This is a genomic window from Exiguobacterium sp. RIT594 (assembly GCF_003339585.1).
In the GTDB taxonomy this organism is placed as follows: Bacteria; Bacillota; Bacilli; order Exiguobacteriales; family Exiguobacteriaceae; genus Exiguobacterium_A.
Genome location: NZ_QPKF01000003.1, coordinates 173014 through 220855 on the forward strand (window position 1 = coordinate 173014; position 47842 = coordinate 220855).

At 49.9% G+C, this 47842-nt stretch carries 42 protein-coding genes and 2 riboswitches (1 of these 44 cut by a window edge); of the genes, 4 read left to right on the top strand and 38 right to left on the bottom strand.

Annotated features, from left to right (window positions below):
• The 7 genes from dapA to DVG79_RS12045 all read right to left on the bottom strand — a co-directional run.
• A protein-coding gene (gene dapA, locus DVG79_RS12015) for a 4-hydroxy-tetrahydrodipicolinate synthase (RefSeq protein WP_114596930.1) crosses the window boundary here: on the bottom strand, window positions 1-303 show its start. It extends 579 nt beyond the left edge of the window; 303 of the gene's 882 nt are visible here — the first part of the coding sequence; the start codon lies at window positions 301-303; its stop codon lies beyond the left edge, outside the window.
• A 19-nt stretch (window positions 304-322) separates the two neighbouring features.
• Window positions 323-1315: an aspartate-semialdehyde dehydrogenase gene (locus DVG79_RS12020; RefSeq protein ID WP_114596931.1), complete on the bottom strand. Its 993-nt coding sequence runs from the start codon at window positions 1313-1315 to the stop codon at window positions 323-325.
• 12 nt (window positions 1316-1327) lie between these two features.
• Window positions 1328-2527: an aspartate kinase gene (locus DVG79_RS12025; protein WP_114596932.1), complete on the bottom strand. Its 1200-nt coding sequence runs from the start codon at window positions 2525-2527 to the stop codon at window positions 1328-1330.
• Between the two features lie 113 nt (window positions 2528-2640).
• Window positions 2641-2818, bottom strand: a riboswitch (Lysine riboswitch).
• A gap of 69 nt (window positions 2819-2887) precedes the next feature.
• Window positions 2888-4258, bottom strand: a complete 1371-nt coding sequence (gene argH / locus DVG79_RS12030) for an argininosuccinate lyase (RefSeq protein ID WP_114596933.1) — start codon at window positions 4256-4258, stop codon at window positions 2888-2890.
• A complete protein-coding gene (locus DVG79_RS12035; RefSeq protein ID WP_114596934.1) occupies window positions 4255-5460 on the bottom strand; it encodes an argininosuccinate synthase in 1206 nt (401 codons plus the stop codon). The genes argH and DVG79_RS12035 overlap by 4 nt, the downstream gene beginning before the upstream one ends.
• Before the next feature lie 120 nt (window positions 5461-5580).
• Entirely contained in the window at window positions 5581-6009 is a 429-nt protein-coding gene (locus DVG79_RS12040; RefSeq protein ID WP_114596935.1) for a GNAT family N-acetyltransferase, read from the bottom strand.
• Window positions 6006-7157: an alanyl-tRNA editing protein gene (locus DVG79_RS12045; protein ID WP_114596936.1), complete on the bottom strand. Its 1152-nt coding sequence runs from the start codon at window positions 7155-7157 to the stop codon at window positions 6006-6008. Before DVG79_RS12045 ends, DVG79_RS12040 begins: the two co-directional genes overlap by 4 nt.
• A gap of 128 nt (window positions 7158-7285) precedes the next feature.
• On the opposite strand from DVG79_RS12045, the gene phnF reads away from it, so the two are divergent.
• Entirely contained in the window at window positions 7286-8020 is a 735-nt protein-coding gene (gene phnF / locus DVG79_RS12050; protein ID WP_012369386.1) for a phosphonate metabolism transcriptional regulator PhnF, read from the top strand.
• A gap of 122 nt (window positions 8021-8142) precedes the next feature.
• Here phnF and DVG79_RS12055 read toward each other — a convergent pair whose 3' ends face one another.
• From DVG79_RS12055 to DVG79_RS12075, 5 genes are all read right to left on the bottom strand, one after another.
• Complete coding sequence (locus DVG79_RS12055) at window positions 8143-9240, bottom strand: LCP family protein (RefSeq protein ID WP_114596937.1); 1098 nt, start codon at window positions 9238-9240, stop codon at window positions 8143-8145.
• Window positions 9241-9452: 212 nt separating this feature from the next.
• A complete protein-coding gene (gene nagB / locus DVG79_RS12060) occupies window positions 9453-10211 on the bottom strand; it encodes a glucosamine-6-phosphate deaminase (RefSeq protein WP_114596938.1) in 759 nt (252 codons plus the stop codon).
• A gap of 6 nt (window positions 10212-10217) precedes the next feature.
• A complete protein-coding gene (nagA, locus tag DVG79_RS12065) occupies window positions 10218-11363 on the bottom strand; it encodes an N-acetylglucosamine-6-phosphate deacetylase (RefSeq protein ID WP_114596939.1) in 1146 nt (381 codons plus the stop codon).
• Window positions 11364-11511: 148 nt separating this feature from the next.
• Window positions 11512-14070 carry a bifunctional lysylphosphatidylglycerol flippase/synthetase MprF gene (gene mprF / locus DVG79_RS12070; RefSeq protein WP_114596940.1) on the bottom strand — a complete coding sequence of 853 codons (2559 nt, stop codon included), beginning with the start codon at window positions 14068-14070 and terminating at the stop codon, window positions 11512-11514.
• Window positions 14067-15422: an MATE family efflux transporter gene (locus DVG79_RS12075; protein WP_114596941.1), complete on the bottom strand. Its 1356-nt coding sequence runs from the start codon at window positions 15420-15422 to the stop codon at window positions 14067-14069. Before DVG79_RS12075 ends, mprF begins: the two co-directional genes overlap by 4 nt.
• Before the next feature lie 96 nt (window positions 15423-15518).
• Between DVG79_RS12075 and DVG79_RS12080 the strand changes: the two genes are divergently transcribed.
• Complete coding sequence (locus tag DVG79_RS12080) at window positions 15519-16301, top strand: CHAD domain-containing protein (RefSeq protein ID WP_114596942.1); 783 nt, start codon at window positions 15519-15521, stop codon at window positions 16299-16301.
• Here DVG79_RS12080 and glsA read toward each other — a convergent pair.
• From glsA to DVG79_RS12095, 3 genes are all read right to left on the bottom strand, one after another.
• Window positions 16298-17230 carry a glutaminase A gene (glsA, locus tag DVG79_RS12085; protein WP_012369379.1) on the bottom strand — a complete coding sequence of 311 codons (933 nt, stop codon included), beginning with the start codon at window positions 17228-17230 and terminating at the stop codon, window positions 16298-16300. The genes DVG79_RS12080 and glsA overlap by 4 nt on opposite strands.
• A 146-nt stretch (window positions 17231-17376) precedes the next feature.
• Window positions 17377-19950: an ATP-dependent chaperone ClpB gene (gene clpB / locus DVG79_RS12090; protein WP_114596943.1), complete on the bottom strand. Its 2574-nt coding sequence runs from the start codon at window positions 19948-19950 to the stop codon at window positions 17377-17379.
• A gap of 7 nt (window positions 19951-19957) precedes the next feature.
• Window positions 19958-20824 (bottom strand): DnaJ C-terminal domain-containing protein, encoded by an 867-nt coding sequence (locus DVG79_RS12095; protein ID WP_114596944.1) that lies wholly within the window; start codon window positions 20822-20824, stop codon window positions 19958-19960.
• A gap of 192 nt (window positions 20825-21016) precedes the next feature.
• Between DVG79_RS12095 and DVG79_RS12100 the strand changes: the two genes are divergently transcribed.
• Window positions 21017-21208, top strand: a complete 192-nt coding sequence (locus DVG79_RS12100) for a YwbE family protein (protein ID WP_012369376.1) — start codon at window positions 21017-21019, stop codon at window positions 21206-21208.
• Window positions 21209-21272: 64 nt separating this feature from the next.
• Here DVG79_RS12100 and DVG79_RS12105 read toward each other — a convergent pair whose 3' ends face one another.
• From DVG79_RS12105 to DVG79_RS12115, 3 genes are all read right to left on the bottom strand, one after another.
• Window positions 21273-22448 carry an amidohydrolase gene (locus DVG79_RS12105; RefSeq protein WP_114596945.1) on the bottom strand — a complete coding sequence of 392 codons (1176 nt, stop codon included), beginning with the start codon at window positions 22446-22448 and terminating at the stop codon, window positions 21273-21275.
• A gap of 12 nt (window positions 22449-22460) precedes the next feature.
• Window positions 22461-23315: a MurR/RpiR family transcriptional regulator gene (locus DVG79_RS12110; RefSeq protein ID WP_114596946.1), complete on the bottom strand. Its 855-nt coding sequence runs from the start codon at window positions 23313-23315 to the stop codon at window positions 22461-22463.
• Between the two features lie 218 nt (window positions 23316-23533).
• On the bottom strand, window positions 23534-24712 hold the full coding sequence (locus DVG79_RS12115; RefSeq protein ID WP_026829293.1) for a CamS family sex pheromone protein: 1179 nt from the start codon (window positions 24710-24712) through the stop codon (window positions 23534-23536).
• A gap of 134 nt (window positions 24713-24846) precedes the next feature.
• Between DVG79_RS12115 and DVG79_RS12120 the strand changes: the two genes are divergently transcribed.
• Window positions 24847-25419, top strand: a complete 573-nt coding sequence (locus DVG79_RS12120) for a class D sortase (protein WP_114596947.1) — start codon at window positions 24847-24849, stop codon at window positions 25417-25419.
• A 93-nt stretch (window positions 25420-25512) separates the two neighbouring features.
• Here DVG79_RS12120 and ligA read toward each other — a convergent pair whose 3' ends face one another.
• The 20 genes from ligA to DVG79_RS12220 form a co-directional block, all read right to left on the bottom strand.
• On the bottom strand, window positions 25513-27507 hold the full coding sequence (gene ligA / locus DVG79_RS12125) for an NAD-dependent DNA ligase LigA (RefSeq protein ID WP_114596948.1): 1995 nt from the start codon (window positions 27505-27507) through the stop codon (window positions 25513-25515).
• A 14-nt stretch (window positions 27508-27521) separates the two neighbouring features.
• The gene (gene pcrA / locus DVG79_RS12130; RefSeq protein WP_114596949.1) at window positions 27522-29747 is read right to left on the bottom strand and encodes a DNA helicase PcrA; all 2226 of its coding nucleotides are present in this window, start codon (window positions 29745-29747) and stop codon (window positions 27522-27524) included.
• 44 nt (window positions 29748-29791) lie between these two features.
• A complete protein-coding gene (gene pcrB / locus DVG79_RS12135; protein WP_114596950.1) occupies window positions 29792-30475 on the bottom strand; it encodes a heptaprenylglyceryl phosphate synthase in 684 nt (227 codons plus the stop codon).
• An 84-nt stretch (window positions 30476-30559) separates the two neighbouring features.
• Window positions 30560-30784: a hypothetical protein gene (locus DVG79_RS12140; protein WP_114596951.1), complete on the bottom strand. Its 225-nt coding sequence runs from the start codon at window positions 30782-30784 to the stop codon at window positions 30560-30562.
• Between the two features lie 12 nt (window positions 30785-30796).
• The gene (locus DVG79_RS12145; RefSeq protein ID WP_114596952.1) at window positions 30797-32176 is read right to left on the bottom strand and encodes a TrkH family potassium uptake protein; all 1380 of its coding nucleotides are present in this window, start codon (window positions 32174-32176) and stop codon (window positions 30797-30799) included.
• Between the two features lie 39 nt (window positions 32177-32215).
• Complete coding sequence (locus DVG79_RS12150; protein WP_012369366.1) at window positions 32216-32530, bottom strand: YerC/YecD family TrpR-related protein; 315 nt, start codon at window positions 32528-32530, stop codon at window positions 32216-32218.
• 67 nt (window positions 32531-32597) lie between these two features.
• On the bottom strand, window positions 32598-34337 hold the full coding sequence (locus tag DVG79_RS12155) for an adenine deaminase C-terminal domain-containing protein (protein WP_114596953.1): 1740 nt from the start codon (window positions 34335-34337) through the stop codon (window positions 32598-32600).
• A gap of 220 nt (window positions 34338-34557) precedes the next feature.
• Window positions 34558-35814, bottom strand: coding sequence for a phosphoribosylamine--glycine ligase (purD, locus tag DVG79_RS12160; RefSeq protein WP_114596954.1), 1257 nt, complete (start codon window positions 35812-35814; stop codon window positions 34558-34560).
• 15 nt (window positions 35815-35829) lie between these two features.
• On the bottom strand, window positions 35830-37350 hold the full coding sequence (purH, locus tag DVG79_RS12165) for a bifunctional phosphoribosylaminoimidazolecarboxamide formyltransferase/IMP cyclohydrolase (RefSeq protein ID WP_114596955.1): 1521 nt from the start codon (window positions 37348-37350) through the stop codon (window positions 35830-35832).
• Window positions 37347-37922: a phosphoribosylglycinamide formyltransferase gene (gene purN / locus DVG79_RS12170; RefSeq protein WP_114596956.1), complete on the bottom strand. Its 576-nt coding sequence runs from the start codon at window positions 37920-37922 to the stop codon at window positions 37347-37349. The genes purH and purN overlap by 4 nt, the downstream gene beginning before the upstream one ends.
• On the bottom strand, window positions 37919-38953 hold the full coding sequence (gene purM / locus DVG79_RS12175; RefSeq protein WP_114596957.1) for a phosphoribosylformylglycinamidine cyclo-ligase: 1035 nt from the start codon (window positions 38951-38953) through the stop codon (window positions 37919-37921). Before purM ends, purN begins: the two co-directional genes overlap by 4 nt.
• A gap of 19 nt (window positions 38954-38972) precedes the next feature.
• On the bottom strand, window positions 38973-40382 hold the full coding sequence (gene purF, locus DVG79_RS12180; protein WP_026829305.1) for an amidophosphoribosyltransferase: 1410 nt from the start codon (window positions 40380-40382) through the stop codon (window positions 38973-38975).
• Complete coding sequence (purL, locus tag DVG79_RS12185) at window positions 40358-42577, bottom strand: phosphoribosylformylglycinamidine synthase subunit PurL (protein WP_114596958.1); 2220 nt, start codon at window positions 42575-42577, stop codon at window positions 40358-40360. The genes purF and purL overlap by 25 nt, the downstream gene beginning before the upstream one ends.
• Window positions 42558-43241, bottom strand: coding sequence for a phosphoribosylformylglycinamidine synthase subunit PurQ (gene purQ, locus DVG79_RS12190; RefSeq protein WP_114596959.1), 684 nt, complete (start codon window positions 43239-43241; stop codon window positions 42558-42560). Before purQ ends, purL begins: the two co-directional genes overlap by 20 nt.
• Window positions 43238-43486, bottom strand: coding sequence for a phosphoribosylformylglycinamidine synthase subunit PurS (gene purS, locus DVG79_RS12195; RefSeq protein ID WP_114596960.1), 249 nt, complete (start codon window positions 43484-43486; stop codon window positions 43238-43240). Before purS ends, purQ begins: the two co-directional genes overlap by 4 nt.
• Entirely contained in the window at window positions 43483-44190 is a 708-nt protein-coding gene (gene purC / locus DVG79_RS12200) for a phosphoribosylaminoimidazolesuccinocarboxamide synthase (protein ID WP_114596961.1), read from the bottom strand. The genes purS and purC overlap by 4 nt, the downstream gene beginning before the upstream one ends.
• Before the next feature lie 60 nt (window positions 44191-44250).
• Complete coding sequence (purB, locus tag DVG79_RS12205) at window positions 44251-45546, bottom strand: adenylosuccinate lyase (RefSeq protein ID WP_026830835.1); 1296 nt, start codon at window positions 45544-45546, stop codon at window positions 44251-44253.
• Window positions 45543-46646, bottom strand: coding sequence for a 5-(carboxyamino)imidazole ribonucleotide synthase (gene purK / locus DVG79_RS12210; RefSeq protein WP_114596962.1), 1104 nt, complete (start codon window positions 46644-46646; stop codon window positions 45543-45545). The genes purB and purK overlap by 4 nt, the downstream gene beginning before the upstream one ends.
• Window positions 46643-47134, bottom strand: a complete 492-nt coding sequence (gene purE / locus DVG79_RS12215) for a 5-(carboxyamino)imidazole ribonucleotide mutase (RefSeq protein ID WP_114596963.1) — start codon at window positions 47132-47134, stop codon at window positions 46643-46645. Before purE ends, purK begins: the two co-directional genes overlap by 4 nt.
• Window positions 47135-47223: 89 nt before the next feature.
• A riboswitch (purine riboswitch) is annotated at window positions 47224-47325 on the bottom strand.
• 213 nt (window positions 47326-47538) lie between these two features.
• Window positions 47539-47745 (bottom strand): NETI motif-containing protein, encoded by a 207-nt coding sequence (locus DVG79_RS12220; RefSeq protein ID WP_012369352.1) that lies wholly within the window; start codon window positions 47743-47745, stop codon window positions 47539-47541.
• Window positions 47746-47842: the final 97 nt, after the last annotated feature.

Genomic DNA, 47842 nt, shown 5'->3' on the forward strand with positions numbered 1-47842 from the left:
CATCGCCGCGTCAGCTCCGAGACGGGCTGCCGTCTGTGTTTTTTCAATCGTCTGCGCTGTATTGTTCGTACCGGTCCCGGCAATGACCGGTACACGTCCGGCTGTCACACGGACTGCCGTTTCCAGTAATGTTTCAAACTCTTCATTCGTCAGCGTTGAGCCTTCGCCAGTCGTCCCTCCGACGACCAATGCTTGAATGTTTGCCGCGAGTTGTTGTTCGATCAGTTGTTCAAATACCGCTAAATCCAGCTCACCAGTTGAGTTAAACGGTGTTGCGAGTGCTGTTCCTGCTCCTTTAAACATATCGATTCCTCCCCGTTTCTTAAGAATGGATTGAACTTTCAAGTGCTTGACGCGCGACTTGGACAGCGTTCGAAGCGGCCCCTTTCCGGATGTTATCGGCGACACACCAGATATGGAATGTATTGGCGAGACTTTGATCCTGACGAATCCGTCCGACATAGACGTCATCTGTTCCGCTGGCATCAAGCGGCATCGGATATTGGTTTTGACTGACATCATCGACGAGAACGACGCCTGGTGCTTCCGCTAATGCGGCGCGGATGGCGGCAACGCTTGTCTCCTGCTCGAATGTCACGTTGATCGCGACAGAATGCGAATTCGTGACCGGAACCCGGACGCACGTCGCACTGACCGGTAACTCCGGTAGCTGGAAGATTTTTCGTGTTTCGTCAATCATCTTCTGTTCTTCTTTCGTGTAACCGTCCGGTAAGAACACATCGATATGCGGCAGGATATTATCATGAATCGGATGCGGATAATTGACCGGTTCTTCACCGCGGCTGCCGCGGGCTAAATCCTCGATTCCTTTTTGACCGGAACCCGAAACGGCTTGATACGTCGTATAGTTGACACGTTTCAAACCAAATTGTTGAAGCGGCGCCAAGGCGACGACCGATTGAATCGTCGAACAGTTCGGATTGGCAATCAACCGGTCATTTGGTCCGATTGCTTGCGGATTCACTTCCGGTACGACAAGCGGGATATCCGCCTGCATCCGGAAGGCGCTTGAATTGTCGACGACCAGTGTACCTGATGCAGCCAGTAGCGGCGCATACTGTTCGCTTATGGCTCCACCTGCTGCAAACAGCGCAACATCAATCCCGTCTTCCGTAATCTGTTCCGATAAGGCTTGAATCGTCACGTCCTGTCCTTTGAACTGGACGGTTTTTCCGGCAGAACGGGCTGAAGCGTATGCTGAAATCTGACGAACCGGAAAGTCGAGTTCCGCCAGGACTTGTAACATTTTTTGACCAACGGCGCCGGTTGCGCCAATGACTGCGACATGATACATATGATTTCCTCCTTACAGGTCGAATGATTTTGCGATTGCTGCGACGGTCCGTTCGATGTCGGCTTGGGCAATCGTATATGAGATGCTGATTTCTGATGTCGTGACTTGATAAAACGTGATGTTTTCCGCACGGAAAATCGCAAACAATTTTGAAGCGACACCGGTTGCATCCCGCATGCCGATTCCGACGACCGATAATTTGGCATGCTGGTTATGACGGTCGACTTTGACGGTCGGGAAACGGTTGATGATATCCTGCAAGGCTTCTTCCAAAAACTCTTCTTCGTCGAGCGGACAAGAGAAGGAGAGGAAGATGTCACTGTCAAACGTCGTCTGACTGATCATATCGATATTGACGTGGCGACCTGACAACAGTTCAAAGATATCCGCGACCGCTGAATTCGTCTGTGGAACGTGTTTGATTGATACCGTCAGGACGTTTTTCGTCACACTGACACTCGTTACTGCTTTCTGTTCCATCGTTTCCGTTGCCTCCATGATCCAAGTCCCTCTTTTCGATTCTAGTGTTTTTCCGACGAAGATGTGGACGCCGTATTTTTTACCAAGTTCGACACTGCGCATCTCCATGACTTTAGAGCCGAGCGCACTCATTTCCATCATCTCATCGTATGAAATGTGTGGAATCGGCTGCGCTGCTGCATGAATACGTGGATCTGCCGTATAGACACCGTCAACATCCGTATAGATCTCACAACGTTTATCAAGGACGGCTGCCAGTGCAACGGCTGTCGTATCTGATCCGCCGCGTCCGAGCGTCGTGACATCCCCCAGTTCATTGACCCCTTGGAAACCGGCGACGATGATGACATCATAGGTCTCCAGTTTTTTCCGGAGCAGTTCGCCGTCGATTTGTTTGATTTTACTTTTCGTATGCAGCCCCATCGTACTGATGCCGGCTTGGGCTCCCGTTTGCGACAAGGCTTTTGTCCCGAGTGAATTCAGCGCGATGCTGAGCAACGAAATCGTCTGTTCTTCTCCGATTGCAAGCAGTCGATCCAGTTCGCGTCGTTCCGGCCGGTCCGTAATCGCCTGCGCCTGCGCAATCAATGAATCCGTCATTTTCCCCATCGCTGATACGACGACGACTAATTTCTCCCCTTGATCCGTCCGATTCTTCAAATAATTCGCAATTGACTGAATCTGTTCGACAGTCGCAACCGAACTACCACCAAATTTAAGTACAGTTGTCACAATCCTATCTCCTTTTGTCCCGAAACAGAAAAAAACGACGGGCCGGTAGGAGCGTTCCTACGGCCCGTCGTTATCACGATCGGACAAACGATGACAGTGTCATTCGTTCTTTTACGTAAGATAGCGCTCCGAAACGTGGGTTTCGGCAGTACAACGGATCTTAACCGTTGTACCAGCAATCAAGAAAAAGCATTTTCCTGTTCACTTCGGCGGATTTCCCCTTTCACATCACTTGGCATGCTTGCCTTTGTAAGTGTTGCTACTGATGTCATCCGCGCCTCTATCTGTCGGTTGTTAGTTACAGTTATAGCAAACATTTTTTGTTAAATCCAGTGATTTGCCAAACTTTTTTGAATTTCATCATTTTTCAAGGTGCTTCTTCGCTAATGTGAGTTGTTCCCGGACGGCTGTAAAACCGGTCCCGCCGTAGCTTCCCCGTCGTGCGACGGCTTGAACCGGATCGAGCAACGGATAGACATCTTCCGCAATGACCGGATGGAACGTCCGATACGTCGACAGCGTCAAATCTTTTAAGAAACAGCCGCTCTGCACACAATGTAAGACGGCTTTCCCGACGATTTCATGTGCTTCCCGGAACGGAATCCCCTTTGTGACCAGATAATCTGCCAGTTCCGTTGCATTCGAGAAGTCTTGCATCGTCGCCTTCTTGAGCGCTTCTGTCTTAAACGTAGCGGATTCGATCATGCCTGTAAAAATTTGAACGGATTGTAACACCGTATCAGCGGTATCAAAGACACCCTCTTTATCTTCTTGCATATCTTTATTGTAGGCGAGCGGCAGAGCCTTCATCGTCGTTAGGAAGCCCATCAGGTTACCGTAGACACGTCCTGTTTTACCGCGAATCAGTTCCGCGAAATCCGGATTCTTTTTCTGCGGCATCATGCTCGATCCCGTTGAAAACGCATCAGATAACTCGATGAATGAAAACTCCTGTGATGCCCAGATGATGATTTCTTCGCAAAAACGTGACAAGTGCATCATCACCGTCGAAGCGATTCCGAGATATTCGATGACAAAATCCCGGTCCGAGACCGCGTCCAAACTGTTCGGATAGACCTGTTCAAACCCAAGTAACTCGGCTGACTTGAACCGGTCAATCGGGAAAGTCGTTCCCGCCAGTGCCCCGGCACCGAGCGGCGACATCCGGATTCGCTTTAAGTTATCCGTCAATCGATCGGCATCCCGTTCAAACATCCAAAAGTAAGCGAGCAGATGGTGCGCCAGTGAAATCGGCTGTGCCCGTTGCAGATGGGTGTAACCCGGCATGACCGTCTCGACATGTTGCTCCGCCTGTTCCGTAATGACGGATTGCAGGTTACGGATGCTGGTCAGGAGTTCGAGAACATGCTGCTCCATCCAAAGATGAAGATCGGTCGCAACCTGATCGTTTCGACTGCGGGCTGTGTGCAGCTTCCCGGCAACGGGACCAATCTGCTCCGTCAATAACCGCTCGAGATTCATGTGGATGTCTTCGTCAACCGTCGTGTAGACGTGCTGATCGAGTGTCGTTTGTAACTGTTTCAGCCCGGCTTCGATTTGTTTCCACTCGGTTTTCTCAAGAATCCCTTGTTCATGCAACATCTGTGCATGGGCCAGGCTGCCTTGCAAATCAACGGCTGCTAATTTCTGATCAAACGAAATCGATGCTCCGAAGGCCTCCGCTTGAGCGGAAGCACTTTCCGTAAAACGTCCGCCCCATAGTTTCGTCATTTTTTCACGCCTTCCTGACGATGGACACTGGCATGTGTCGCAATCGCAAGACCGTGCAATTTGATGAATCCTTTCGCTGCTTCGTGATCAAAGGCATCTTCTTTTGTATACGTTGCGAGTTTCTCGTCGTAGAGCGAAACCGCTGACTGACGTCCTGTGACGGTTGCGTTCCCTTTATACAGTTTGACACGGACTTCACCGGTCACGTCCTGTTGCGTTGCCGTCAAGAAGGCTTTAAGGCCTTTTGTCAGCGGTGCATGGAATAATCCGTTGTAAATCGTTTCTGCATATTGTTTGCTTAAAATCGGCTTGAAATGAGCGACATCTTTCGTCAACGTGATGGTCTCAAGGGCTGCATGGGCTTTGAGTAAGACTGTTGCACCCGGGCACTCGTACACTTCACGGGACTTGATGCCGACCAAACGGTTTTCGACATGGTCAATCCGTCCGACGCCGTGTGCACCGGCAATGATATTCAGTTCGGTAATCAGTTTCGCTAGCGGATACGCTGTCCCGTTGATCGAAACCGGAACACCTGCTTCAAAACCGATGATGACTTCTTCCGCTTGATCCGGTGCGTCTTCCGGTGCGACCGTCAAGGCGTATGCATCTTGCGGCGGCTCTGTCCATGGATTTTCAAGAACGCCACATTCGTTACTGCGTCCCCATAAGTTCATGTCGATTGAATACGGGCTGTCGAGATTGATTGGAATCGGAACATTGTTTTCTTTTGCATAAGCGATTTCTTCCTCACGTGACCATTTCCATTCACGAACCGGAGCGATGACTTCGAGCGACGGATCAAGAGCAGCAACCGAAACTTCGAACCGGACTTGGTCGTTTCCTTTTCCGGTACAGCCGTGGGCGACTGCTGTAGCTCCGTGGGCATGCGCCACTTCGACCAGTTTTTCAGCAATCAACGGGCGAGATAAAGCGGAAATCAACGGATACGCTCCTTCGTAATGCGCACCGTACTGAAGGGCCGGCAAAACAAAGTCATTTGCAAATTCGTCTTTGACATCAAGAACAATCGATTCGATTGCTCCGACAAGTAACGCTTTTTCTTTGATGACTGACAAATCTTTTCCTTCGCCGACATCCATGCATAATGCGACGACGTCATAATCCTTGCTCAACCATTTGATGGCGACTGAAGTATCCAGTCCACCCGAATACGCTAAAATCAATTTTTGTTTTGTCATTCTTATTTCCTCCTTGAATTCGACTGTATCTGTCTGTATAAAAATTCACTATGGATTATATATATACATAGACTTTCAAAAAAAGAAACCCTTTTTTCAGGATTTCTTAAAAAATCAGCGTTAAATTTTTTTCTCCATCGTCCGGTGCGGGATGCCCGCATCGTCAAATTCATCGGAAACAATTGCATAACCAAGCCCTTGATAAAATGGGATTGCCTGGACCTGGGCACCGAGTGTCAAAATCGTCCGCCCTTCCCGGCGGGCAATCCGTTCCATCGCCTGCATCAGTTCGCCACCGTATCCTTTTCCTCTTGTCGCAGCAAGGGTCGCGACGCGTTCGACCTTCATCCGTTGCTCATCATACGGACGCGTCCGCCCCGTTGCGACAGGACGATTCTGCTCATCGAGGACGAGCAGATGAATCGCTGTTTCATCGTGTGTATCATATTCCAAATGGCGGGGAACCCCTTGTTCCTCGACAAAAACCCGTTCCCGGATCATTCGGACCGCTTGTTGCTGTTCGGCTGTTTTCACTTGAATCACTGTCATGTATGTAATTCCTCCTTTAATGCTTCTACATAAGCTTGTGCCTCTTCATACGTTTGGAATACTGCCTGGGCGTTGTTTTCACTTCCGCCGCCACGTCCATTAAACTGCTTAAGATGAGTTTTGGCAAATTGTCCAAGATGAATCGAGCCGGTGCTGCACATGAATAATTTTTTAGCTGTCTCGTTCCAGATGAATCCTGTCCGCCCTGCTTCGGCCAATGCCTTAAGAAGTTTTTCCGAGAAACGGATGTCTTCCTGATCATGTCGCACGGTGAGGACCGGTTCGTCCGTCGCCAGAAGTTCTTTTAAGACCGCTTTGACATGAGCATCTTCAGTCTGTCCGATTTGACGGTTCAGACGCACCTGCTCCTGTTTCAGTTCCTCGACGACGAGATGAACCTGATCTTTTTTAGCTGATAATGCACGGGCCGTTTCTGCTAAAACACGCCGTTCCGTCGTCAGTAATCGAAACGCCCGGTCTTTCGCTACATATGCCAAGCGGATATTTCCTCGAACCTTCTCCAGTCCTGTGAATAAAATCAGTTCCAGTTCCGATGTCGAGGCCAGATGTGTCCCTCCGCAGGCACTATAATCGAGTTCACCGATTTGAACGACGCGGATTTTCCCGGTTACTTGAGGGGTCTTTCGTAAAGGTAACCGGAGTGCCGCTTCTTCTGTATACTCTGTCGCCGTGATTAGGAGGTTGGCTTGAATCACCGTCCGCAACCGTTCCTCCAGTCGACTTTGAAGGGCGTCGTCCCATGCGTCAAGATCGAGATCAAGTGTCGATTCTTCCGTACCGGTCCGGAAACTGATTGTCTTGATTTGGAACTCGTCCTGAAGAATCGCGGAAATGACATGTTGCGCCGTATGTTGCGCTGCATGGTCCGTTCGAATGACATCATCGACTTCACCTTGTACTTCGGATTTAAGAAGCGGACTTTCGAGGCGATGCCAGACCTGTCCGTCTTCAAGTTGAACATCCAATACGGGAATACCGTTCAGTGTGCCACGATCGGCAGGCTGTCCCCCACTCTCCGGATAAAAGTAACTTTGTTGCAGTGTCACCCAGTGTCCCTGCTCTTCTTTCGTACCCGTCACGATTGATTCGAAGGTCCGGACGTCCGGATAAATTTGCTCTGAACGCATCTTCATTCCACCTTTTTTGTACTGAATTTGCTTCTATTATGACACAAATCACTTACAATCGTTTGTCGACATCTTCATTTCCTAGTACACTAGATGAAAGACTATCGACCGCGAAGGGACGAAATGCCGTGATTCAGCACATCAATAAAAATTCACCACTTCCAATCTACTACCAAATTGAGGCTGCCTTAAAGCAACAAATCGAAGAAGGTCTATTACAACCGGGCGATTTGATTCCCTCAGAACGCGAATTCGCCGAGGCCCATCAAATCAGCCGGATGACTGTCCGTCAAGCCATCTCGAACCTCGTCAACGCCGGTTATCTGATTCGTCAAAAAGGACGCGGTACATTCGTTGCCAATAAAAAAATCGTCATGCAACTATCTGGTTTGACCAGTTTTTCTGAAGAGATGGAACATCTTGGATTGGAACCGGCAAGTGAATTGTTGTCCTACCAGACGATTGCTGCTGAAATGACAATCGCGAATAAACTTGGTATTCGTGAAGGAGCCAAAATCTATGAATTAAAACGGTTACGGATTGCAAACGAACAACCGCTTGCGCTCGAAACGGTCTACATCCCGGAACAGTTGTTGCCGGGATTGAATCAGGACGTCGCCATCACGTCCCTTTATGCCTTTGCTGAAGCCAGCGGACTCAACCTTGGCCGTGCCAGTCAGACTTTCGAATCACGCCTCGCGACAAAAGAAGAAGCGCAACATCTCGGTCTGTCGGTCAGTTCACCGGTTTTGTCCGTCGAGCAGCTGACTTTCCTTGCCACCGATCAACCGTTTGAATATGTCATCTCTGCTTATCGCGGCGACCGGTATACGTTCACGGTCGAAATGGAACGGCAACGCTGAGACTGATTTGAAATCAGAAGAAATCCCCTTTCTTTTTTCGAGCAAAAAAGCACACATTTCAAGATACTTTTCAAGAAAGTATCTGAAACGTGTGCTTTTTTAGGCTCATCCGTCTGAAACAGTTATTGAACGGGTTGCTCGACTGTCGTCGAATCCGTTTCTTCCGGTGTGCTTGTCTCTTCTTTTATGGGTGAAACTTCTTGTCCTTGCATCGCCTTGGTCAAATTGGCTTTGACACGATCAAGTTGATTCGGGTCCAGATGATATTCCCATTTCCCGCTGATGCCGATGTATCCTTCACCTGCGAGCTGGTATTCTGTCGTATTACGTAAAGCCGTCGTAAAATCAGCTAAACGAAGATAATCATTTGGTCCTAAGTTCGTTTCGACATTGTCTCCGACAGCGTCTAAGATATCACGGTACGCACCAAGCGAACGGAAGCTTGCGGCTTCTTTCGCAACAGCTTGAATGACCTGCATCTGCTTTTGCCCTCGACCGATATCACCGAGTGGATCATCATGGCGATTTCGAACGTAAGCGAGTGCCTGTTCTCCACTCAAATGCTGCATACCCTTCGGAACGGTAATCGTTCCTGCTTTACGCGCCGAATCCTGTTCCTTGAACGCATAACGGACATCGATATCGACTCCGTCCAGTGCATCAATCAACTGAACGAATCCTTGGAAGTTAACTTTAACGACATGGTTGATTTCAATGCCGAGCAGATTTTCCGTCGTCTCACGCGCCAGTTTGATTCCGTTGTATGAACTCGATTTGTCCATCGAACCGAAATAATGCGCATGGGTGATTTTATCCTGCTCGATACCTGTTTTCCCGTATGGCACATCATATTTGGAATAATCAATGTTGACGAGTGAATCCCGCGGAATACTCGTCAGTACCAATTGTTCTGTCTTTTTATTCAAGACACCGACAATCATGACATCTGATCGTGCCGGTTCCTTGCGTTCTTTGCTGGCTTTCGTCTCATCCGTTCCTAAAATCAAAAAAGATTCGGACGGGACATCATCATATTTCGAACTGACTTTCGAACCCGGAATGTTGATTTGTGTTCTCGCCAGTGTTTCCTGTGTTTTTATGAAAACCGCTCCCGCATAACCGGAACCGATGACGGTCAAAAGTAATAACAAGGCAGCAATCACTTTGATGAACATCTTGCCAGCACTCGGTTGCCTCTTTCTTGCTGATCTCGTCTGCATCTGTAAGCCCTCATTTTCATGTAAATTTTCTGTAAAGTTCACTATTCTCCATTATCCCGACTTTTATTAAAATGTCAATTTACGATTCGATTAAGATGATGTGATTTCACTGTTTTTGCGATGGAACAGCTAAAGCAAAATTAAATACAAAACCCGCCTCTTGAGAAGAACGGTCTAAAGCAGTCCGGTCTCATCAAAGACGAGTTGTTGTTTCATTTCATGAAGTTGGTATAGGCAGCTCGGCCTGTACGTTTTGCTTCCTCCGATAACAAGCTTGCGGCTTCTTCGTCAAGGACAACCATCACATCGGCGTGACGTTGTAAAATCGTCGCCGGGCAAGCAGTCGTTGCCGGACCCTCCATCATGTCGCGAATCGCCTCTGCTTTTCGCTCGCTTGAAGCGACTAATAAAATCTTCTTCGCTTCCATGATTGTTCCGATGCCCATCGTGATTGCTTCAGTCGGCACATCCTCCAACCGGTCAAAAAAACGTTGATTGGCAATCCGGGTCGACTCGGTCAGCTCGGTTACATGTGTTTTGGCATCAAACGGTGTACCGGGTTCATTGAATGCGATATGACCGTTCGAACCGATGCCGAGCAGTTGAATGTCGATTCCTAGTTTCCGAACCAGTTCTTCATACCGCGCACTCTCTTGACTTGGATCAACTGTATTTCCAATCGGTACATACGATTCTTTGAAGTCGACCGCATCAAACAAATGCTCCTGCATGAACGTATGATAACTGTGCGGGTGATCCGGACTCAGTCCGACGTATTCGTCCAAATTGACGGTCGTCACATGCCGGCAATCGACTTGATCCTTGCGCCATTCTTCATATACACCGAGCGGAGAGCTGCCTGTCGCCAGTCCGATCGTCAATCCTTCCGGGTGTCTTACAATCTCCTGTTTGAGCAGTTGATACGAGACATTAGCCAATTCTTCTGCTTTTTCTACAATCATCCATTTCATCAGTTGTTACCCCTTTCCGTTTGTAAATCGGTGCACTTCTCCGCGGTGAACGGTTTGTTCGACTTTCAAGTCTGCCGTTAATACGACAAAGTCCGCATCCTTGCCCTGCTCGAGTCGTCCTTTATGTGTTAAGCCAAATTCTTCTGCCTGGTTGATCGAAGTCATCTGTACTGCTTGTTCGAGTGAACAGCCGGTAAAGGTGATGATATTGCGTAACGCCTGATCCATCGTCAGGACACTGCCTGCTAAGTTCCCGCTTTCAAGACGCGCGGCTCCGTCCTTGACGTGCACGGTCTGTCCGCCGAGTTCATATTCTCCGTCCGACAATCCCTTCGCTCGCATCGCATCGGTGATGACTGTCAAACGGTCTGGTCCTTTCATCCGGTAAGCGAATTCGACCATCTCTTTCGAACTATGAATCCCGTCTGGAATGATTTCCGCGTATACCGATCGTTCGAGGAGACAATATCCGACTGTCCCCGGTTCCCGGTGATGCAAGGCGCGCATTTGATTATAGAGATGCGTCCCGTGGCTGACATTACCTAAATGATTTTGATCGAATGTCGCATCGGTATGTCCGGCAGACGGAATCGCACCCGTCTCTCGGACCACCGCTTCAAAGTCACGGGCACCCGACCGCTCCGGAGCGTATGTGACCAGTTTGATCTGATTTCCGGATGCCTGTTGCCATTTTAAAAATTGATCCGCATCCGGTTCGACGATGTATTCCAACGGTTGGGCTCCGGCATAGTCCGGATTAATGAACGGTCCTTCTAAATGAATCCCTTCAATCATGGTCTGCCGGGAATTGATGACGTCCCGTGTGACTTCTAGTGCCCGCGTAATCTGGTCCCAGTCTTGGGTAATCGTCGTCGCAAAAAAAGACGTGACACCTTCCGCAAGCATCGCTTTACTCAACCGGTGCATCGCTTCCGCATTCGCATCCATCGTGTCGACATCATATCCACCGTGGATATGAACATCAATCATCCCTGGAATCAGTCGTTTTCCTTTAAGATCGATGACGACTTCGTCGCGTGGTGTATAATCTGACATCTTCCCGATTTCTTGGATAGTCTCTTCAAAACGGATGAATCCGTCTTGAATGACAGTATGTCCCGTATAAATTTCTGCATGAATCATGCTTGGCATCTTGTTTCTTCCTTTCTCTTTTTGATTCCGACAAGTGTTGGTTCTTCACCATTAGTATACCGTTGTTGATTCTAGTTGTATAGACCTTTATACATTTAATCAAATATGAAAAAGAAGATTCCGGAGTCTGTTCCAGAATCTTCTTTACTTACGGCAATAAAATCCGGTCTTTTTTCTTTGAAATCAGACGTGTCGCTTTTAAAATCGCAATCGTTAATGATTGACGTTTACGGTATGCGAGGTAACGTCCTTCCCACTTCGGATCATATTTTTCCTTATAGCGTCTCAACCCGGTAAAGCTGTACATATACCGGATGTTGTTGAATACATCGGCAGCTACACGTTCCTGCCAAAATGAAGTTTCGTCCTCACCAACGGACGAGAGTGGAGCCATTCCCATATTAAAGGTGTGGTAGCCTTGCTCAGTTGCATAGTCAAACAAACGGATGAACATGGCATCCATGATTCCGTTCGGACCATCCGGACGAAAACGCATCAAATCAATCGAGAGAACACCTTCCTGATAAGCCGGCATGAACGTCATGAAGCCGAGCATCTGCTGATTGGCATCACGCATGATGCCGATTGGCGCTTGATTCAAATAAGACTCGTTGAAATATCCTAATGAAAATCCTTTTTCGGATTTCCCTCCCAACCACTCATCCGAGACGTCACGTAATTGATCCAATAACGCTTCACTAAACGGAGGCGATACGACTTCAAACGTCATCCCTTCCCGTTCAAAACGATTTTTAATGGAACGTAAGCCGGCCCGTTTTTTCCCGGAAACGGTAAAGGTCGTCATGTCGACGATCGCCTCTTCACCAAGCTTAAAGAAATTAAAGCCGAAATCATGATACAACGACATGTTCTGTGCCTGAATCTGATAGATGTTCGGGATATAACCTAAATCCTCGACACGCCGTAAGAAACAGGCAATCAACTGGGAATGTTCTTCCGGATTTCCGCTCGGATCACCAAGCATCATAATCCGGTTTCCGGTCTGACTGAACTGAATAAATGAACGTCCGGATTCGGAGAAGAAAAAGCGTTTATCGCCGAGAAAAGCCAGGTGACTTAAATAATTTCCCCCTTCTTCCGTCAAGACATCCTTAACTTTTTGCAGATCTAACTTTTCACCCAAGACCGGCTGATTAAAGGTATTGAACAAACGAATGAAGACGAGTGTGTAGACAAGTGCAAAAATCGCTGCACTCGCGGCAAACATGAAGATCTCATGGGCAGGATAAACCTTTGTCCCGTCAGCCGAACCGAGTGTGTAAAAGGCGTATCCGAAAAAGATGAATCCACCGAGGTATAAAAAACCGGCAAAAGCGGCCCGGATCAGTCGAGTCGTCGTGATCAGCGTCCGTTCACGATGAAAGGCACTTCGTGACATCGTCACTAAAACCAGTACGATCAACACGACAGACAAGGAAATCAAGTTAAATCCGCGTAGTGCCATCCCGATCAAAGCAAAAGCCGAAACACCATAAATCATATACAGTGAACGCTTCGTCCGTCGGTACAGAGACGGGGCAAGCAGGACATACAACAAGCCGGCCATCAAAAAGAAACTGTTCGCAAGCAACAACAACTCATGCGGCAGACGGGCTTCCAAATATTCATACTGTGTCGAGTTTGGCGGCAAAATCGCCAGACCCCAAATCGCGATGCCGGCGAGTAACGTAATCAAGGCCAATGTAAAATGTCGGACTTTACTTAAAAAACGTAACTGAAGCCGCCAGATGACGCCGCCGACTTCAACCGACGGGCCGACAATCGGTTTATCCTCAATCATTTTGACGACCGGACCACTGAACTCACGTGCCGAGAAAATGACCCCGATCACGAATGGAATCAAATAATACACAAGACGATAAATCAACAATCCGGTAAGGACGATCCCTTCTTCGACGCCGGCACGCTGCATACCGATCAAAAAGACCAAGTCGAACGAACCGAATCCACCCGGTACCATCGAAATCAGACCGGCTGTCGCGGCGATGATGAAAACGCCGATGACTTTAGAAAAACTGACATCCGTCCCGAGGGCCGCCAAAATAAAATAGACGACGACTCCCGCACTGAACCATTCCGCAAGCGATACAAGCGAATAGAGGGCGATTGACGATGGACGGATACTACTGCTCCCCCGTCGGAAAGTAAACAACAGATAGACCGGAAAGAAAAAGGCAACACCGATGATGACCGGCCATAACCATTTCTTTAAATCCAACACTTCAAACGCCGGAAAGACATTTAATAAGGATAATGCCGATAAAATCGATAATCCGCTGATCAGTGTCGGTGCCATCCAACCGATCGCTTTCAATAACCGGGTTCCTTCGACGAATGGTCGATAAAGGGCGGTTCTGACGCCCATTCCGGCAAGTCCGCCGAAACCGATGATGCCGTTAAACGAGTTGGCAATCCAGGATGCCCGGAAAATCAATCCGATCGGAACCTTCACTTGAAGCGAACGCAATAAGAAGAAATCATAAAAGAACATCGTCGCGACCGCTGCAAGCCCCGATACAATCAATAAAATAAACTTCCAGGACGGAATTTGCTGAATCGCCCGAATCGATTCCTTTAACGAGAGACTTCTTAATTCGTTTTGTCCCTGATAAAAAATGAACGCAATCAAGATAATCGGCAAAATGATTTTCGCCACTGTCAACACACGTTGTTTATTGAATCTCATTTCACGACCTCCTTTGATTTTCTGACAAGATGCATCAGACGGAGCAAGAGGAGACTGGCTCCGACGGCAAGTCCAATGATCAATCCCCACCAATACCCGTCCGGTCCAAGTTCCGTAAACCGCTCAAAATAAAATCCGAGTGGCAGTCCGATGACCCAGTACGCGGTAATCGTCAAAATAAACGTGACGTTGACATCTTTGAATCCGCGAAGTGCCCCTTGAGTGGGTGCCGCGACTGCATCGGATAATTGAAAGAAAATCGCTAAAATCATGAAATGAGCCGCCATTTTGATGACTGCCGGATCGTTGCTGTACAGTGCCGCAATCCGTTCATTTTGAACGTACAGCAATATCCCTGAAAATAGCGAGACGACGAGACACAGCAATAAGCCGATCCACACGTACTGAACGGCATCCTTGACTCGCTTGGCTCCCATCTCGAACCCGACCGTAATCGTCAGGGCCGATGCGGCCGAGAGTGGAATCATATAGACGAACGAAGCAAAGTTGATGGCTGCCTGATAAGCTCCAATGACGACATCGCCGTAGGCGCCAAGCAGCAAAGTCACGGCTGAAAAGATACTGACTTCCGAAAAGATTGCTAATCCAATCGGTGCACCGAGCAAAACCAATTCTTTGATTCGTGTTACATCCGGTTTATAAAAACGACGGAGAATCCCGAGCCGTTGAAATAGTTCACCTTTCAAGACGACACCAATAACCGCGATACATAAAATCCAGTATGTGATGGCTGTTGCCACTCCTGCTCCAATACCGCCCAGTTCCGGAAAACCAAACTTTCCGAAGATAAACAGATAATTGAAAGCCACATTAATGGGTAAAGAGAATAATAATAACGTCATTGTGATGTTCGATTTGCCTAACGAATCAATTAAGGTGCGCAGGACAAAGAAGACGAACATCGGAATGATTCCAAAACCTAACATGACGAGATAGATGCGGGCAACATGACGTGCCTGATCCGATAATTCCATCTGGTTCAAAATCGGATTCACAAGCACGAGTCCAAGCAGAACCGTCAAAACGATGATGACGACGGAGACATACAATGCCTGAATCACGATCCGCTTCACTTCCCGCTCTTTTCGTGCCCCCATTGCTTGGGACACAAGCGGTGCCACGGCTAATAAAATACCCGTCAATCCTGTGTAAACCGGTGCCCACAGACTGGCTCCGACGCCGACGCCCGCTAAATCAGCCGACCCATATCGTCCGGCCATGACCGTATCAAAAAAACTAATTAAGTAAAACGCTACCTGTGTGACCAGAATCGGAAAGAAAATCTTCATGAACTGTTGAATCTTTCCCGATAGCGTAGTTGTCTCTAACATTGTTCCACCACATTCCAGGGCAACCTGCACCCTATTTTTATTAAAACATCCAGTTTCACTCTTTGTTCTACGTAAATTATTTAAGGAGGGATTCATTTGAATCATCGTGATGCGGAAAATCTAACTTTTGAATTACTTGAAACCTGGTCGACCTTTAACCATTATGCAAAGGAAGCCCAGACATTTAAAAATCCGGAAGACGTCCATCAGGCGCGGATCCGTTTACGTAAATTAATCACATTCGCAAAGCTGGTTGATCAGACGGAGGAGCCGATCTATCTCATCTGGAAACGTTTGATGGCTGCCTTCGGTCAAGTCCGGGATCTTGATGTTCAACTCAGTCAACAAGCTGTCACGTCTCCGATTGAACAGTTGTTCGCAGAACACCTGGCCTTACAACTGCAAGGAAAACGGGCTACGTTACTCGAAACGATGCACCTGTTGATTTCCGACGAGCTGGACCGCTCCGTCCGTCGATTTTTAGCCGGTCGCTTGACAAAACAATTAAAACGGATTGATGAAAAAGATCTTCTTCAGACGGCTGAAAAACGATTCGATAAAAAGAAACTTCACTATGAAAAAGTTCAGCATAAGGAAGGAAATAAGCGGATTCAGATGATGCATGAGTTACGGCTCGCAACGAAGTTCTACCGCTACACGGTCGAGTATTTACGTCCGTATACCGACTTCCCGAAATCGTCCGTCGACCGGTTAAAACGAATTCAAACCCAATTAGGTGACATCAATGATACGTATAACCGTCTCGATCGCTGGCGTCTCTTCAGTGTTCCTGACGATCAGCTTGCGCAGCAACAAAAAGAAATCACCCGGCTTGAGAAAAAGCTTTCGAAGCTGCTCGATCAACTGTCGTTTGATTAAGGATGGCGCTGCACGAGCAACTCCAGCATCTTTGTTCCGGCAATCGAATTTCCTTTCAGGTCAAGTGCCGGTCCGAAGATACCGATTCCAAGGTCCGCCATGTCGAAGTCACTTCGACCGCAGGCGACGATGGCACCGGATACTCCACTTTTTCCCGGTAATCCAACCTGGACTGAAAATTCACCGGACGCATCGTACATGCCACACGTCGTCATGATCGCCCGGATAATCCGTGCATTCCGTCGGGAGATGACTTGATTACCGGATGGGGTTTTTCCGGACTGACTTAAGATTTTCCCCATCATCGCGAGTCCTTTACAATTGGTCAAAATCGCACACTGTTTCGTATAAACATCGATGATTTCTTCCACGTTTCCTTCGATGACTCCATGATACCGCATGAAGTACAGCAGAGCCCGGTTTAAGTCGGTCGTCTCGAATTCGGACTTCGCGACCTCGGCATCGTATTTGACCATATCGAGTTCGATATCGAGCAGATCGGCAATGAATTGGCGTAACCGGTTCAGCTTGTCAGCAGCATCTTCCCCCGGTAACATGCTCGTCACCGCGAGTGCTCCGGCGTTGATCATCGGATTCAGGGGTTTCGTCGGAATCGTCTCTTCCAGCTTCGCAATCGAGTTGAATGCATCTCCGGTCGGTTCCATGCCGACCTTCGAGAACACGTAATCTTCACCAAATGTCTCAAGGACAAAGGCTAACGTGATGATTTTTGACACACTTTGCAGGGTAAACATCGTTTCGGCGTCTCCCGCTGATACAAAACTGCCGTCTGCATTACAAACAGCGATTCCGAGTTGGGTCGGTTCCGACTTTGCCAGTTCTGGTATATAACTCGCCACCTGCCCGAGAACGGTATAGGGGCGGCATTCAGCGATTAACTCTTCTAGTTGTTGTTGCGTTACGTTCATCGGAGTCCCTCTTCCTGTCGTTTTCATTAGCTTATCATGCTTTTTCGTCACGAGATATGCCGTTGTTCTTTTTAGTTTTCCTTCTCATTCAAAAGGTCGTCTCTCCCCTGACTGTCAGAGGATGAGACGACCTTTTGAACTATACTTTAGCGGATAACGAGTTCTGTACCGTCTGTATCGATTGCCACATGCGAACCATCCTGAATGGATCCACTGATCAGAGCCCGTGCCAGTTTCGTTTCAATCGTCCGCTGGATATACCGGTTAATCGGACGGGCACCGTACTGTGGTTCAAACGCTTCATTGAAAATTAACGTTTTCGCCGCCTCTGTGACATCAATCGTAATTTCACGACCTGACAGACGTTCTGCCATCTTGCTGACGGCCTTGTCGATGATCCGTTCGATTTCCGCCCGGTGGAGAGGATGGAACAGAATCGTGTCATCAATCCGGTTCAGGAATTCCGGCCGGAAATACTTTTTCAGCTCTTGGCGGACCGCTTCTTCTTCGGCCGCATCAATATCACCGTCTTTTGCTGCTTCGAGTAAAATATGCGATCCGATGTTCGATGTCATGATGACGATCGTGTTCTTGAAATCGACCACCCGTCCTTGCGCATCGGTCAAACGGCCGTCGTCCAGTACTTGAAGTAAGATATTGAAGACATCCCCGTGTGCTTTTTCGATTTCGTCAAACAACAGCACCGAATACGGACTCCGGCGGACGGCTTCTGTTAATTGACCGCCTTCTTCATAACCAACATAACCGGGAGGTGCTCCAACCAGACGGGAAACGTTGTGTTTCTCCATATACTCGGACATATCGATCCGGACGATGTGTTCTTCACTGTCAAACATGGCGGCTGCAAGAGCTTTCGCAAGCTCCGTTTTCCCGACCCCTGTCGGTCCAAGGAACAGGAACGAACCGATTGGACGATTCGGATCTTTGATTCCTGCACGCGCCCGGATGACAGCATCCGAGACCAGCCGGACTGCTTCATCCTGACCAAAAACACGTTCATGCAACGTATCTTCTAAATACAGTAACTTTTCGCGTTCCCCTTGTGCGAGACGGCTGACGGGAATTCCCGTCCACTTCGACACGATATCGGAAATCTCTTCGTCCGTCACGGCTTCCCGGACGAGTTCATGCGCGACGTGTTCCGCTGATTCTTCCGCTACTTTCAACTGATTTTCAAGTGCCGGAATCTGTCCGTATTTGATTTCCGAGGCTGTATTCAAATCATACCGTCCTTCAGCTTCCTGAAGAGCCAGTTTTGCTTTTTCAAGATTTGCCCGCAACTGCTGGACATTTTGGGAACTGTCTTTCTCGCGTTCCCATCGTGTCCGGAGCGCACTTTCGTCTTCCCGGACAGAACTGAGTTCCTGTTGCAGGGTCTCGAGTCGTTTCCGGGAGGCTTCATCGGTTTCTTTTTTCAGTGCGGCTTCTTCGATTTCAAGTTGCATGACACGGCGGACGAGTGAATCCAGTTCCGCCGGCATCGATTCCATATCGGTCCGAATCATCGCACATGCTTCATCGACTAAATCAATCGCTTTATCGGGCATGAAACGGTCCGTGATGTACCGGTCTGACAAGATGGCTGCCGCAACCAGGGCATTATCATGAATCCGGACACCATGATGGATTTCAAACCGTTCTTTCAGCCCACGTAAAATCGAAATCGTATCTTCGACATCCGGTTCCGCGACCAGCACTTGTTGGAAGCGGCGTTCGAGTGCCGGATCTTTTTCGATGTATTTCCGGTATTCATCTAAAGTCGTCGCACCAATACAATGCAGCTCGCCGCGGGCAAGCATCGGTTTCAGCATGTTTCCGGCATCCATCGCGCCTTCTGTTTTTCCGGCACCAACAATCGTATGCAATTCATCGATGAATAACAGAATCTGTCCTTCGGCTTCCTTGACTTCATTTAAGACTGCCTGGAGACGTTCTTCAAATTCGCCACGGTATTTGGCACCCGCGACAAGTGTACTCATATCGAGGCTGAACAACTGTTTGTTTTTGAGACTCTCCGGTACATCGCCCCGGACAATCCGTTGGGCCAGTCCTTCGACGATTGCCGTTTTACCGACCCCCGGTTCGCCGATCAGGACGGGATTATTTTTTGTTTTGCGGCTGAGAATCCGGATGACCCGGCGAATCTCGTCATCCCGTCCGATGACCGGATCCGTTTTACCGGACCGGAAGTCCGCGACAAGATCCCGTCCATATTTCTTCAGGACATCAAAGGTCGCTTCCGGATTTTTTGTCGTCACCTTCCGATTGCCCCGCATTTCAACAATCGCTTCCCGCAAGACCTGTTCGGTCACACCCTGGCTCCGCAAATATTGTGTCGCCGGACTCGATTGTTTCACAAGACCTAACAATAAGTGCTCGACAGAAACGTAATCGTCCTGCATCAAACGGGCTTCGGTTTCTGCTTCCGTCAACACCTGCAATAAGGAGTTGCTGATTCGCGGCGTCGAGGATTGACCAAGCGCCGGTAACCGTCCGAGTGCTTCATTGACGCCTATCTCCAACTGGTCGATCCGTTGATCGAGTTTCTCAAAAACAATCCGTGCAATGCCTTCTTCCTGTGAAAGCAAAGCCAGCAACAAGTGCCACTCTGTAATCTCACTGTGTCGACGCTGTTTGGCAATGGCTTGTGCCGATACGATGGCCTCATGTGCCCGGTCCGTTAATTTTTCGAAATCCATTTTCCCGTCACTCCTTCACAGATAAACGATTTTCCCACTCTTCATAAAACGATGGTTCCATTTCCGGCAGTTTGACTTCCAGTTGAACCAGCAAGGCACCGCGGTGTCCCTCCCGGTTACTGAGTCCCCGATTCGGGATCCGCAGACGGGCTCCCGGTTTTGTGCCGGGCTTGATTTTTAATTTGACACGTTTTCCTTCCAACGTATCTGCCACGACTTCTCCCCCGAGAACAAATACCGTCGGATAGACACGGACAGTCGAGATGACGTCGGTTTCCTGCCGGCGGAATTGCTCATCATCCTTCAGATGAATCGTCACGTACACATCTCCCGCAATTCCTTTACGGTTGCGTTTCGAACTTTTCCCGCGTAATCGTACTTTTTTCCCGTCATATAAATCTTTCGGCAGACTCATTTGAATGGCTCCTGTCGCCAGTCGGATCGTCACCTTGTCATTCTGACTGAGATGACTTAACGGAACCGTCAATTCGAGTTCTTCGTCCGTTTCTTCCGGTTCTTGACTAAAAAATGACCCGAACATATCTTCAAATCCAAACGATTGCCCTGCCGATCCGGTCGATCGGGATTGACGCCCGTTGAATTGGCGGAAAAGATCGTCATAGTCGGCTGACTGTCCATACCCCGCTCCAGCCATCCGTTCATAGTTACTTCCATATTGATCATACTGTGCCCGTTTTTCTTCATCCCCGAGGACATCAAACGCTTCCTGGATATCTTTGAAACGCTGATCCGCACTCGCTTCCTGATTGACGTCCGGATGGTATTGTTTCGCAAGCTTCCGGTATGCGCGTTTGATTTCCTGGTTCGATGCTGTCTTCTCGACACCAAGCGTTCGATAATAGTCTTTCGCCACGCTGATCACTCCCTTAACTTTTTGTTCTGTATCTTAATTATAGAATTGGTCAGCCAATTGGTCAAATATAGTCAAACTTTTTTTGACGATTCTTTTGTTCTTTTCACTTTACGCATTTTCCTCAAACAAGTTTCGCTCCGGGAAACCATGATATACTGACAACTAGCATTATGAAAAAGGAGCGATCAAGACATGGATGGTAAAAAACGCGCCGATGTTAAAATCGGACAACACGTCAGTATCGTATTAAAACAAGACCAGCGGACAGGTAAACGGACGGAAGGAATCGTCAAGGACCTGTTGACCAAGTCGCCGAATCACCCGCACGGAATCAAAGTCCGTCTCGAAGACGGACAAGTCGGTCGGGTTCAGGAAATCTTATAAGACAGCACATGAAAAAGACACCCGTTTTCCGGTCATCATCTGCCGGAGAACGGGTGTCTTTTCGTCAATTACTGGACTCTTCGAGGTAACGTAAGGTCACTTCGATTAAAATACGGGCTGCATGCTGCATCGCCTGCTCTTCAAAGTCAAACTTCGGGTGGTGATGGGGATAAAAGGTTTCGTCGCCTGCTCCTGTGAAGAAAAAGGTGCCGGGTACTTGTTGCAGATAATACGCGAAGTCTTCGCCGCCCATCGTCGGAGCAATTTCAAAGACGTGATCCGCACCCATGATGTCAGACGCAACCGTCCGCAAAAGATTCGTTTCTTCCGGATGATTGACGACCGCCGGATATCCTCTTTCGTACGTAAACGAATAGGTCGCCCCTGCCGCGTCACACACGCCTTTAATCGTCCGTTCCATTTCGTGGACGATTTGCTCGGCGACCTCCGGATCAAATGTCCGGATTGTCCCGGTCAGTTCCGCACTGTCGGCAATGACATTAAACGTATTCCCGGCATGCAGTGTGCCGATGGTCAAGACCGCTTGCTGAAGCGGATCGAGTCGGCGGCTGACGATACTTTGCAACTCTTTGACGACGGTCGCCCCGAGTACGACGGCATCAATCGTTTCGTGTGGCTTCGCGCCATGTCCTCCGCGTCCGAACAACGTCAACTCGAACTTATCAGCTGCTGCCATGACAGGACCAACCCGGTAACCAATCGTTCCGAGTTTCGTCGTCGACCACAGATGGGTTCCGAAGATGACATCGACACCGTCGAGGCATCCGTCGGCAACCATGTCCCGTGCACCGCCCGGAACGACTTCTTCAGCGTGTTGGTGAATAAAAACGACGTTCCCTGCCAACTGTTCTTTCTGACGGACCAGAATTTCGGCGACGGCGAGTAACGTCGCTGTATGACCGTCATGCCCGCATGCATGCATGACACCGGGCACAGTCGACCGGTAATCGACGGTTTTCTCATCCTGAATCGGTAACGCATCAAAGTCTGCCCGCAATGCGACCGTTTTTCCCGGTTTCCCCCCGCGAATCGTTCCGACCACACCGCGTCCACCGACACCGGTCCGGACTTCAATCCCAAGCTCCGTCAATCGATCCGCAATGAATTGCGGGGTATCGACCTCATGAAACGACAACTCCGGATGTTGATGTAAATACCGACGCCGCTCGACCATCACTGGAAATAACTGTTCCACCATCTCTTCCACTGTCTGTTTCATTATGTACGCCCCCTATTTTTTACTGTGCAACATCTTGACGCTTTCCCGTGTATACTGCAGCCGTTCAATCGTATCGTCATAATGGACGGCAGCATAGGATAAAAACAACACATCAATCGCAAACAACTGGGCGAGACGCGAACTTAAGGCCGCACTGCGTAACGGCGCTTCCGGTGCCCGTGACGTCCATAAGGCGATATCCGCCAACTGGCTGACTCGGTTATCCCCGAACCGCGTCAAACTGATGACTTTCAGCCCGCGAATCTTGGCAAGCCGGATTAACTCGACGACTTCCTCGGTTTCACCACTGTAGGAAATCGCAAAAAAGACATCATCCGGACTGGCGTTCGCAAGAATCGTTGCGACGAGATGTTGATCCGATTCCTGAATCGTCAGTTTCCCGACGCGTGTCCATTTTTGGGCAGCATCCAGCGCGACGACGTTCGATGCCCCGATTCCGTAAAAGTAAATGGCCCGTGCCCGGTCTAAGACGTCCGTCGCTTCGGCAATCCGGTCTTCACTCAATTGTTTCGCCGTATCTTGTAAGGCTTGAATGCTGTTGCTGACCGTCTTTTCCACTAAGTCAGCAGGCCGTTCATTTTTTTCAATATCATGATACCCCTTTAAATCGGTTCGTGCCGTATCCGCTGAAATCCGCATCCGAAGTTCCGGATATCCTTTTAAACCGAGTGCCCGGCAAAAACGGACGACCGCTGCGGCACTTGTTCCCGATTCCTCGGCTAAATGATGAATCGTCATTCCCGCGATTTCATTCATATGCGCTAAAACAAAATCAGCGACTTTCCGCGAAGAAGAAGGCAACTCTTCGTGGACGGCGCTAATCTGTGAAAAAATACCACCTTTCATGCGACCCGCTCCCTTACCATGGATTAAAACAGGCGAATCCAGCGTGTCTCTGCTGATTCGCATGATGCTTCTTTTCTATTATGCGCTTTCAAGACGGCTTTCGTAAATCTAAAGAAATCTGACAATAGTAAATCGTTGTTTTGTTGTGCTTAAAAGTCAGCTTAGACTCAACAAAAAAGACTCCTGCTTGTGCAAGGAGTCTGTCTGTTCAAATGAAATCAACGGATTTTGACAATCGGTTTTTTCGTATCCGGCTCGATGAATAACATCGCTTCCGTATCGCCGTTCAAGTTCGTGACGGTAATCGTTGTCGGGACATTCCGATTGTATTCCCAACGATTTTCGAGCAAGTAGGTCACGTATTGAATGAACGCTACGAGTTCTGCTTTTCCGTAAAACTGAACCGGAATCTTGATTTCCAACTTCTTCAGTTCACCTTCCTGATAAAAGCCTTCTCCCATCATACCGGTGTAGTTCGGGAAATAGTCTTCGAGGCGGTCTTTGAACAAATCAAATTTCGCGGCATCATCCCGGACATCGTTCGTCGCGGCACCAGACGGGTAGTAATAATATTTTTCATCATAGTTTTTCCAGTCGTTCGAACTGATCTGATTGCCGCGCCCGATAAAGGCGGAAGATACATAATGTCCGGAAACCGGTGACCCTTCACTTTCCTGTAAATACAAGGCGACGTGGATCGGTGTCGTTTTGATACCGTCCGTTTTCCGCATTTTCTTGACCAATTCATTTGCCATCCGTTTTCCTTCTGCGATGACTTTTTTCTCGTCGAGTTTCACGGTATAAGTCGGACCGTAGTTTTCATCCTGGAAAACATATTCGCTGTTTAAGACTAAAGCGACGGATGTCCCGCCGAGTTCGAGTTTTTTATCTTCTTCCAACATGTAGTCCTGTTCCAAAATGTGCGATAGAATCAAAGGAGACTTTTGGTTTTTTTCTTTGTAAGACTTTCCGGTCGTGTAGGCAGGGTTCAAGCCGTTCGGATCACTGACACCATCCCCGGCTTTTCCTTTTCGTAACAACCACTGGGCAATTTGATCGGCCTCGAGCAGTTGTCCTTCCTGATAATAGTATTTATCCGGAGCAAAAAATTGAGTCGAGTGACGCATCAATCCGGTCTCGATTTCATCCAGCTCCAGGCGTGAACTGACTCGTTTTTGTGTCATCCCACGGGCGACACTCGGCCGGAACGGTAAGACGGTCCGGTAATAGGAATCGGTCGTATCAATCGCCGGACTGACGACAGCCTGGACTTCTTTTCCTTGTTCACTCTCTGTAATGACTTCTTTTGTATCGCTTTTTTGTGATAAATCAAACGAACACGCGCCGAGGAATAATGTACTCGTCAACGTCAACGCGACTATTTTTTTAGATTTCATCTGTTTTCGCACCCCATGTTTTCAAAATCGTTCTCTCTATCATAACAGAATAGTTTTCCATCGGGGAAGGTGTAGTTTTTCCCTGATTTTCAAAAAAGTATATCCTGCTTTTCAGCAGATGAAAGGATTTTTTTATGAAACGACGACTTCTTGGTCTTCTTCTTTTGATTGCCGGCATCCTGCTCATTCTTTGGCCGATGTATACCAATCATCAAAAACAACAGGCCGCTGACGAACTAAAACAGCAATGGACACAAAATTTAAAGGCGGTCGATGCCAAGGAAACGAAGAAACCGGTCGCAACAAACGGTAGCGGCTTACTGACGATTCCATCACTTGATTTTGAACAGGTCATCTTAGAAGGTGCTTCGACGACCATTCTTGATCAAAGCATCGGTCATCTGAAAGGAACCGGCGCGCCCGGTAAAGGGAATTACGCCTTAGCGGGACACCGCAGTTTCACGAAAGGACTGCATTTCAACCGTCTGCCCGAGTTGAAAACGGGTGCACATGTCATCGTTACGACAAAAAGTCATCGGTATACCTATCAAATGAAGACCTCACAACTTGTCAAACCAACGGATTTGTCCGTCTTAAATCAGGACGTCAAACAAGCAACCCTTACACTGATTACGTGTGATCCGCCGGAAACGGCAACCAATCGTTTGATTAAACAAGGGATTCTAATTAAAACCGAATCGTTGTAACTCTCCGTACACTTCAATATGAAACAGGGAAGGCGCATGATGCATGGCGCCTTCCCTGTTTTTATTCAACTCATCCGTTTGACGGATGTTTGATTATCCTTCGTATTTCGCCAATTCTTCAAGCAATTGTGTTTCATTCCAAATCTCGATTCCGAGCGACTCGGCTTTCGTTAACTTCGAACCGGCTTTTTCTCCGGCCACTAAAATATCCGTCTTTTTACTGACGCTGCCGGTCACGTCCGCACCAAGCAACTCGAGCCGTTTCCCGGCTTCTGAACGTTTTAACGTCTCCAGTGTTCCGGTCAGCACAATCGTCTTCCCGGCGAGCGGTGCATTCGATTGATCAACCCGTTGTCCAAGAAACTGTTGGTTCAGTCCGAGTGCTGCTAAATCCTTAATCAGGTCTTGCGCTTCCGGATGTTCAAAATACTTCGTGACGGAATCGGCAATCTTACTGCCAATCCCATCAATCGCTAAAATGTCGTCATACTCCGCCTGTGCGATCCCGTCCAGTGAATCAAAGCGCTCTGCGAGCAGGTAAGCCGCTTTTTGACCGACCAATCGAATTCCGAGGCCAAACACCAGTCGTTCCAAGGAATTCTGCTTTGAGGCTTCAATCGCGGTCAGAAGATTATCGACCGACGTTTCACCCATCCGTTCATACGTCAGCAACTCATCCCGGTCGAGGCGGTACAAATCGGCGAGCGTCCGGATGGCTTCATGTTCATACAATTGACGCACGACTTTTTCGCCGAGACCATCGATATTCATTGCTTGACGCGAGACGAAGTGAATGATGCCTTCGACAAGCTGGGCCGGACACTCCGGACTGACACAACGAATATCCGCTTCGCCTTCCAACCGAACAAGTTCCGACTCGCAGGCCGGACAATGAGCCGGGAATTCGATCGGCTGTTCGTTCCCTGTCCGTTCCGAAACGACGACGCTGACGACTGCCGGGATGACGTCTCCGGCTTTTTTGATGATGACTTGATCGTGCAGTCGGATATCTTTTTCTGTGATGAAATCGGCATTGTGGAGTGTCGCATAACTGACGGTGGATCCGGCAACCACGACCGGCGCGAACCGGGCACGCGGCGTGACTTTCCCTGTCCGTCCAACACTGAAATCAACTTCTTCGACTGTCGTCATGACTTCTTCCGCGGCAAATTTATACGCCGTCGCAAAGCGGGGACTTTTCGCCGTGAAGCCAAGTTCTTCCTGATCGTCATACCGGTCAACTTTCAGGACGATACCGTCGATTTCATACGGTAAATTAGAACGTTCCATCGTCCAGTGGGCAATGTAGGCTAAAATCTCGTCGACTGTCTCACACGTCTGCATCTCTTTGTTCGTCGGTAACCCGAGTTCAGCCAGCTGCAGCATCGCTTCGCTGTGCGAACGGGCACTCAGTGTATTGACACCGACACCATACACGAACAAGGACAGATTGCGCGATGCCGTAATCGACGAGTCGAGCTGACGCAAGCTGCCGGCTGCTGCATTACGCGGATTGGCGAACAAGGCTTCCTCACGTGCTGACCGGTCCGCATTCAGACGTTCAAATGATTGTTTCGGCATATAAGCTTCACCCCGGACTTCGACCGTCTCATTTCGACGTAACCGAAGAGGTAAGGCTTTGATTGTCCGCAGATTTTGTGTGATGTTCTCGCCAACCGTTCCGTCTCCTCGCGTCGCACCGCGGACAAGTTGTCCGTCTTCGTACTTCAAGGAAATCGCAAGTCCGTCAAACTTCAACTCGGCGACATACGTCGTCGAACGGCCGAGTGAGCGTTCGATGCGGGCGACCCACTCCCGGATTTCTGTTTCGTCAAAGACATTGCCGAGCGATAGCATCGGTAAATCATGGGTCACCTTCTCGAAGGCATCGAGCGGCGCAGCACCGACACGTTGCGTCGGTGAATCTGGCGTAATCAGTTCCGGATGTGCCGTTTCAAGTTCCGTCAGTTCCCGTAACAATTGATCATAGGTGCTGTCCGGAACAGTCGGTTGATCCTGCACGTAATATTCATAACTGTATTGGTTCAACTTTTGGCGTAATTCCTCGATTCGTGCCTGTTCTATCATCTTGACGCCTCCACTCATACCTTTTTGATCGGTGCGAATTTCGCCAGCAACCGTTTGACACCGACTTCCGGGAAGGCGATATCGATTTCAAGGCTGTCTCCTGCTCCGCGTGTCTGAACGACTGTTCCCCGGCCCCATTTTCCGTGTTCCGCTTTGTCTCCGACGTTCCAGCCGAGTGACTCCGCGCCTGACGTCTTCATCGCCGTCGGTTTCGTGACCGAACGACCGATGACGGCTTTTCCTTGTGGTACCGGACGGTCTTCCCACGGTAACGGTTTCGGTTTTTTACCGGTCCGCTCCAGTACTTCCTCCGGTAATTCGGCAAGGAAACGGGATTCGAGATTGGCATTCGTCCGGCCATACAGCGAACGCATCCGCGCGTGCGAGAGATACAATCGTTTTTCGGCTCGTGTAATTCCGACGTAAGCAAGACGGCGTTCTTCTTCCATCTCGTCTTCATCCTGCAGGGAGCGGCTGTGCGGGAACAATCCTTCTTCCATCCCGATCAGGAAGACGATCGGGAACTCGAGTCCTTTTGCCGAGTGTAATGTCATCAAGGTGACCTGTTCGCCCGGATCACTTTCATCCAGTGAATCGACATCGGCGACCAGCGTCAAATCCGTTAAGAACGCGATAATCGTTTGGTCTTCCGGATCGGCTTTTTCGGTCTCTTTTTCAAAGTTTTGTGCAACGGTAATGAACTCGTTGATGTTCTCGAGACGACTTTGTGCTTCCAGTGTTTTGTCTTCTTTTAAGACTTGGCGGTATCCGGTTTTCTCAAGGACTTCTTCGACCAGTTCGGACAGGCTGATGAATTCCTGCATTTGTTGTAACCCGAGAATCATTGTCCGGAAATCCGTCAGTTTGGCTGCCGTTTTCGGGGCAATGCTCGACAATTCGATGTCACGAATCGCTTCCATCAAGGACACACCCTGCAGGTCGGCAAAATCACGTAATTTATCAATCGTCGTCGCTCCGATACCGCGTTTCGGTTCATTGACAATCCGGGCAAATGATAAGTCTTCGTTCGGATTCGAAATCAGGCGTAAGTACGCCAGGACATCCTTGATTTCTTTACGGTCATAGAACTTCGTGCCGCCGATCATCTTGTACGGGACGTTCGATTTCAGCAACGTTTCCTCAATCGCACGCGATTGGGCATTCGTCCGGTAGAGAATCGCAACATCGTTCAGTTTCATGCCGTAACGTAAGGCATTCCGGATTTCCTGGACGATATAAAACGCTTCTTCGCGTTCGTTTTCCGCCGTATGAACAACGAGTTTTTCGCCTTCTGCGTTTTCCGTCCAGAGTTTCTTGTCTTTGCGGGTACTGTTGTTTTGAATGACATGGTTCGCTGCATCGAGAATCCGTTTCGACGAACGGTAGTTTTGTTCGAGCAGGATGACTTTCGCTGTCGGATAGTCTTCCTCAAACGATAGGATGTTCGCGATGTCTGCTCCCCGCCAGCGGTAAATCGACTGATCCGAGTCCCCGACGACACATAAGTTCTGATGGGCTGCTGCCAGGAGATTCACGAGATCATACTGGGCTTTGTTCGTATCCTGGTACTCATCGACATGGATGTATTGGAACTTTCGTTGATAAAACGCTAAGACGTCCGGATTTTGTTTAAACAGTTCGGTCGTCTTCCCGATCAAGTCGTCAAAATCCAGCGCGTTGTTGCGGCGCAGGACCGCTTCATATCCTTTATAAATCTCAGCAACCGTTTTTTCATACGGATTCGTGACAATCGATGCATAGAACTCGGCACTGCGGAGTTCATTTTTTTGACTCGAAATGATCGACAGCATCGACCGGGGATCCCACTTTTTCGGATCGAGGTTTTGTTCTTTTAAGACGAGCTTCAGCGCGGATTGCTGATCGCTTGAATCAAGAATCGTAAAGTTCCGGTTGTAACCGATTTTTTCGATGTCACGCCGTAACATCCGGACACACATCGAGTGGAAGGTCGAGACCCAGATGTCATTGGCAACACCGCCGACGAGCCGTGAAATCCGGTCACGCATCTCACGTGCCGCTTTATTCGTAAACGTAATCGCCAGGATATTCCACGGAGCGACCTGTTTCGCTGCCATCAAATAGGCAACGCGGTGTGTCAGGACACGGGTTTTCCCGGAGCCTGCTCCCGCCATGATTAAAAGCGGTCCATCGGTATGTTTGACTGCCTTTGCTTGTTCCGGGTTCAATCCGCTGACAAGCTGTTCACTTAAATTAAACATCTATATAGCCTCATTTCTATATTCCGAACTTTTGTTCTTATATTTTATCGTGTTGCTGCGACAGTCGCAAGTGCCGCTTCTAAATTCTCATAGATGATGTTGCCGACGACGATCGTATCGGCATGTGTCAACATTTCCTGTGCCCGTTCGACGGAATCGATTCCACCGCCATAGAACAGACGGCCTTGCTTCAGGACACGTTTGACGGAAGCGACGAGTGACGGATTACCATACATACCGCTGTACTCGAGATAAATGATTGGCATCCGGAAGACGCTATCCGCCAGTTGTGCGTAAGCGACCACTTGATCAGGATGAAGCGGTTTGGCTTGCGTGACATGAGCGACCTTGGCGTCAGGGTTCAGAACGATATACCCTTCCCCGACCAAATCTTGATGCGCGAGCATGTGCCCGACTTCTTCCAGCGCTTCGACTTGCTTGTCAATCACGTGCTCAAGCGTTCCGCTGTTGAGCACGCTCGGCGTCAAATACGTATCAAATCCCATCGTCGCAGCCTCGAGTTCCGATACTTCAAGTGCCACAGCGACCGGATACCGCCGCAAGCGCATCAGTAAATCCAGTGTCGCATCGAGGGTGATATCATCGGTACCTCCGACGATGATGGCGTCCGTTCCCGAAGTCGCAACCGCCTGAAGCACTTCTTCCTCAATCTCCTTTGCCGGATCGAGTTTAAAGACATGACGCCATTCATTATAAGGTAACAACATGTTCGTTCCATCCTCTCTTCTCATTCTCTTTCCCCAGTATAAAACAAAAACCCATCCCGCGCAGAGCGAGATGGGAGAAGCCATTCAAGTCCGGACTCGGCGCTTCGTCAACAGTGCAGCGAGACCGAGGGCCAAAAAAGCATACAAAACGGCAAACGCCCACGGTTCGGCCAGGAAAAAACCAAGCACCGGCACGTCCAGTAACGGGGAGTCCGGCGAACAGAGCGCCCGCCCGTTGACGATGGCCAGAAACGGCAAAGCCGGCACCATGAAGATATAACCAAAGTTGATCCAAAACGCACGTTGCATGACGCAACCTCCTTAACCGATGATGACCGATTCTTTTGGATAATTGTAATTCCGTTTTGGTTGATTCGCCTTCAGCAGTAAGACAAACGAAATGACACCGATTCGTCCGATGAACATCAAGACGGATAAGGTCCACTTGCCGACGTCGGATAATTCACTCGTAATCCCAAGTGACAATCCGGTCGTTCCAAACGCCGAACAGGCTTCAAAAAACAGGACCAGGAACGGAGCATCTTCAAAGATCAATAAGACAATCAATCCGATCATCGTCACGCCGGTCGAGACGACGATGACGACAAACGCTTTCCAAATATCCGACTGTCCAATCTCACGCCCAAAAATCTTAATCCCATACTCTCCGCGGATAAAGGCAACGACGCTGAGCACGGCGACGGCAAACGTCGTCGTCCGAATCCCTCCCCCAACGGAGGAAGGCGACGCCCCGATAAACATCAGAATCGATAAAACGAAAATCGAGGCTTGTGAGAAGGTCGTGATATCGACCGTCGTCAGCCCGCCGTTTCGGGTCGTCACGGATTGGAACAGGGCATCAACCAGCTTTTCACCGACCGGCAACCCTTTAAAGGATTGATTCCATTCAAACAGCAGCAGACTGGCTGTTCCGAACAAAACCAGAATGAAGAACGTCGAGGCGGTCAGTTTCGTGAATAACGAAAAGTGATACGGTTGACGCGTTGATTGGCGTGTCGCCCGGTACGAGATGTACCGTCGGACTTCAACCAAAACCGGAAAGCCGATTGCACCGAGCGTCAACAGTAGAATTTGCATGAAGACGACAAATAAATCTCCCCGAAACGGCAGGAGTGATTCTCCGGTAATATCGAATCCGGCATTGGTCGTCGCACTGACCGAACCGAACAATCCCTGTAACATCGCTTCACCGAGCGTCGGAAAATATTTCGTATAATACAAGCCTAAAATCAAGGCTCCAATGATTTCAATGGACAGGATGATCAAAATGACTTCACGAATGTATTTGACGACTCCCTGCATCGTCGTCTGATTTTGGTCACGGACGACCAGTTGCCGCTCCCGAAAGCCGATCCGCTTGCCGAGGATGACCCACATCGCGATGTGCAGCGACATCAAACCAATTCCGCTGACCTGCACGAGAATCATGATCATGAAGTAACCAAACGTCGTAAATGTGTCCGAGACGGAGACGGTCGTCAATCCGGTCACGCTGACACAGCTGACGGCCATGAACACAAGGTCCGTAAAATCCCAGTTGTAATCGCCCTTCGTTGACCAGGGCAACCCAAGCATCAGGACACCGATGATGACGGCAACAAAATAAATAATGACGAGTGACTGGATCGGCGTCAGTTTTCGAATGAAGTGTTGCAGTTTTTGTTGATACGCTAAATCCATCCGGCTTCGTCCTCCTTCACAGAAATAGCGGATAACCGGTTAGTTATCCGCTACTTCCTCTTCTACGAGACCTAACCGTGCGAGCGCCAAATCGTAGCCGCCGGAACCATAATTCAGGCACCGTTTCACACGTGAAATCGTGGCTGTCGAAGCTCCTGTCGCCTTTTCGATTTTGTGATACGTGTTGCCTTCGCGTAACTGACGGGCGACTTCAAGACGTTGTGCCAAGGCCTGAATTTCGTTGACCGTCGCCAAGTCTTCAAACAGGGTATAACAATCTTCTAATGAATCCATCTTCATGATGGCTGTAAATAATTGATCGAGTTCTTTTCCACGCAATTTATCGAGTTGCATCGTCTAACTCCCTTTCCCATGTGTTGCTCTTTAACAGTTTAAAGTGCGACGTTTTAAATTTCAAGCGTCATCGCAAAATTGCCGGGAAAAGTACTTTTTTCCGTAATACTTCGTAAATTCCTTGCGGCGTAATCCGGACATACGGCAAATGGGTCGACGCCAGGAACAAGAGCGTATAAATCGGATCTTCAAACTGGTAGCCGCGGGCGAACAATGCTTCACGGAGCGCCGTTTCCTGAACGATCAGATCTTCCAGCGGTAAATCGGACGTCTGCCCCATTAAGGTCAAAGGAACTTCTGCCACTACTTCCCCGTCTTCGACAAGAACGACTCCGCCGCCGAATGATTTCATCCGGTCAAAGGCAATCTGCATATCCCGTTTCGATTTTCCGATCAGCAGGATATCGCCGCTGATCGAGTACGAACTGACGAGCCCCCCGACATGGGTCGCAAAGTTTTTCAGCACGGTATTGAGGCGCCACTTTCCTTCGCGATCAACGAGCATCAAAAACGACTCATTGCATCCGGCAGGCAATACTTGCATGCTTGTATCGTGTTCGACCTGATAGAGTTTCATGATGACCGAATTGACCATTTCAAGACCAACCGGCATGCTGAACGAAAAGTCCTGTTCCGTCAACTCAAGCCCGACTTGCGAAGCCGGCATCAAATCCATCGCCCGATCGAGTGCTTCGACCGGATAACACGGAATATCATTTCTCCGCACCCAAGTACCACGGGCGATGACATCGACCGGTGTCGGCTTATCTTTTGCTTCAAGGATGTTTAAATGCGCAATCCGTCCGGGTGCGATACTGCCGAGCAGATGATCGAGGTTAAAGTGACGCGCTGCATTATACGAGGCAATCCGGTACGCTTCTTCCGGTGCAATCCCTGCCGCAAGCATCAATCGGATCGTCTCATCCATCAATCCGGCTTTATAAAAGGACGGTGTCGATCCGTCGGTCGTCACCAGCACTTTTTCATAATTTTGCAGTCCAGCTTCAACGAGACCGGCAAAGATGTCCGGTAAATCCGGACGAATCGACGAGTAGCGGATCGTCGTCGTATAACCGAGTTCAAGCCGGGTCAGCGCTTCTTCGACCGTCATCGCTTCATGATCACTCGTCACGCCGAACAGTGCCATTTTCGTCAAGGTCTTAGCGGAAGCTCCGGGAAAATGTCCTTCAATCGGCTTGCCAAGTTTCATCGCATCCTGCATCCATTGCAACAGCTCATCGTCGCCTTGCGACAGACGCGGCCAGCCCGTTAATTCACCGGCTTGGATGACTTGTGGATGTTTCAGCCACGCTTGAATCCGCCGGTTATCAATCGTAATGCTGTCGGCATCGAGTTCCGTTTGGGCATCCAGTCGCGCCCACCAGTACATCGATGTTGGAAGGTCCGCCAGTGCGTCGACCTGCGCAAACGCTTGCTCCGTCGGCTCTAATAAAAGCAGCATATTATCGTTGACGAGTGTCGTCGTTCCACGCTCTGCCGCAAATTTTGCAAGTGTCGCCGGATTATACAATTGGAATGGATGAGCATGCGGTTCGATGTAACCCGGGACGATGAATTTTCCCGTAGCATCGTAGACTTCATCCGCCGTTTCCGGCATGTCCGGTCCGACGTAGATAATCCGGTCGCCGCTGATCCAGATGTTGGCTGTCCGCCATGTTTTGAGTCCTTGATTTAAGTACGTCGCATTTTCAATCACGAGTGTAGGTGCAAGCTTTCCGTTGATGACCGCTTGATGCGTGCGGACTTCTGTTTTCGTCCATGGGGACCGTCCACAATTTTTTTTCATGAAAGCTCGACCTCCTTTATATTTGAAAACGCTTTCTTATAGTTCTTATACTAAAATGTTACCGGAAAAGTTTCAAGCTTATTCGTCGTCAATTCGAGTCATTTCGCCAAAATAACACAAAACTGCCACGGAAGACAAGTCACGTTTTGTCTCGTACCCGTCAAAAAAGCCGGTCCTCTCACACTGATGTGAGCAGAACCGGCTTATGGAAAGTAAGAAATTATATCGTGCGAAATGCTTTTTTGGCGATATCCGTCCGGTAAAAGAAGCCGGTCCGGTCAAATGAATCAAGTCCACGGTAAACGCTTGCTACGGCCTGCTTCATGTCGTTTGCCTTCGCGACACAGACGAGGACACGTCCTCCGGCCGAAAGTATCATATCATCATCCCCTGCAGCCGTGCCGGCGTGGAAGACAAGGAGATTTGACCCGATGGTATCGGTTGAAACAGGCTGACCCGTAACCGGTTGTTCCGGATAACCGTTCGCCGCAATGACGACACCGACGACCGCGTCATCCGACCAGACGACTTCCGGAACGTCACCCTGCATCAATGGAATAATGACGTCAAGCAACTCCGTCTCGAGCCGCGGCAGGATGACTTCCGTTTCCGGATCACCGAAACGGGCGTTGAACTCGATGACGGAAGGTCCGCGGCTCGTCAACATCAGACCTGCATACAGGAAACCGGTAAAGGGAATGCCTTCGCTTGCCATCTGTTCGACCAGCGGACGGAGAACACGTTGCATCGCTTCTTCCGTCACGGCTGCTTCGTCAAATTGCGGCAAGGGACTGTATGCCCCCATCCCGCCTGTATTCGGACCGGTGTCTCCGTCAAAAGCCCGTTTATGATCTTGCGACAAGACCATCGGAAGGACGGTTTCTTCATGCACGAAAGCCATCAGCGAACATTCTTCACCGACGAGACATTCTTCAATCACGACACTGCTCTGCTGACCAAAGTCGCCGCCAAAAATTTCGTCAATCGCTTGAACAGCCTGTTCAAGCGTCGTCGCAACCGTGACACCTTTCCCGGCTGCCAGTCCGTCCGCTTTGACGACGATCGGCGCACCCTGGCGACGGATGTAAGCAATCGCTTCATCCGCTGATGTAAAGACGGCATGGTCCGCCGTCGGAATACCGGCCCGGTCCATCAAAGCTTTCGCAAATTGTTTACTGCCTTCAATCGCTGCTGCTTCGCGGGACGGTCCGAAAATCTGTAAGCCGGCTGCTTGAAACGCATTGACGATTCCGAGCACAAGCGGTCCTTCTGGTCCGACAATCGTCCAGTCGATCTGCTCATCCCGTGCGAACTGAACCAACTCTTCAATCGCGTCTTCCCGAATCGGCACACAGACCGCTTCCGTCATCCCGATATTACCGGGTGCTGCGTACACTGTCTCGATCCGGACATCCTGTGCCAATTTCCATACGAGCGCATGCTCGCGTCCACCTTTACCGACTACTAATACTTTCATTCGGCTCGCCTCCGCTTAGTGTTTAAAATGACGCACGTTCGTAAAGATCATCGTGATGCCGTGTTTGTTGCAGGCATCGATTGATTCCTGATCACGGATTGATCCGCCCGGTTGGATGATGGCTGTAATACCGGCCGCTGCTGCTGCCTCGACCGTATCGCCCATCGGAAAGAACGCATCCGAGCCCATTGCAGCCCCAATCGCTTTCTCGCCGGCTTGCGTAATCGCGATATTCGCTGAACCGACACGATTCATCTGTCCGGCACCGACGCCGACCGTCACTTCATCTTTGGCGATGACGATGGCATTCGATTTAACGTGTTTCACGGCACGCCAAGCGAGTTTTAAGTCTTCCCATTCAGCGGCTGTCGGTTTCCGGTCTGTCACGACACGTGCTGACGCGTCATCGAGTGTCTCATCGTCACTGTCTTGCACGAGCATCCCGCCGGCGACTGCCGTATAACGAATCGCTTGGACCCGTTTGACGTCCAGTTCGAGTAACCGGAGATTTTTCTTCGCTGCTAGCAACGCAAAGGCGTCTTCCGTAAAGGATGGAGCGATGATGATTTCAAGGAAGATTCCGCTTAACTGTTCTGCTGTCGCAAGATCGACTTCCCGGTTCAAGGCGACGATCCCGCCGAAAATCGAGACCGGATCGGCGGCATGGGCACGACGGAACGCTTCATCAATCGTCGGACCGACGGCGACGCCACACGGATTCATGTGTTTGACGACGACCGCTGCCGCTTCGCGGAACTCATCGAGAATCTCCAGTGCTGCATTGGCATCCTGGATATTGTTATAAGACAATTCTTTCCCGTGGAGCTGTTTCGCGGACGCGAGTGAAGCCCCGCGGTAGATCGGGGTTTTGTAGAAGGCAGCCTCCTGGTGCGGGTTTTCTCCGTACCGTAAGTCCTGCACTTTTTCGAGCGTAATCGTCAATTGATCGGGGAACTTTTCACCCGTCTGCGTCAGGAAGTAATCGGCAATCAACGCATCGTACGCCGCTGTGTGACGGAATGCTTTGGCTGCCAGCTTTTGACGCGTTTCGAATGTCGTTCCACCAAGATGAATTTCCTGGATGACTGCCTGATAATCTGCCGGATCGACGACGACCGTCACGGCAGCATGATTTTTGGCAGCTGACCGGATCATACTTGGTCCGCCGATATCGATATTCTCGATGGCATCCGCATACGAGACGTCTTCATTCATGACCGTTTCTTTAAACGGATAGAGATTGACGACCACAAAATCAATCGGTTTGATCTGTTGTTCCGCCATCTGTTCCCGATGACTTTCAAGGTCTCGCCGTCCGAGCAGTCCACCATGGACCATCGGATGGAGGGTCTTGACCCGGCCGTCGAGCATCTCCGGGAATTGTGTGACTTCACTGATACCAATGACCGGAAGTCCTGCTGCTTCAAGGGCTTGATGTGTTCCGCCTGTCGAAATCAATTCGATTCCGGCTTCATGCATCGCCTGTCCCAGTTCGACGATACCTGTTTTGTCTGATACGCTGATTAACGCTCTCATACGTTTGCCTCCTCTTTCATCCACTCTTCGATGACTTGCGGGTACAATCTGTGCTCCACCTGCTGAATCGCCTGTTGGAGCGTTTCCCGCGTCATATCCTCTGTGATCGGAACCGCTTCTTGTGCAATGATCGGTCCTGTATCCATGCCTTCATCGACTATATGAATTGTAACACCTGTGATTTTGACTCCGCCACGAAATGCTTGCCCGATCGCATCTTTTCCCGGAAACGCCGGGAGCAGCGACGGGTGGATGTTGACGATCCGTCCGGCATAATGCGACAGCAGGACGTCTCCGATCAACCTCATGTATCCGGCTAAGATAATCCGTTCCACGCCCCGCCGCTCCAGTTCCGCAACGATTTCCCGTTCGAACGACGGTTTATCCGGATAGTCTTTTGCCGTGAAGACGAAGACATCACAGCCGCGGGCCTGAGCCCGTTCAATCACTTTTGCTTGTTTTTGATCACAGACGACGAGTTCAATCGTAGCCTGCAGACGTCCTGTTTCAATCGCTTCGAACAATGCTTCGACATTACTGCCACTTCCCGAGGCAAAACAGGCAATCTTCATTGGTCGACTCCAAGAATTCGGACACCCGGTTCACCCGTCACTGTCCCGATCGTATAGACGGTCTCGTTTTCACGGGCAAGTCGTGCCGTAACGGCATCGACATCTTCCGGTTTGACGATCATCATGTAGCCGATGCCCATATTGAAGACATTGTACATATCGTGACGCGGAACGTTTCCGGCTTGTTCGAGCCAATCGAAGACGGGTAACGTCGGCCATTTTTTCGGATCAAACGTCGCCCCGCATCCTTCCGGAAGAACACGCGGAACGTTTTCGTAAAAACCGCCGCCCGTAATATGGACCATCGCTTGAATTTTTTCTGTCTCAAGGGCCGCTTTGACCGCTTCGACGTAAATCTGGGTCGGCATCAACAATGTATTGCCGATCGTACTGCCGAACATCATCAGCTCATCTTCATAGCGAAGACCGCTTTCCGCAACGATTTTTCGAACGAGCGAGAAGCCGTTCGAATGGACACCGGATGAAGCAAGACCGAGAATGACATCTCCCGGTTGAACGTGTTCTCCTGTGATCAATTTTTGCTTTTCGACGGCACCGACTGCGAATCCAGCGATATCGTATTCACCGTCTGCATACATCCCCGGCATTTCTGCCGTTTCCCCGCCGATCAGCGTACAGCCGGACTGGACACAGCCTTCCGCAACACCGGCGACAATCCGCTCGATTTTTGCCGGAATGGCTTTCCCGAGGGCGATATAATCGAGGAAATAAAGCGGTTCCGCACCTTGGACGATGATGTCATTGACACACATCGCGACACAATCAATCCCGATCGTATCGTGCTGGTCGAGGGCGAAAGCAAGCTTCAGCTTGGTTCCGACGCCATCCGTCCCGCTGACGAGAACCGGTTCTTTCAAATTCAATTGGCTGAGGTCGAACATTGCACCGAAACTGCCGAGTCCCGTCATGACTTCTTTGCGCATCGAGCGGGCCACGTGTTTTTTCATTCGAGAAACGGATTCGTATCCTGCCGTCAGGCTGACACCTGCTGCTTCGTATTGTTTACTCATGCTTTGTTCCCCCATCTGTTCAAAGTTTGGCTTCCAGTTCTAATGCACCGATTGGTGTTGGATATTCGCCTGTGAAACAAGCCGTACACTGACCTTTTAACGGACCATCAAACGGTCGGTCAATTGCATTGACCATTCCGTTGACCGTCAGAAACTCCAGTGAATCGGCTCCGATTTCCCGGCAAATCTCGTCGGGTGTCAAGCGGGCGGAAATCAGTTCATCTTTGGAAGATGTATCGATCCCGTAATAACACGGATTCGTGATCGGCGGTGCTGTAATCCGGACATGGACTTCGGTTGCCCCGGCTTCCCGTAACAGTCCGACGATGCGACGGCTTGTCGTCCCGCGAACGATGGAATCATCAACCATGATGACGCGTTTGCCGTTGACGACACCCCGTAGAGCCGATAACTTCATTTTGACGCCACGCTCGCGGAGTTCTTGCGACGGCTGAATGAATGTCCGACCAACATAACGGTTTTTGATCAATCCCATTTCATACGGAATACCGCTCGCTTCCGCGTAACCGATCGCTGCCGAGATACTGGAATCGGGCACACCTGTGACGACGTCTGCCTCGACCGGTGCTTCTTCGAACATCTTTTTGCCAAGTGCTTTTCGTGCCGTATGGACGTTGACCCCATCAATCATCGAATCGGGACGGGAAAAGTAGATGTATTCCATCGAACACATCGCCCGCTCATGTGGTTCCATATACTGACGTGATGACATGCCGGACGTTGTGATCGTCACGAGCTCCCCAGGCTCGATATCCCGAATGAACTCGGCGCCGACGATATCAAACGCACACGTCTCGGATGAAAAGACAATCCCGCCATCCGGTGTTTTCCCGAGCGACAACGGACGCAGACCGTGTGGATCGACGGCGACGTACAACGTATCTTCCGTCAAGAACAGAAACGCGAACGCTCCGACCAGTCGGGCCAGACTATCGGCAATCCGGTCTTCAAGCGTCGGTAACTTACTCCGTTTGACGAGGTGCGCGACGACTTCCGTATCACTCGTAGTTTGGAAGATAGCGCCTTCCGCTTCAAGTAAATGTTTTAACGAGTCAGCATTGACGAGGTTTCCGTTGTGCGCAAGCGCCAGGTCGCCTGTCCGTGATTTAAAATGGAGCGGTTGAGTATTTTCGAGCGTATTTCCTCCGGCTGTCGAATAGCGGACATGTCCGATGGCGTGGTGCCCGGATAAAGAATCCAGTGTTTCCTGCGAAAAAACTTCCGTGACGAGCCCTTGTCCGCGGTGCGGCAGGAGCAGTTTGCCGTCACTTGCGACGATTCCCGCCCCTTCCTGTCCCCGGTGTTGTAAGCTATGGAGTCCGTAATACGCAAGTTGCGCCGCTTCCGGTTGTCCGAAAATCCCGAATACCCCACACTCTTCATTTAATCCTTTGATGTCATATAACACGCGATCGCCCCTTCCCAGTCGGCTTGCAGTGTTGAACGTGTTGCTTCGATGAGTGTATCGTTAGTCTTGATTTGCAAAGCATCTTGATCGGTAACGTACCCAATTTTATGCGCTCCTGTTTGCTTGACGAAGGCGGCTTCTTGTTCCGGCTTCACCGTCACGACGAAACGTGATTGCGATTCACTGAACAGATTTAGTGCCGGACCATCAAATGTCACATCAAGACCAAGCATCGTCCCGAATGTCATCTCGGCTAAGGCAACGGCAAGACCGCCTTCTGCCACGTCATGAATCGCTGTGACTTGTCCCGCTTGAACCGCCGCTTGCAAGGCCAGTAACCGCTCTTGTTCGACGGCTAAGTCAATGTGCGGTGCTTTCCCGAATGATTTTTCGAATTGCAGGTATTGCAGTTCACTGCCGCCGAACTCTGCTGTCGTTTCTCCGAGCAGGTAAACAGCGTCGCCGGCTTGCTTGACGTGTTGCGTCGTAATCCATTCGGTCTGTTCGTGAAGACCGACCATCCCGACGACCGGCGTCGGATGGACTGCTTTGCCGGCGGATTCATTGTATAAAGAGACATTCCCACCGATGACCGGTGTCTCGAGCACACGGCACGCTTCTGCCATTCCGGCCGTCGCTTGTTGCAACTGCCAGAAGCCTTCCGGTTTATCCGGATTGCCGAAGTTCAGACAATCGGTGATGGCGAGCGGTGTCGCACCACTGGCGACGATGTTGCGGGCTGCTTCGGCGACGGCAATCTGTCCGCCGACGAACGGATCGAGGTACACGAACCGGCTGTTGCAGTCGGTTGTCATCGCAAGTGCCTTGTTCGTTCCGCGAACGCGGATGACCGCGGCATCAGAACCCGGTGCGACGACGGTTGACGTCTGGACCATATGATCGTATTGATCGTAGACCCAACGTTTGGAAGCGATTGTCGGTTGTTTGAGCAAGGCACGCCATGTTTCGACGACATCTTCGACGATCGGCAACGTTTCATCCATTGCCTGAAATTCTTCATAATAAGCCGGAACACGTGACGGTTTGTTATAAACAGGTGCTTCTTCCGCGAGTGCATCAACCGGCACTTCAGCGACGATTTTGCCGTGATGGACGAGACGCAATACTTTCTCGTCGATGACTTCTCCGACGTGCACCGCATGCAGTCCCCATTTGCTGACGATTGCTTCGATTTCCGACTCGCGTCCGCGTTCGACGACGAGCAACATCCGTTCTTGTGACTCTGATAACATCATTTCGTAAGCTGTCATGCCGGTTTCCCGTTGCGGGACGTCGTCGAGATGCATCTCGATCCCCATACCGGCTTTCGAAGCCATCTCGGCTGACGAGGATGTCAGTCCGGCAGCTCCCATATCCTGCATGCCGACGAGCGCCGGATGACCGACGATTTCAAGACACGCTTCGATCAATAATTTCTCCATGAACGGATCTCCGACTTGAACAGCCGGACGTTTCGCTTCTGTATCTTCCCCAAGATCCTCCGAAGCAAAGGTCGCCCCGTGAATGCCGTCGCGTCCGGTTGCGGCACCGACGTACATGACCGAGTTGCCGGCACCTTTCGCGAGACCCTTTTGAATGTCTTCGTGATTGATTAAGCCGATACACATCGCATTGACGAGCGGGTTGCCTTCATACGAATGATCAAAGCCGACTTCTCCGCCGATCGTCGGAATCCCGACACAGTTCCCGTATCCGGCAATTCCAGCGACCACTTGTTCAAACAGTTGATTGACACGCGGTGTGCCGAGGTGTCCGAACCGAAGCGAGTTCATCAGGGCGACCGGACGGGCTCCCATCGAAAAGATATCGCGGATGATACCACCGACACCGGTCGCTGCCCCTTGGTACGGTTCAACGGCTGACGGGTGGTTGTGACTCTCGATTTTAAAGACGACGGCTTGATTGTCCCCGATATCGACGACACCGGCCCCTTCGCCGGGACCTTGCAGAACGCGTGGTCCGGTCGTCGGAAACTGGCGTAAGACCGGCTTCGACGTTTTGTACGAACAATGCTCCGACCACATGACGGAAAACAAGCCGATTTCTGTATAGTTCGGTTGGCGTCCGAGTAAGTTGACGACCATCTCATATTCCGCGTCGCTCAGTCCCATCGTTGCGTAGATCCGTTGTTCCTGAATTTGCTCCATCGTTGGTTCAGACTGTTGTTTTAACATGATATGCCCCCTGTTTGACGAGTGAAGTGAATAACTTAAGTCCATCCGTTCCGCCGGTCAGCAGCTCAACTGCCCGTTCCGGGTGCGGCATCATGCCGAGGACATTCCCGGCTTTGTTCGTGATGCCGGCGATGTCGCCGCGTGATCCGTTCGGGTTATCCGTATACGTAAAGGCGATTTGACGGTTCGTCTGTAACATCGCATACGTGGCATCGTCACAGTAGTAGTTGCCTTCTCCGTGCGCGATCGGAATCGTTATCGTTTCCTGCGCAGCGTAGTCTGATGTAAAGCGTGTCTCATTGTTTTCGACCTTCAGTTCAACCGTCCGGCACATGAACTTCAGTCCCGTATTACGGTGTAAGACACCGGGGAGAAGTCCGGCTTCAACAAGAATCTGGAACCCGTTGCAGACACCGAGGACTGTTTTGCCTTCTGCCGCAAAGCGTTTCACTTCTTCCATGATCGGTGAGAATTGAGCAATCGCTCCGCACCGGAGATAGTCGCCGTAGGAGAAGCCGCCCGGTAACAAGACACCGTCGTATCCTTCAAGGGACGTTTCCGTATGGAAGACGTATTCCGCTTCTTCGCCGAGTGCGTCTTTGACCGCATGATACATATCTAAATCACAGTTTGATCCGGGAAAGACGATGACTGCGAACTTCATGCCGGTGTCACCTCTTCAATCTCAAACTGATAATCTTCCATCACAGTATTAACGAGAAGTTTTTGACACATCTCGTGGATCATCGTGTCCGTTGTTTCGTCCGCAACGAGCAACTCAATCCGTTTACCGATCCGGACTTCTTCGACACCCGCAAAACCAAGCTGGGTAAGACCGCCTTTGACCGCGACACCTTGTGGATCTAAAATACTTTCCCGTAATGCGACCGCTACTGTAACCTTTTTCATTGTCCGTTTCCCCCTAGGCGATTGAATAGTGTTTGGTATGTGTCGATGAGTGATCCGATATTACGGCGAAAGACATCTTTGTCGAGGTGTTCGCCTGTTTCCTTATCCCATAACCGGCATGTATCCGGTGAGATTTCATCTGCGAGTAGAATCTCGCCCGCCGGTGTTTTACCGTACTCGAGTTTAAAATCAACGAGTGTGATTCCTTTTTCATCAAAGTAAGGACGTAAGACGTCGTTGACACGGTTGGCTTCCTGTTCAAGCAAGGAAAGCTCCTCCGTAGTCGCAATCTTCAGTAAATTGATGTGTGCCGGTGTGACAAGCGGATCGCCTAAGCTGTCATCTTTATAATAAAACTCGACGATCGGTGTTTCGAGAACCGTTCCTTCTTCGATGCCCAGCCGTTTACTCAGGCTGCCGGCGACGACGTTTCGAACGACGACTTCCAGTGGAATGATCGTGACACGACGTACGAGCTGTTCGCGCTCCGATGTCCGTTCAATGAAGTGTGTCGGAATTCCTGCCGCTGCGAGGACCTCAAAAAAGTGGCTCGTCAAGCGGTTGTTCAGTTCTCCCTTACCGGCAAACTCTGCCTTCTTCTCTCCATTAAATGCCGTAGCTTCGTCTTTGTAGACGATGCGGAGCACATCCTGATCCTGCGTCGTGTATAATCGTTTTGCTTTTCCTTCATAAAGTGGTTGCATCGATTTCGTCCCCCATGATCCTAAGATGTAGACGGGAGTCAGACTCCCGTCTCAGGTTGATTAGTTCAAGCCACACCGTTCAAAGATTTCATCGACCCGGCTCGTATGATACGTCGGATCAAAACAAGCATCGAGTTCTTCTTCTGTAAAGAGTTGTTGAATATCCGCTTCCTGCCATAAGACATCGCGGAACATGATTTGTTCTTCCCATGCCTGCATCGCCCGCGGTTGGACGAAGTCGTAGGCCGCTTCACGTGACCAGCCTTTTTCGATCAAGGCGAGTAAGACGTGACCGGAGAAGATGACCCCAAACGTCCGGTCCATGTTGCGTTTCATGTTTTCCGGGAACACCGTCAGATTTTTAATGATGTTACCGAACCGGTTCAGCATATAGTTGAGTAATCCCGTCGCATCCGGTAAAATGATTCGTTCCGCAGACGAGTGGGAGATATCGCGTTCATGCCACAGCGAGACGTTTTCGTACGCTGTCACCATATGGCCGCGGATGACCCGGGCAAGACCAGTCATGTTCTCCGAACCGATCGGATTCCGTTTATGCGGCATCGCCGATGATCCTTTTTGACCTTTAGCGAAGAATTCTTCGACTTCACGGGTCTCCGTTTTTTGCAGACCGCGGATTTCCGTCGCCATCTTCTCGATCGATGTCGCGATTAAGGCAATCGTCGACATGTAGTGGGCATGACGATCACGTTGAAGCGTTTGTGTCGAGACCGGTGCCGGTTTCGTCCCAAGCTTCTCGCAGACATATTTTTCGATGAACGGGTCGATGTTCGCAAACGTTCCGACCGCTCCCGACATCTTGCCGTATTCGACTGTTTCCCGTGCTGCCTCGAACCGGACTTTATTGCGTTTCATTTCTTCGTACCAAAGGGCCAGCTTCAGACCAAACGTCGTCGGCTCGGCGTGTACGCCGTGTGTACGTCCCATCATGACCGTATATTTATGTTCGTTGGCTTTGACTTTTAAAATCTCGATGAAACGATCGAGATCGGCCGCCAAGATATCATTGGCTTGTTTCAGCAAGTACGATAATGCCGTATCGACGACATCCGTTGACGTCAGCCCGTAATGGACCCATTTACGTTCTTCGCCAAGCGTCTCGGAAACAGCACGGGTAAAGGCGATGACATCGTGGCGTGTCTCCTGTTCGATCTCATTGATGCGGTTGACATCAAAAGAAGCGTTTTCCCAGAGTAACTGGACGTCTTCTTTTGGAATCACACCGAGTTCACTCCAGGCTTCACATGCTAAAATCTCAACTTTCAACCAGGCTTCGAATTTGTTCTGTTCTGTCCAGATCGCTTTCATTTCAGGACGTGTATAGCGTTCGATCATCTAACCGTCTCCTTCCATATCTGCAGGCGCTCCACTTCAGCCAATGCTTCTTCGACCGAATCAGCCAAGATGTTCAGATGCCCCATCTTCCGCCCCTGTTTTGCGTCCTGTTTTCCGTATAAATGGACTTTCGTCCGCGAGGATAACATCGGTAATGCCTCGTCTAATGCCGTGATATGCTGACCTAGGATGTTCGCCATGACGACCGGTGTCGTCAAGCGGGTTTCGCCAAGCGGCAGTCCGCAGATGGCGCGGATATGCTGTTCAAACTGTGACGTCTCGCACGCATCGATCGAATAATGACCCGAGTTATGCGGACGGGGTGCCAGTTCGTTGACAATCAGTTCGGACCCGACGACAAACAGTTCAATCGCCAGTGTGCCAATCAGATTCACATCATCCGCGAGACGCGTCGCCAGTTCAATCGCCTGTTGTTCCAAATCGTCCGAAATACGGGCTGGAACGATTGACAAATGAAGAATGTTGTCCTGATGAATATTCTCGCTGACCGGGAAGACCTTCGTTTCGAGCTGACTTCGCGTGACGATGACGGAAATTTCCTGGTCAAACGGTAACCATTTTTCAGCAACATATTCGGTTGCTTCAAAGGTCTCGATCGCTGTTTGTAAATCCAGCTCTGTCCGAATGACGGTCTGGCCTTTCCCGTCGTAACCAAAGCGGGCTGTTTTCAAGACGAACGGGAGACCTAACTGCCGTTTGGCTTCCAGCAAATCTTCGGTCGTCTCAACTGCCTGATAAGGTGCTACTTGGTAACCGAGCTGTTCAATCAGTTCTTTCTCCCGAATCCGGTGTTGGGTCCGAAACAAAAGTTCTGTTCCGTGAATCAGTTTACTGCCGATTGCTTCTGCTACTTCATGTGAGATATTCTCAAACTCATAGGTCACGACGTCTGATTCAGCAGCAAGTCGCTTTGCGGCCTCGACATCCGTGAACGGTGCTTGAATCTGTTGATCCGCTACTTGCGCACACGGTGCGTTTTCAGTTGGATCAAGTGTGATGAGCGAATAGCCCATTTGGCGTGCCGATAAAGCCATCATCCGACCTAATTGACCTCCACCTAAGATACCAATCCGTTTCATGTCAGATGCACCTCGGAAGCGATGACGTCTCCTTCCAGTTCGACACGCATATGATCAAGAGCCCGGGCAATCCGTTCGTCAACCGTTCCAAGAATCTGAGCCGCAAGTAAACCCGCATTTTTGGCTCCAGCATCACCGATTGCAACCGTCGCGACCGGAACACCACCAGGCATTTGGACGATGGAGAGTAAGGAATCGATGCCTTGAAGTGCTTTGCTTTGAATTGGGACACCGATTACCGGTAATGTTGTTTTTGCAGCAACCATTCCCGGAAGATGAGCGGCTCCGCCTGCCCCGGCAATGATGACCTTGAGCCCTCGTTCCCGGGCAGACTCGGCATAACGGAACATCAAGTCAGGTGTCCGGTGTGCCGACACAACTTTCTTTTCATAACCAATGTCCAGCTGATCCAGTACATCACACGTTTTCTGCATGGTCACCCAATCTGATTGACTGCCCATGATGACCCCGATTTCCACCTTACTCATCTGCGTCTCCTCCTTTTTGCATAAAAAAAGCCCAAACCACGTCTAAAAGGGTGGCTTAGGGTATAAAAAGGTACGCCAAAGAATTATCGACGAACATCCATATACCCCATAGTCCAACGATTTAGGGTCGTCGGGTAGAAACTTGCAAGCCATATCCCTGCTATTATACGAGGTGTTATATTCAATCTTCCTATCACGCCTTCATCTTAACAAGACTTCGGTCCGTTCGTCAACCAAAGGCGAACAATTTAATTATCTGAAAATTTATCGTTCGCTTTTACGCTTGAATTGTTCTGCTCACTTAGTCCAGCATTCGGAAATCTGAAAAGCATTCAACACGAACGACAAAAAAACACGACCCTTTCGTTTACGAAAGAGTCGTGTTTTTGAGAAGAGACCTCGATTCAGACATTCTCAGCTTCGAGCTTCGGTTTGCAGTCAAAAATGATTTGCTGACGGATGGGATACGGTTCATCATTCGCATCCAGTCCAAAAATCGGTTCTTCCCGTCGGACGGTCGGACGATAACCCATGGCATCGATCCGATCCAGACAATCACTGATCGTTTCATTTTCTTCTACGGCAACGCGCATTTTTTGTTTTTTTGCCATGAGTATCACATTCCTTCCTTATTATATATGTGAAAAAACCAAAAAAAGTCCATAAAAAAGCGGCGGCCCTTGAGCGTATGCTCCAGAACCACCGTTT

Bases quoted from the DNA above. Each gene is read 5' to 3' on its own strand.
- purL (WP_114596958.1), bottom strand. From the start codon at position 42,577: ATGTTAAAACAACAGTCTGAACCAACGATGGAGCAAATTCAGGAACAA.
- purN (WP_114596956.1), bottom strand. From the start codon at position 37,922: ATGAAGATTGCCTGTTTTGCCTCGGGAAGTGGCAGTAATGTCGAAGCA.
- DVG79_RS12150 (WP_012369366.1), bottom strand. From the start codon at position 32,530: ATGCAACTCGATAAATTGCGTGGAAAAGAACTCGATCAATTATTTACA.
- glsA (WP_012369379.1), bottom strand. From the start codon at position 17,230: ATGAACGTAACGCAACAACAACTAGAAGAGTTAATCGCTGAATGCCGC.
- purB (WP_026830835.1), bottom strand. From the start codon at position 45,546: ATGATCGAACGCTATACACGTCCTGAAATGAAAGCGATCTGGACAGAA.
- purD (WP_114596954.1), bottom strand. From the start codon at position 35,814: ATGAAAGTATTAGTAGTCGGTAAAGGTGGACGCGAGCATGCGCTCGTA.
- DVG79_RS12020 (WP_114596931.1), bottom strand. From the start codon at position 1,315: ATGTATCATGTCGCAGTCATTGGCGCAACCGGCGCCGTTGGTCAAAAA.
- argH (WP_114596933.1), bottom strand. From the start codon at position 4,258: ATGACGAAACTATGGGGCGGACGTTTTACGGAAAGTGCTTCCGCTCAA.
- clpB (WP_114596943.1), bottom strand. From the start codon at position 19,950: ATGGATTTCGAAAAATTAACGGACCGGGCACATGAGGCCATCGTATCG.
- purE (WP_114596963.1), bottom strand. From the start codon at position 47,134: ATGAGTAAGGTGGAAATCGGGGTCATCATGGGCAGTCAATCAGATTGG.
- DVG79_RS12105 (WP_114596945.1), bottom strand. From the start codon at position 22,448: ATGAAACAGACAGTGGAAGAGATGGTGGAACAGTTATTTCCAGTGATG.
- DVG79_RS12055 (WP_114596937.1), bottom strand. From the start codon at position 9,240: ATGCAGACGAGATCAGCAAGAAAGAGGCAACCGAGTGCTGGCAAGATG.
- purC (WP_114596961.1), bottom strand. From the start codon at position 44,190: ATGCAACCACTTTATGAAGGAAAAGCAAAACGATTATACACGACGCAG.
- DVG79_RS12220 (WP_012369352.1), bottom strand. From the start codon at position 47,745: ATGGCAAAAAAACAAAAAATGCGCGTTGCCGTAGAAGAAAATGAAACG.
- DVG79_RS12115 (WP_026829293.1), bottom strand. From the start codon at position 24,712: ATGAAATCTAAAAAAATAGTCGCGTTGACGTTGACGAGTACATTATTC.
- purH (WP_114596955.1), bottom strand. From the start codon at position 37,350: ATGAGAGCGTTAATCAGCGTATCAGACAAAACAGGTATCGTCGAACTG.
- pcrB (WP_114596950.1), bottom strand. From the start codon at position 30,475: ATGTTGTTACCTTATAATGAATGGCGTCATGTCTTTAAACTCGATCCG.
- DVG79_RS12035 (WP_114596934.1), bottom strand. From the start codon at position 5,460: ATGACAAAACAAAAATTGATTTTAGCGTATTCGGGTGGACTGGATACT.
- pcrA (WP_114596949.1), bottom strand. From the start codon at position 29,747: ATGTTTAATTTAAGTGAACAGCTTGTCAGCGGATTGAACCCGGAACAA.
- DVG79_RS12120 (WP_114596947.1), top strand. From the start codon at position 24,847: ATGAAACGACGACTTCTTGGTCTTCTTCTTTTGATTGCCGGCATCCTG.
- nagA (WP_114596939.1), bottom strand. From the start codon at position 11,363: ATGCCAAGCATGATTCATGCAGAAATTTATACGGGACATACTGTCATT.
- DVG79_RS12075 (WP_114596941.1), bottom strand. From the start codon at position 15,422: ATGTTAGAGACAACTACGCTATCGGGAAAGATTCAACAGTTCATGAAG.
- DVG79_RS12040 (WP_114596935.1), bottom strand. From the start codon at position 6,009: ATGACAGTGATTCAAGTGAAAACAGCCGAACAGCAACAAGCGGTCCGA.
- purQ (WP_114596959.1), bottom strand. From the start codon at position 43,241: ATGAAGTTCGCAGTCATCGTCTTTCCCGGATCAAACTGTGATTTAGAT.
- ligA (WP_114596948.1), bottom strand. From the start codon at position 27,507: ATGATAGAACAGGCACGAATCGAGGAATTACGCCAAAAGTTGAACCAA.
- purS (WP_114596960.1), bottom strand. From the start codon at position 43,486: ATGAAAAAGGTTACAGTAGCGGTCGCATTACGGGAAAGTATTTTAGAT.
- DVG79_RS12110 (WP_114596946.1), bottom strand. From the start codon at position 23,315: ATGAAAGGTGGTATTTTTTCACAGATTAGCGCCGTCCACGAAGAGTTG.
- DVG79_RS12155 (WP_114596953.1), bottom strand. From the start codon at position 34,337: ATGAAAAAAAATTGTGGACGGTCCCCATGGACGAAAACAGAAGTCCGC.
- DVG79_RS12100 (WP_012369376.1), top strand. From the start codon at position 21,017: ATGGATGGTAAAAAACGCGCCGATGTTAAAATCGGACAACACGTCAGT.
- DVG79_RS12145 (WP_114596952.1), bottom strand. From the start codon at position 32,176: ATGGATTTAGCGTATCAACAAAAACTGCAACACTTCATTCGAAAACTG.
- DVG79_RS12045 (WP_114596936.1), bottom strand. From the start codon at position 7,157: ATGCGTTCAGAGCAAATTTATCCGGACGTCCGGACCTTCGAATCAATC.
- mprF (WP_114596940.1), bottom strand. From the start codon at position 14,070: ATGAGATTCAATAAACAACGTGTGTTGACAGTGGCGAAAATCATTTTG.
- DVG79_RS12140 (WP_114596951.1), bottom strand. From the start codon at position 30,784: ATGCAACGTGCGTTTTGGATCAACTTTGGTTATATCTTCATGGTGCCG.
- nagB (WP_114596938.1), bottom strand. From the start codon at position 10,211: ATGAAATGGATGATTGTAGAAAAAGCAGAAGAATTGGCTAATGTCTCG.
- purM (WP_114596957.1), bottom strand. From the start codon at position 38,953: ATGAGTAAACAATACGAAGCAGCAGGTGTCAGCCTGACGGCAGGATAC.
- purK (WP_114596962.1), bottom strand. From the start codon at position 46,646: ATGAAACGGATTGGTATCTTAGGTGGAGGTCAATTAGGTCGGATGATG.